The sequence below is a fragment of the Microbacterium bandirmense genome, assembly GCF_037204185.1.
Taxonomy (GTDB): Bacteria; Actinomycetota; Actinomycetes; order Actinomycetales; family Microbacteriaceae; genus Microbacterium; species Microbacterium bandirmense.
In genome coordinates this window covers 1-57,029 of sequence record NZ_JBBDGM010000018.1, presented here as the reverse complement: position 1 = coordinate 57,029, position 57,029 = coordinate 1, and the positions used below count along the sequence as shown (strand labels likewise).

Genomic DNA, 57,029 nt, shown 5'->3' with positions numbered 1-57,029 from the left:
CGAACTCGTGCCGCAGCTGCGAGATCTGTCGCAGGATCTCGCGCTGCACGAGCACGTCCAGTGCGGTGGTCGGCTCGTCCATGACCATCAGCTGCGGCCGGAGGGCCAGTGCCATCGCGATCATCACGCGCTGGCGCATGCCGCCCGACAGCTCGTGCGGGAAGGATCGGATGCGATCGCGACCGACCTTGACGATGTCGAGCAGCTCCTCGACCGCGGTGCGCCGCTCGGCCCGCGTCATGCCGGGACGGTGCACCTCGAACACGTCCGCCAGCTGCGCGCCGATCGGCGCGACCGGATTGAGCGCGTTCATGGCCCCCTGGAAGACCATCGAGATCTTGTCCCAGCGGAACCGGCGCAGCGCATCGGGCGCGAGGGCGTTGACGTCGATCGACTCGCCGGAGGCGTCATGGAACACGACATCTCCGCCGGTGATCACGGCGGGCGCCTTCAACAGGCGCTGCACGCCGTATGCGAGCGTCGTCTTGCCGCACCCGCTCTCGCCGGCGAGGCCAAGGATCTCGCCGCGCTGCAGCTCGAGGGTGACGTTCTTGACGGCGGCCACGGGCGGGTCGACGTCGTACACGACCGAGAAGTCGCGTACGGAGAGCAGGGGTTCGGGCATGGTGTCGCTTTCAGGGGACGGGCACCGGGGCGGGGTGGCGGGCGCGGGCGGGGCGGATGCCGGGGGCGTGCTCCCCCGGCATCCGTCCGCCTGTCACTCGGCCGGCGTCAGCTTCGTCAGGATCTGGACGATGCCGGGCTGGGTCGGGTCGGCCGAGGCGTACTGGTCGTCCTCCGAGGGCCAGCCGACGTAGTTTCGGACGTTGAACTCGCCGAGCAGCGGGTGGGCGCCGAGCGGGATCGCGGGCACCTCCTCGGCGAATGCCTTCTGCATGACGGCGCCTGCGGCCTCGCGGTCATCGTCGGAGGACGCGTTGGCGTAGCCGTTCAGGGCCTCGGTGACAGCCGGGTCGTCGAAGCGGCCGAAGTTGTACTGCGCCTTGTCGTCGACGATCCACTTCGGGTCCATCGTCGAGGTGTACAGGCCGTACTGGTTGCCGGTGTCCTCGAGCCAGTGGATGATCGCCTGGAAGGTGCCCTCCTGGCGCGCGGCGTCCCAGCCGCCCCAGTCGGGCTGGTCGACCTTGACCTCGATGCCGAGGGCGGCGTCGAGCTCTTCGGCGATCAGAGCCTGCTCGGTGTTCCAGTCGCTCCATCCGGCGGGCACCGAGATCGAGAACGACACGGCCTCGCCATCGGGGTCGATGAGCTTCTCGCTCTTCCAGGTGTAGCCGGCCTCGGTGAGGATCTGCTTCGCCTTGTCGATGTCGACGGAGTAGTTCTGATCCTTGTACTCGGGCACGATCTCGTCCGAGAGCAGCTCGCCCAGCCCTGTGACGTTCCAGACCGGCTCGCTGGCGCCCTCCCGCGCGATGTCGACGTATGCCTGCCGGTCGATCGTCCAGGCCAGGGCCTCGCGCAGGGCCACGTCGTTGAATGGCTTGGTCTGCAGGTTCATGAACAGCGTGCCCGCGCCGGCGGTCGGCGACACCAGGAACCGGTTGGCCTCGTCGGCGGCGAGGAAGCTGTCCTCGATCTGCGGGATGAAGGCCTGCGCCCAGTCGGCCTCGCCCGAGACGAGCGCGGTGGTGAGGGCGGCGTTGTCGCCGTACGAGACGTAGTGCAGGGCGGGAACGGCGAGCTCCCCTCCCCAGTAGTCCTCGTTCGCGGTCAGGGTGACCGACTCGGTCGACCAGTTGTCGAGCACGTACGGGCCGGTGCCGACGGCGAGACCCTCGCCGGTGAGCGGGTCGGTGTTCGGGTCGGCGATGCCCTCCCAGATGTGCTTGGGCACGATCGGGGTGTGCAGCACGCGCGACTGCGCGGTGTACTTCGAGTCGGCGAACTTCAGGGTGATCCTGTCGCCGTCTACGGTCGCGCCCTCGTACTTGAGCCCCGAGGTGTCGCTCAGCTTGCCGCTGAGGAACATGTCGAAGGTGAAGACGATGTCCTCACCGGTGAAGTCGGTGCCGTCGCTCCACTTCACACCGGTGCGCGGCACGACGGTGAGTTCGGTGTAGTCATCGTTCCACTCGACCGACTCGGCCAGCCAGGGGGTCGTACCCAGGTCGCCGGTGGGGTTCACGAGCGCGAGCGGCTCGAAGATGACCTTCGCGTAGCCGTACTTCGAGGCCGACGAGTCGCCCAGGTACGGGTTGTGCGACTCGGTGGTGATCGCGCCGTCGGGCTTGGCGATCGTGAGGGCGGCGCCGGAGCCGCCGCTCTTGTCGTCACCGCCGTCGGCGGACGACGGCGCGCACCCGGCGAGGACGCCGACGCCGAGGGCTGCGATCGCGGAGATCGCGAGGACTGATCTGCTGAGCTTCATTGCTTCTCCTAGGGGCACCGTTCGTTGTGCGGGGGGATGTGTTCGGCGATGCTTTGCTTACTAACGGGAAAGTAAGTTGACGCGAGATTACCGACAAGTAAGTAAGCTGTGCAAGTGACGGTTGCCAGACCGTTACACTCGCCAGGAGGGGGATGCTGTGAGCACGCACACACAGGACGCGATGCGCCCGCGCCCGGCCACGCTGCGCAAGCGCACCGAGATCCTCAAGGCCGCGGTCGAGATCTTCGGCAACAAGGGCTCGACCAACGGCACGCTCGCGGATGTCGCTGAACAGGTCGGCATGACGCACGCGGGTGTTCTGCATCATTTCGGGTCGAAGCAGAACCTGCTGCTCGAGGTGCTCGCGTACCGGGACCAGGCCGATGTGCAAGACCTCGACGAGAAGCATATCCCCGGCGGCCCTGAGCTCTTCCTGCACCTGGTGCGCACCGCGTTCATGAACGCGCAGCGACCCGGCATCGTGCAGGCGTATACCGTGCTGTCGGCGGAGTCCATCACTGACGACCACCCCGCCCGCGACTACTTCGAAGAGCGGTACACGACGCTGCGCCGCGAGATCACCGAGGCGTTCCACGAGCTGTGCACGGCGCAGGGTGTGACCGAGCCCAGCACCGTCGCCGCGGCCGCCGCGAGCATCCTCGCGGTCATGGACGGCCTTCAGCTGCAGTGGCTGCTGCATCCCGACGTCGTCGATCTCGGCCCCGCCAGCGAGTTCGCGATCCGCGCGATCGTCAACGCGGTGCTCAGCGAGGGGCCGTCACTGGAGTCGCACCGCGACTGATCCGGTCGGGCGCACTTCAGGCAGCAGCGGGTGCGCGGTGTCGCGTCGCGCGCGAGACGATCAGGTGCAGAATCATCGTCGAGACGAGCACGACAGCGGATGCCGGGACGAGGCCGTCGGCGTGCACACCGGATGCCAGCAATGCGCCGCCCAGGATGCCGCCGAGCGCCGAGCCGAGCTGCATTCCGCTGCCGTTCAGCGCCAGCACGAGTGACATCGAGTCGGGGGCGAGATCGCCCAGCCGCGACTGCAGCGCGACACCGGAGCCGCCGTTGAAGAACGCGCAGCCGAAGAACCACGCGAATGCGGCGAGCGCGCCCGCCAGCCCCGGGAGCATGAGCCCGAGGGTGCCGAGCACGGCGACGACGACGAGGATGCCGATGATGAGCGTGATCACATGCACGGGGTTGAACCGGTCGGTGGCGCGCCCCGAGACGATGTTGCCGATCAGGCTCACCAGTCCGTAGCCGAACATGGCCGCGATGATGGGGAGCCCTTCGCCAACCCGCGGCCCGAAGATCAGCGTCGCGTAGGTGAAGCACAGGTAGCTCGCGCACATGATGCCGGTGGCGACGAGGATCGCGCCCATCACCGCCGGCTGGGTGAGGGGCCGCAGGGTCGCGCGCAGTGAGAGCGCCGGCAGGTGCAGGCGCGGGACGTTCACGAGGATTCCGATCAGCGCGATCGCGCCGACGCCGGTGACCAGGAACAGCGGGACGCGCCAGTCGTCCTGCCCGATCACGAGGCCGACCGGCACCCCGAGCGCGGTGGCGGCGAGGAATCCGCCGAGTACGAACGAGAGGGCGCGACCCCGACGCTCCGGTGCCGTCTTGGCGAGCACGTAGGCGCTGACCACTGCGCTGAGCAGCGCGCCTCCGATCGCGGAGACGATGCGCCCCGTCATCGCCATCGCGTAGTTCGTCGCCAGTGCGATGACGAGGTTGCCGACCACGAACACGGCCAGCGAGATCGAGATGACGGCCTTGCGCTCCCACCGCCCGGTCAGGGCACTGAGCAACGGACCGGCGATGGCGGCGGTGAGCGCGAACACGGCGACGAGCTGACCTGCGGCGGCATTCGACACGTCGAGATCCTCGGAGATCTGTGGGAGCAGACCCGCCAGCACGTAGCCGTCGATGCCCATCGAGAATGTAGCCAGCGCCAGCCACAGCAGGGCGCCGAATCCGGCAGGGCGCGCCTCGTCACTCGTCTTCACCGATCCATCCAACCAGAGTTCCGGGGCACCCCATCGCACCTGGTCGCTCCCGCCGCCGCGAGTGCTGTCGTCGACGTCGTGCGATAGCCTGCGGCCATGCGCTCCCGCCTGCGAACTCTCGTGTCCGTCCTGGCCGTCGCACTTGTCATACCCCTCGCCTCGTGTTCATCCGCTCCCGCGGACACACCGCACACATCGCACGACGCCGCGGCGGACCCGGCCACCAGCCCGACCGCGAGCGCGGCTCCGGCGACTCCCTCGATCGAGGAATGCGAAGAGGTCGAGCTGCGCGCCGGGACTTCCGTACCGGGGCAGGTGCTCGGAGACTGTGTGGCCGCCGCCATGATCGAAGCCGGCTCCGGAGTGCATCGGGTCGATTCCAGCGACGGGACGTCGTCGGTCGTGAACTTCCGCTGGGATCCCGACTTCGCGATGAGCGTCGACGGCGGGGCGCAGCAGGTCGTGATCGTCGGCGAGACCGGCTGGGTGCTCATGCCGGAGACGGGTTGGGTGCAGGCGGATCCGAGTTCCGAGGACCCGATCGTGGTCATGGCGACCAGCATCGTCAAGCTCGTCAGGGTTTTCTCGGATCCACGCGTGCTCGCTGCCAGCTTCGCCACCGCGCCGACGTGGACGATCGTCGGCGAGGAGCCCCTCCCGGTCGACGACGCGGATGCGCGAACGGCGTGGCTGGTCACTCCGGACTCCGCCATGACGATCCTCGGGGTGTCGCTCACCGATGTGCAGCTCTGGCTGCGACCCGACCACCTCGGCGCGTACTTCGTCGGCACCGGCACGATCGGCGGCACAAGCGTGACCACCAGCAACACGTTCCTGCACTGGGGTGGGCCCGTGGAGATCACGGTGCCCGACGAAGCCGACTGATCCGGCGCCTCACCCGCCCGTAGACGGCAGAACCGGCCGGGAGCTGATGCTCCCGGCCGGTTCTGTCTGATTGCTGGACGCGGATCAGAGCGGGCGGATGTTCGCCGCCTGCATGCCCTTGGGGCCGCGCTCGGGGTCGAATTCGACCTTCTGGTTCTCGGTGAGCTCCTTGAAGCCCGAACCGGTGATCGCCGAGAAGTGCGCGAAGAGGTCATCAGACCCGTCGTCGGGAGCGATGAAGCCGAAGCCCTTTTCGGAGTTGAACCATTTCACAGTGCCGGTGGCCATGTGCTTCTCTTTCTGTTGATGTGGCCGGAGATCCGGCCGGTGCCTGGGATCATCCGATCGGGCACGTTCTGAGTTTGACGATGCCGGCCGCTCGACGCGGAAGCGCTGAGATCGGCGGGCTGGGATCCTGGCCGCGGCACTCACACGCGGGGAGAAGATCGGGAAAGGAGCCGCGTTCGACGGGGTCGAGGGCTGTTTGGGAGTGAGGCCTCTGAACAGAGGTGTACTCGATGGTACCGCGCCGATGGCTAGGCTCTGGACATGAGCATCGACCTCGAAGCGCTGTACATCGACCTGCACCGGCATCCGGAGCTGTCGTTCCAGGAGACCCGCACCGCCGGCATCGCCGCCGCGCACCTGCGCGAGCTCGGCCTCGAGGTGCACGAGAACGTCGGCATCACCGGCGTGATCGGGGTGCTTTCGAACGGCCAGGGGCCGACCGTCTGGCTGCGCGCCGATATGGATGCGCTCCCGGTCGCCGAAGAGACGGGTCTGCCGTACGCATCGACGGCCATCGGAATCGACCCCGATGGCAACACAGTGCCGGTGATGCACGCGTGCGGTCATGACATGCACGTGACGGCCATGATCGGTGCGGTCGAGCGGCTCGTCGCCGAGCGCGATCAGTGGAGTGGCACGGTGGTGGTGGTGATCCAGCCCGCCGAGGAGTACGGCGCCGGTGCGCGGGCGATGCTCGACGACGGTGCCCTCGACCGCTTCCCGCGCCCCGACATCGTGCTCGGCCAGCACGTCACTCCGCTGCCCGCCGGCGTGATCGGCGTGCGACCAGGACCGCAGATGTCAGCATCCGACGGCCTGCAGGTGGTCCTGCACGGTCGCGGCGGGCACGGCTCGCGCCCGCATTCGACGATCGACCCGATCGTGATGGCGGCGGCGACCATCATGCGACTGCAGACCGTCGTCTCGCGCGAGGTCGATCCGCACGACCTCGCCGTCGTGACGGTGGGCGCGATCCACGCCGGCACGAAGAACAACATCATCCCGGCGGACGCCACCCTGCAGCTGAGCCTGCGCTACCCCGACGAACAGCTCCGCGACAAGGTGATCGAGCGGGTCGAGAGGGTCATCAGGGCCGAGGCGATGGCATCCGGTGCCGAGCGCGAACCCGAGATCTCGACGCTGCACACCCTGCCCGCGACGATCAACGACGCCGATGCGACCGCACGGGTCTCGGAGGCGTTCGCGCAGGTGTTCGGCGAGCAGTCGGTCATCGACCCCGGCCTGTTCACCGGCAGCGAGGACGTGTCGTGGTTCGCCCGCGACGCCGCAGTCCCGCTGGTGTTCTGGTTCTGGGGCGGAGCCGACCCCGTCGCCTTCGCCGAGGCCATCGCAAACGGCACCCTCGACAGCAGCATCCCGACCAACCACTCCCCCTTCTACGCGCCCGTCATGCACCCGACGATCGAGACGGGCGTGACGGCTCTGGTGACGGCAGCCCGCGAATTTCTCGCCTGAGCGAGTCAGAGCGGGCGGGCTGTGATCGCCTCGCGGTCGTTGTTGCGGCGCAGGGTGCGCAGGCAGCGCGAGCACAGGATCTCGACGACGCGCGGATGCTGCTCGCCGCACTGACAGTCGATGCTCACCCGCCAGCGCGCGCGTCGCCCGCACGCGATGTACTCGGTCTCTGTGCCGTGGTCGCATTCACAGCGCGGCTTATCGCCGTTGTCGAGCGAGGGCAGCTCGCTCAGATCGACGGTTGTGTCGATCTGCTCGTCGGATTCGGTCTCGGTGACGGTCGCATGCATCACCGATATTTTCGCACCCTCGGTCGTGATGCGCAGGGGCCGGCGGCTTACGCCTCGATGACCCGCTGATTCACATCGTGTGCCTCGCGGTGCAGGCGCTCCATGCGGGCGTCGAGCTCGCCGGCGGCCTCCGCGGCATCCGTCAGACTCTGCACGAGGTGATCCGGGACCTGTCCCGAGAACTTGTAGTGGATCTTGTGCTCGAGGCTCGCCCAGAAATCCATCGCGATCGTGCGGAACTGCACTTCGACGGGCACCATGACCGTGCCCGTCGAAAGGAACACGGGCACCTCGACGATCGCGTGCAGACTCCGGTAGCCGTTGGGCTTGGGATCTGCGATGTAGTCCTTCACGATGCGGACGGTCACGTCGTCCTGCGCGGTGAGAAGGTCGAAGAGGCGGTAGACGTCGCTGACGAAGCTGCAGGTGACGCGCACGCCGGCGATGTCGGTGATCTCCTGACGGATGCTGTCGAAGTCGGCCTCGATGCCGCGACGGGCGACCTTCTCGACGATGCTGTCCGGCGACTTCAGCCGGCTCTTGACGTGCTCGATCGGGTTGTAGGCGTGCATGTGCGTGAACTCGTCCTGCAGGATCGAGATCTTCGTCTCGATCTCGCGCATCCCGAACTCGTACTCGCGCAGGAAGCGCTGGAACTCGTCACGCAGCTGCCTCGCCTCGGCGATCGCCTCATCATCGGCGGGGAGCGTTGTCATGCTTCGACGCTACGCGGGCGGCTTCGGAATCGGCTGGGTGGTTCGCTCACAGCGTCGCCGCGATCCGCTCACACAGCCACCGCGTGAACGAGCGTATGGCGGGTGTTGCCGGGCACCGCACAGCCTCTAACCTCAAGTGAGCGGGATCCGGTGAGGAGGGCGGAGGATCATGACGGCCGACCTGATGATCGTCCTCGTGCTGCTGCTGGGCGCCGTCGCCATGTTCGCGATCGGACGTCCGCGCATGGACGTCGTGGCGATCCTGATGATCCTCGCCCTCCCCCTCAGCGGTGTGCTCACCGTGCCCGAGACGCTCGCCGGCTTCGCCGATCCGAACGTCGTACTGATCGCGGCGCTGTTCGTGGTCGGCGAAGGGCTCGCACGCACCGGGGTCACGTACCGTCTGGGCGACTGGCTCACCCGCACCGCCGGTGAGAGCCAGACCCGGCTGATCGTGCTGCTGATGCTGTCGGTGGCGCTGCTGGGTGCGGTGATGAGCTCGACCGGGGTGGTCGCCATCTTCATCCCCGTCGCGGTGAGCATCGCCTCGCGCACCGGCATCTCCACGCGGATGCTGATGATGCCACTCAGCTTCGCGGGCCTGATCAGCGGCATGCTCACGCTGATCGCCACCACTCCGAACCTCATCGTCGATGCCGAGCTGCAGCGCGCGGGCCTCGGAGGTTTCGACTTCTTCGCGATCACGCCGTTCGGTCTCGTCATCCTGGTGCTCGGCACGGTCTACATGCTGTTCGCGGGCCGATTCCTGGGCGGTGACGCGACCGGCGCCGCCGGCGCTCGGCGCACCTTCAGCAGTCTGATCGCCGACTATCGGGTCGACGCGCGCACCCAGCGCTATCGCGTCGGCGGCCGGTCACCGCTGATCGGCCTGCCGCTGGCCGAAGTCGATGACGTCGACGGCCACCGCGCGACCGTGCTCATGATCGAGCGGTCGCGCCTGTTCCGCCGCACCGTGCACCTGACCGCCGACGACGTCGTCGTCGGCAAGGGCGACGTGCTGTTCGTCGACGTCTCGTTCTCGGAGGAGGAGCGCGAGCGCCTGCAGCTGGAGCCGCTGGAGATGACCGAGGGCTTCTTCCACGACTACTCCCGGCAGGTCGGAATGGCCGAGGTACTCATCGCGCCCGACTCGGCCGCGGCCGGCAAGAGCGTGCGGATGCTGCAGCTGAGCACCCGGCATGGCGTGCAGGCCGTCGGCATCCGACACGGCGGTCGCGTCGTCGACCGCGATTTCGCCGATCTGCGCCTGGCGGTCGGCGACACGCTGCTGGTCACCGGCGCGTGGCAGGCGATCACCGCGCTGGGCGGCGCACGTCGCGACTACATCCTGCTCGACCTGCCGGCGGAGTCAGCCGAGGTCGCGCCGGCCGCCAACCAGGCGGTGTTCGCGATCGCGAGCGTGCTGCTGATGGTGGTGCTGATGGTGACCGGACTGGTGCCCAACGTCATCGCCGCGCTGATCGCCTGCGTGCTGATGGGTGCCTTCCGGTGCATCGACATGAACAGCGCCTACCGGGCCATCCACTGGCCGACGCTGCTGCTGATCGTCGGCATGCTGCCGTTCGCACTCGCGCTGGAGCGCACCGGCGGCGTCGATCTCGTCGTCGACGGACTGCTCGCCGCGCTCGGCGGCGCCGGGCCTTACGTGCTGCTGGGCGGCATCTTCGTGCTCACCGCGGCGATCGGCCTGTTCGTGTCGAACACCGCGACCGCCGTGCTGATGGCGCCCATCGCGATCTCGACCGCCGTGCATCTCGGCGTGTCGCCGTACCCCTTCGCGATGATGGTGGCTCTGGCCGCATCGTCGGCGTTCATGACGCCGGTGTCGTCACCGGTGAACACGCTCGTGGTCGAACCCGGCCGCTACCGGTTCATCGACTTCGTCCGCATCGGCACGCCCTTCACAATCATCACGCTCGTCGTCAGCGTGCTGTTGGTGCCGATGCTGATGCCGTTGTGACCTGACGCGGATACGCTGACCGGGTGTCATCCCACAGCAGCATCCCCTGGCCACTGCGCACCGAGCGGCTCGTGATCCGTCCCCTTGCACTGGAAGACCTCGATGCGGTCTGGGAGTACCGCCGACTGCCCGAGGTGAACAACTGGTTGGGGCGGGCCCCGGCCACGCGCGAAGCGTTCCACGAGACCTACTCCGAGCCGGAGCGGCTCGCGATGACGTTCGTCATCGTGCATCCGGATGCCGACGGCGGCGGCCCCGCGATCATCGGCGATCTGATGATCAAGGTCGGCGACGGGTGGGCCCAGGCCGAGGTGGCCGAGCAGGCCGCGGCGACCGAGGCCGAGATCGGCTGGGCGCTCGCCCCGGCGCACACCGGGCACGGCTACGCCACCGAGGCCGTGCGGGCTGCGATCGACCTGTGCTTCGGGACCCTCGGCCTGCGCCGTGTGCACGCCGGATGCTTCGCGCCGAACGAGCCGTCCTGGCGGTTGATGGAGCGCATCGGCATGCGCCGTGAGGAGTTCAGCCGCAAGACCGCGTTGCACCGTTCGGGCGAGTGGATGGACGGCCTGAACTACGGCCTACTCGCCGAGGAATGGCCGATCAGGCCCTGAAGCGCTCGCCTGCGACCCTCCAGGTCGCAATGGATGCCGGTATCCCGCGGGCATTGCGGCATCCATTGCGACCTGGACGCCTCTTGGCTGCAGGTCAACGACGAATCAGCGACTCCGGGCGCAGGTCGAGGCGCCGCAGCGCCTGGGCGTTCAGCGCGACGACGATCGTCGACAGGCTCATCAGCACCGCCCCGACCGACATCGGCAGCACGACCCCGATCGGCGCGAGCACGCCCGCGGCGAGCGGCACCGAGATCAGGTTGTAGCCGGCGGCCCACCACAGGTTCTGCTTCATCTTGCGGTAGCTCGCGTGCGAGAGCTCGATGACCGAGATCACCGCACGCGGGTCGTCGGATGCCAGGATCACCCCGGCCGACGCGATCGCCACATCGGTGCCGGCGCCGATCGCGATGCCGACGTCGGCCTGTGCGAGCGCGGGCGCATCGTTGACGCCGTCGCCGACCATCGCGACCCGCTTGCCCTCGCGCTGCAGCTCGGCGACCTTGGCCGCCTTGTCTTCCGGGCGCACGCCGGCGAACACGCGGTCGATGCCCAGATCGTCCGCCACCGCGCGTGCCACGGCCTCGGCATCGCCGGTGATCATCACCACCTCGATCCCGCGCGCGTGCAGCGCGTCGACGGCCTCACGCGACTCGGCGCGGATCTCGTCGGCCAGCTTCAGACCGCCGATCACCTCGCCGTCGCGCACGACGTGCAGGATGATGGCGCCCTCAGAGCGCCAGTCGTCGGCATCCGACACCTCGTCCGCACCGATCTCGGTGAGCAGATGCGGACCGCCCACGCGGATCTCGGTGCCGTCGACCGTGGCGGTCACGCCGACAGCGGGCGACGAACTGAAGCCGGTCGCGTTCGCGACGGTGAGGTCACGATCTGCGGCGGCGCGCACGATCGCCCGGGCCAGCGGATGCTCGCTGTCGGCCTCCGCGGCCGCGGCGAGCGCGAGCACAGCATCCGACTCCCAGCCCTCGACCGGTGCGACGGTCGTGACGACCGGCTCGCCCCTGGTGAGCGTGCCGGTCTTGTCGAACAGCACGGCGTCGACGCTGCGCATGCTCTCCAGCGCGAGGCGGTCCTTCACCAGCACGCCGGCGCGGGCGGCTCGCTCGGTGGCGATCGAGACGACCAGCGGGATCGCCAGTCCCAGCGCGTGCGGGCAGGCGATGACCAGCACCGTGATGGTGCGGATGACGGCGGCATCGGGGTTTCCGACGATGCTCCACACGATCGCGGTGATCGCGGCGGCGCCGAGCGCGAACCAGAACAGCCAGGCCGCCGCGCGGTCGGCCAGGCGCTGCGCGTGCGAACTCGAGGCCTGGGCGTCGGAGACGAGCTTTCGGATGCCCGCGATCGCGGTGTCATCGCCGATGGCATCCACCTCGACGCGCAGGCCCGAGTCGGTGGCGACGGTGCCGGCGGTGACCCGGTCACCGACGCCTCGGCCGACGGTGCGGGACTCGCCGGTGAGCATGGATTCGTCCATGCTGGCGCGGCCGTCGACGATCACGCCGTCGGCGGGCACGCTGCCGCCGGGGCGGACGATCACGACATCGCCGATGGTGAGTTCGGCCGGCGGGACCGTGACGATCTCGTCGCCGTCGACGCGCTCTGCCTCATCGGGCAGGAGGGCGGCCAGCGAGTCGAGGGCAGACGTGGTCTGGGCGAGGGAGCGCATCTCGATCCAGTGGCCGAGTAGCATGATCACGATCAGCAGCGCGAGCTCCCACCAGAACTCGAGCTCGTGATGCAGGATGCCGAGGCTCGCGCCCCAGGAGGCGAGGAAGGCGACGGTGATCGCGAGGGCGATCAGCAGCATCATCCCGGGCTTGCGGGCGCGGAGTTCGTCAACGGCGCCGGTGAGGAAGGGCCTGCCACCCCAGACGTACATCACGGTGCCGAGAACGGGGGCGATCCACCTCGCACCCGGGAAGTCGGGGAGCTCGTAGCCGAGCAGCATGGCGAACATCCCGCTGAACGCGACGACCGGGATGGCGATCAGCAGATTGATCCAGAACAGCCGCCGGAACTGCCCGACATGATCGCCGTGGCCGGCGTGGCCACCGTGGCCGCCGTGCCCGTCTCCGGTCGTTGAGCGAGCGGAGCGAGACGAAACGGCCTCGCTCCCGTGGTGAGCGTGTGGATCGGTCATCACATTCCTCCGGCCTGCTGACGTGTCAGCGGAAGCGGCGCAGCCGCAGGCTGTTGCCCACGACGAAGACGCTCGAGAAGGCCATCGCTGCCCCTGCGAGCATCGGGTTCAGCAGCCCGAGGGCCGCCAGCGGGATCGCCGCGGTGTTGTATGCGAACGCCCAGAACAGGTTTCCCTTGATGGTGCTGAGGGTGCGGCGTGAGAGGCGGATCGCATCGGATGCCGCGCGCAGGTCGCCCCGCACGAGCGTGATGTCCGACGCCTCGATGGCCGCATCGGCACCGGTGCCCATCGCCATGCCGAGGTCGGCCTGGGCCAGCGCCGGCGCATCGTTGACGCCGTCGCCGACCATTGCGACGATCCGTCCCTCGCCCTGCAGGCGCGCGACGACCTCGACCTTGTCGGCCGGCAGCACCTCGGCGATCACCTGATCGATGCCCACCCGCGCGGCGATGTGCTCGGCAGCGGCCCTGTTGTCGCCGGTGAGCAGCACCGGGGTGAGTCCGAGCGCCTTCAGCGATGCCACCGCCTCGGCGCTGGTCGCCTTCACCGCGTCGGCGACGATGATCACGCCGCGGGACGCGCCGTCCCATGCGACGTGCACGACAGTCTGACCCGCGGCCTCGGCGGCGGTCTTTGCGTCGAGCAGCTCCTGCGACGGGTGGATCGCCCAATCCTCGAGCAGCGAAGCCCGCCCGACAAGCAGTGCGTGGCCGTCGACGACTCCGGTGACCCCGCGTCCGGCGATGTTCTGGAACGACTCGACCGAGGGCAGCGCACCGCCGCCGGCGGCCTTGGCGATCGCCCGGGCGATGGGGTGCTCACTGGCATCCTCCACCGCGCCGGCCAGGCGCAGCAGTTCAGCGGTATCCGTGCCCGCCTCGGGAACCACACGGGCGACGCTCATGCGTCCCTCGGTGACGGTGCCGGTCTTGTCGAGCACCACGGTGTCGACGCGACGGGTCGATTCCAGGATCTCCGGCCCCTTGATGAGGATGCCCAGCTGAGCCCCGCGGCCGGTGCCGATCAGCAGCGCGGTCGGCGTGGCCAGACCCAGCGCGCACGGGCACGCGATGATCAGCACCGCGACGGCGGCGGTGAAAGCGGCGGATGCCGGAAGGCCGAGCACCAGCCAGACGCTGAGCGTGACCACGGCGACGGCGATCACGATCGGGACGAAGATGCCCGATACCCGGTCGGCGAGGCGCTGCACCTCGGCCTTGCCGGTCTGCGCCTGCTCGACCATCCGCGCCATCTGCGCGAGCTGCGTGTCGGCTCCCACACGGGTGGCGCGCACGACGAGTCGGCCACCTTCGTTCACGGTGGCGCCGGTGACGGCATCCCCCGCCGCGACTTCGACCGGCACGGACTCGCCGGTGACCATGGACTGATCAATGACCGAGGTACCCGAGACGACCACTCCGTCGGTGGCGATCTTCTCGCCCGGCCGCACGATGAACTCGTCGCCGACGCGCAGGTCGCCGGTGGGGATGCGCACTTCGTCTCGCTCCGCTCGCTCAGCAACCGGGGAAGGGCGGAGGACGGCGACCTCCTTCGCACCGAGTTCGAGCAGCGCGCGCAGCGCGGAGCCGGCCGTGCGCTTCGCGCGCTTCTCGAAGTAGCGTCCGGCGAGGATGAACATCGTCACACCCGCGGCGACTTCGAGATAGATGTTGCCCGCTCCGTCGGACGGCTCGATCGTGAAGCTGAAGCCATGGGTCATGCCCGGCATGCCGGCGGTGCCGAAGAACAGCGTGTACAGCGACCACAGGAATGCGGCGCTCGTGCCCATGCTCACCAGCGTGTCCATGGTGGCCGCGCCGTGACGCAGATTGATCCAGGCCGCCCGGTGGAACGGCCAGGCCGCCCAGACGACGACGGGCGCGGCCAGGGCGAGCGAGAGCCACTGCCAGTAGGTGAACTGCAGGGCCGGGATCATCGCCAGCAGGATCACCGGCACCGACAGCACGATCGAGCCGATCAGCCGGTGCCGCAGCGCGCGCAGTTCAGGGTCCTCAGCGTCGGCCCCTTCGGCCGGGTTCGCGGCCTGAGGCGGCGCGGGCAGCTTCGCCGTGTATCCCGCGTTCTCGACCTCGGTGATCAGCCGCGCCGCGTCGAGCTGACCCTCGACGGTGACCTGTGCCTTCTCGGTGGCGTAGTTCACGGTGGCGGTCACGCCGTCGATGCGGTTGAGTTTCCTCTCGATGCGCATCGCACACGAGGCGCAGGTCATTCCCCCGATCTCGAGGTCGATGCTGCTCTGCGCTGTGGCGGTCATGAGTGCTCCTGGCTGGATTCTGGCTGGTCGGTGGCGCGTCGGTGTCAGGCCGAGACGGCCCGGTACCCCGCCTCATCGACGGCGGCGATGACCGCGGCGGTGTCGACGGGCGCGGCGGACGTGACCAGCAGCCGGCCGGTCTGGTGGCTGACGACAGTGCTGTCGACGCCGGCGACCTTGGCGACCTCTTCGCGCACGGACATCTCGCAGTGGCCGCAGGTCATGCCCGTGACGTGGAACTCGGTGGTGGTCATGTGATCTCCTCGATTCAGGTACCCCTGGGGGGTACATGTCTCAGGGTACTACAAGATACCCCCCTGGGGTATTCCCAGAGGGGTATCCGACAAGATCACAGGATCAGCCGGCGACGGGTTCGGCCTCCGCGCGGTAGCGCGCCGCCGCCTCGTTGCGCGTGGCGACGCCGAGCTTGCGCAGCACCGCCGAGACGTGCACGCTCACCGTCTTCACGCTGATGAACAGACGCTCGCCGATCTGCCGATTGCTCAGCCCCTCGGCCAGCAGCGTGAACACCTGGTTCTCGCGCGCGGTCAGCGCGGCCAGCCCCTCGGGCGCCTGCTCGGCCACACCGGCCGCTTCGGCGAGCGCAGCGATGTCACGCTGCAGAACGCCATGCTCGTACTCGGCGGCCAGCGCACCCGCCCGGCCCAGCAGCACCGCGGCCTCGGCCCGCCCGGCACGATCACCGTCCACGATCAGCATGCGGGCGAGTTCGTACCGCACGACCATCCGGAAGACCACAGGCATGTCATCGTCATCGGCGACAGGGATCGCCGCACGCAGTGCCGATGGCTCGCCGTCCAGGAGTGCCTCCAGCAGCACCTGCCACCGCTCGGGGCGCAGCGTCGCCGGCATCCGATGCCAGGCGTCGCGCAGCCGATCGGCCAGCGCATCAGCATCCGCTCGCCTTCCGTCGGCACGCAGCAGACTCACGGCCCACCCGCCGTCGAGCAGGATCCGCGCCTTGTGACCGATGTCGGCTCCGGTGTCGTCGAGCACCCGGGCGAGCACCTCGGCGGCGCCGGCACCGTCGGCGCGGCTCAGGCACAGCACCAGCTCGGTGCGCCACAGCGAGAACCGCACCTGCCGCTCGATGTCGGCGATCTGATGCATGCGCGGCCGCCACTCGTCGAGCAGCGCCTCAGCCGCATCGACGCGTCCGCGCCATGCGAGCGCACGGATGCGCGTGGCCGTCGTGTACGCGCGGAACACCCGGTGCGTGCGGAACGTGAGGTCTTTGGCCAGCAGCTGCTCGACGCGACCGACCTCCCCCAGTTCGAGCAGCGGCTCGACCCGGTTCTGTGTGAGGATCGAACCGCTGGTGCGCTCCACACCCATACGGCGGGCGTCGTCCATGCCGCCCTCGGCCAGCTCCACCGCCTCACGGTAGCGACCCAGGTTGTACAGCGCGTCTGAGACGTTGACCCGGTACTTCAATTGCGCGTTCAGGTCTTCGGCGTTCGCCCAGGCGACCGCGAAATCGTCGAATCCCGCTTCGACCTCACCGAGGTGCACCCGGCTGTTGCCACGGATGTTCGCGGCGACCGAGCGCTGTGCGGCGTCGTCGCCGGCGACCTGGAACGACTCGTCGGCCAGGCGGACCGCATCGTGCAGCCGCCCGACGATCATGGTTCGCCCGGCCAGCAGCGACAGCAGCACGGAGTGCAGCCGGGGCTCATCGACACCGCGCGTCTCATATTCGGACAGCGCCTGCTGCAGCGTCTCGATCTGCTTCGGCTTGCCCAGCGCGGTCAGGTACATTCCGCGATCGCGCAGCAGTCGCACCAGCACCGCGGGGTCGACACGGTCGCGGTCGACCTCGTCGAGAGCCATGTTCACGACCAGCAGCGCCCGCTCGCCATCACCGGCATTGCGCAGGATCGACCCCAGTCGTGCGAGCAGTGAGACGTGGTCCGTGCCGGTCACCTGCTCGGCATCGGACACCTGATCCCACAGTTCGAGCGCCATCTCGCCGTAGCGCGCCGCCGTCGAGAACGCGAAGCTGCGCCGCGACCGGTCCATCGCCCCGATCGCCGCGACCAGCGCCCGCCGCGGATCATGCGCCTGGTGCCAGTGATACGCGAGCGCCGCCTCCTGGCATCCGACACATGCCGACGCGCGCTCCTCGAGCGCCTCGGCGTAGGCGCGATGCAGGCGCGCGCGCTCACCGGGCAGCAGGTCGTCGTGCACCGCCTCGCGCAGCAGCGCATGGCGGAAACCGTAGAAGTCGTCGGTGCGCACCGCGAGGATGCCGACGTTCGCCGCCTCTCGGATGCCGTCGTCGAGGCGATCATCGGGCAGGTCGACCAAGCGGGCCAGCAGCTCGTGGTCGATCGGCGCGTCCGACCCCGATGCCGTGCGGACCACGCGCTGCGCATCGTCGCCGAGCGAGTCGTAGCGGGCCAGCAGCACCTCGCGCAGCGTCTCGGGGATCGGACCCGACGCGTTCGAGGAGAGCTCCTCGATGAAGAACGGCACACCCTCGGCGCGCTCGCGCACCCGCTCGAACTGGGTGTCGTCCACCGGCCCGCAGAGAGCCTCGACGAGCACGCGCATCTCGACGTCGTCGAGCCGCGGCAGTGTGATGCGCTCCATCAGTCGGGCACGCTCCGACTCGACGAGGAAGGACCGCACCGCCGCACCCCGACGCACCTCGTCGACGCGACAGGTGATGACGAACAGGATGCGGGTGCCCTCGAGAGCACGCAGCAGGAACGACAGCAACGCGAGGGTGGCGTCGTCTGCCCAGTGCAGGTCTTCGATGATCACCACCACCGGTCGCACCGCGGCCGCCGCCTCGAACAGCGTGACGATCGCCTCGCGCAGCGCCTCCGGCGACGTCCCGGGCCGGTCGACGATACCGCCGCCCAGCTCGGGCAGCAGCAGGCGCAAGGCGTCGCGGGCCGCACCCGCAGACTCCGCCTGAGGGTCATCGAGCGCGTCGAGGACGCCCCGAAGGATCGACGGCAGCGGTCCGTACGGTGACGGCGCGAACCCGTAGTCGAGGCACCACCCCGCGACGACGTCGGCAGTGGCATCCGCCCGCACACGGAACTCGCGCAGCAGCCGACTCTTGCCGATCCCGGCCTCGCCGGCGACGAGCACCGCGCCCGTCTCGCCCTTCTGCGCACGCTTCAGCGCGGCGTCGAGCCGTGCTGACTCGACGTCGCGGCCCACCATGTCGACGGCCGGTGCGATGACGGACATGAGTTCATCGTGCCACCGACCACCGACACCGTGGGCCGCAGTCCGCGGACTCATGCGCTCTCCGCGGCGGGCCGCGGGACTGCGGACGGAGCGACGGCGCGTGCGGGACGCCCGCGGTGCAGCATCCGATTCCACCACCCGCGTCGCGCGACCAGACGCTCGGGGTGCTCGCGCGCGACGCGCGCCCGCTCGAGTTCCAGTGCCGCACGCGCGCCGTCGAGCTCCACCGCGCGGTAGATGAGGTAGGGGTGCTCGTACATGGGGATCTCCTTCGTGTGGTGAGATCCACGTTCCTCGCTGAGGTCACCCGGCCACATCGGAAATCTTCCCTATTCCGATGCCCTGACCACCCGGTATTCGCCCGACGGCACCCTCAGGAGATTCTCCGGAAAGGCTTCCGCTGCACGCCCTCTTCACGGTATGCCAGTACTCGTGCGTCTGATCGGCGCATACCGATCGCGCCGTTGCGACACCCTCGCGCGGCGCGCGAAGGGAGAAGCAATGTCAGAACAATCCGCCCGCACACGACGGCGTGTCGCGGCGACCTCCTCGGCATTCGCGCTGGTGGTCGCAGGCTTCACCGCCGGCGCGATCCCCGCCAGCGGAGCGCCATCGTCCGATCCGCCACCGCAACCCGCCGAGATCGGCTCGGGCGAGTACTACATGAACTACGTCGCACCCCGGGCCGAGAGCAGCTTCGACACGACCGGCGACATGCGGATCGCCGACAAGAACGGCAACAGCCGACGCTCGCTGAGCAGCGAGGCGATGGAGCGTGCGACGAAGCACGACCACAAGTACGCCCAGGGCAACCCGATGGCCGCAGCGCAGCTCGCCAACCTCGAGGCGAAGGCCATCGAAACCGGCAAGAGCCCCAAGGAGCTCAAGAACTCCAAGAACCTCAAGCGCTCCAAGACCACGCAGCAGGCCAAGCTGCTGACGATCCTCGTCGAGTTCGACGGCACCGAGGACTTCAGCGACCTGTACGTGCCGACGTCGTTCGGCGCAACCACGTGCAAGCCCGGTGACGTACAGGGTCCGGTGCTGCACAACAACATCCCCAACCCCGCCGACGCACCGCACGAGGACAACAACACGATGTGGGTGCCCGACTTCTCGAGCGAGCACTTCAACAAGATGCTTTTCACCGACGAGGGCATCACCGAGCGCGTGCGCACCGACCTGACCGGCCCCGACGGCGAAGCCGGGTTCGACATCTCGGGCTACACGATGAAGAACATGTACGAGGAGATGTCGCGCGGCGCCTACACCGTCACCGGTGAGGCGACCGATTGGGTCACCGTGCCCCACTCGGAGGCATACTACGGCGCAACGGTGTGCCATCTGAACGACGCCGGCGAGTACGAGGCCGGCCCGATGCAGGACATGCAGGGCCACCCCGACAACCCGCTCGGTCCCGGTCAGCTGCCGATCGACGCGGTCAACGCGCTGGCGGAACAGCAGCCCGATTTCCCCTGGGCCGACTACGACATCGAGGATCAGGGCGACCGTGACGGCGACGGCGTCTTCGACGAGCCCGATGGCGTGATCGACCACGTCGTGCTGGTGCATGCCGGCGAGGACAAGTCCGGCGGCGGCGGCGCACAGGGCACCTACGCGATCTGGGCGCACTCCTCGGCGGTGGCGGGTGGAGCGACTATCCCCGGCACCGACCTGAAGATCTCGAACTACATCGTGCAGCCCGAGGACTCCGGTGTGGGTGTGTTCGCCCACGAATACGGCCACGACCTGGGCCTGCCCGATCTGTACGACACATCGGGTGCGGCCAACTCCGACATCGACTTCTGGGACCTGATGAGCTCGGGGTCGCACTCCGGCCCGATCTTCCAGTCGATGCCGACCCACATGGGCATCTGGGACAAGTGGGTGCTCGGCTGGGCCGACCCTGAGGTCGTCAGCCCAGGCGACAACACCAAGACCATCAAGGTCGGCCAGACGTCGCGCCCGAAGAAGGGCACGAAGGACGGCATCAAGATCGATCTTCCCGACAAGCAGATCACGCTCGCCGAGCCGCACAGCGGCGAGGAGATGTGGTACTCCGGGGGCAGCCAGGCCTGGGCGGATGACCGCCTGACGCGCACGATCGACAGCGTCCCGGCAGATGGGCGGTTCTGGATGTGGAACGACTACGTCATCGAGGCGGACTGGGACTACGGCTTCGTCGAGGTCTCGACCGACGGCGGATCCACCTGGACCGAGCAGAAGGTGTACGAGGAGAGCGGCGCACTCGTCTCGACCGATGACGGCTACGCCGACCCGAACGGGCGGATGGACGACTTCGGCGGCAAGAAGTACGGCCTGAGCGGTTCGACCGACGGCTGGCGACACGACTACGTCGACCTCTCCGCCTACGCCGGTCAGAGCATCCAGCTGCGCCTGCGCATGGCGACCGACGCCGCATTCCAGGAGCGCGGCTGGTTCTCGGACGACTTCTCGCTGACCAGCGGCGACGAGACGGTCTGGAGCGACGACGTCGAATCCGGCGACAACGGCTGGACCGCCGAGGAGGCCACCTGGACCGACACCTCGGGTCCCGGCTGGCACCGCGACAGCGGCACGCAGATCAAGGCGCAGTACTACATGGTCGAGTGGCGCAACCTCGACGGCTTCGACGAGGGTCTGAAGTACGGCTACACCACCGTGTACAGCGACGAGGCCTGGAAGGTCGAGAAGGTGCCGTACAACGCGCCCGGTGCACTGGTCTGGTACCGCGACGCCACCTACGGCGACACGAACCACGTGGTGGCCAACCTGACCGCCCTGCCCAGCTACGGTGCGAAGGGCGGCCTGCTGCTGGTGGACAGCCACTTCGATCCGCTGCGCCGCACCGGTGCGGGTGCCGACCTCGACCCGAGCGTGTTGAAGAACCTCTCCAGCCGTGCCCAGTCGTCGAACGCGGCGTTCGGTCTGCAGCCGACCTACGAGTTCGAGGACTGCGTGGTCGACGCCGCGTACACCGAGGCATGCACCACGCTCGCACCACAGGCGCCGGTGCGCACCTTCACCGACGATCAGGGCTGGGTGCCCGGCGTCGAGGTGCGTGACGACGGACTGTACTACCGTCACGCCGACGGCTCGGTGGTCGTGCCCTCGATCGGCGGCGCGCCGTACTCGACGCGTGTCGTGTACGCAGACGGCTCTCCGGCGACGGAGTACTACGGCGTCGACCTGGGCAACACGGTGCTCGGCACCGGCAACCCAGCTGATGCGGGTGTCGGCTACGGCACGGTCGTCACGGTGAAGAAGGCGATGCAGAACAACACCGCCGCACTCATCACGGTGACGCCTCCGCAGGGCTGACCCGCCCGGCCCGAGGGGCCGCGACCTTCGAGAAACCACCTTCCGCGTGAGAAACCACGCGGGAGGTGGTTTCTCGTGCGGGAGGTGGTTTCTCAGCGGGTCGGATGCTGGATGTGAGCGTTGCCGGGAAACGTTCCCGGAGCGCGCCAATCCTTGGACTTTCGGTTTGTCAGCGCAAACATTCTGAGGTTTAATGGCCACGGAGTACCTGCCCGCGAAGCGGGCGCACCCGAATCCACACTTCGCACTCACCGGAGAGCACAGCACATGGCATCCACGTCACGCATCATCCGCACCGCCGCAGTCGTCAGCGTCGGCGCACTGTCCGCTTTCGGCCTGGCTGCCTGCAGCAGCGGCTCGAGCGACGCACCCACCGGCGGTGAGCCGGTCACGATCGAGTACATGCACCGTCTCGACAACGGCACGGACATGGCCACCGTCGCCGAGATCACCGAGCGCTGGAACGAGGCGAACCCCGACATCCAGGTGAAGACGACCAAGTTCGACGGCGCCGCCACCGACATGATCCTGAAGCTCGAGACCGACGTGAAGGCCGGCAACGCGCCGTGCCTCGCGCAGGTCGGCTACTCCGAGGCACCGCAGCTCTTCGTCAAGGGTCTGCTCGAGGACGTCACTGCCGAGGCCGAGAAGTACGAGTCCAACTACTCGGCCGGCGCCTTCGCCGGAATGCGCGTCGGCGACGTCGTCGTCGGCCTCCCGCAGGACGTGGGTCCGCTGGTCTACTTCTACAACGCCAGCGCATTCGAGCAGCTCGGACTCGACGTTCCCGCCACGATCGAGGACCTCGCCGCCGACTCGGCCACCGCCGCCGCACAGGGCAAGTACGTCACCGCGTTCACCGCCGACGAGGCCACGCACTGGCTCGCCGCGCAGTCCGCCGCCGCCGGTGACACGTGGTTCTCCACCGAGGGCGAGGAGTGGATCGTCGACGCCGAAGGCGCCGGATCGCAGAAGGTCGCCGCCTTCTGGCAGAACCTCCTCGACAACGACCTGACCCTCAAGGCCGACCGCTGGGGCGAGCCGTTCACCGTCGCCCTCAACGACGGCAGCCTGATCGGCCACGTCGGCGCCGCATGGGAGGCGGGCTTCCTGCTCGACTCGCTCGACGGCACCGAGGCCGAGGGCCAGTGGCGCGTCGCGCAGCTGCCCGACTTCGGCGCGGGTCAGATGACCGGCCCCGACGGCGGCTCCGGTGTCGCCGTGCTGAAGGGCTGCGAGAACCCCGTCGAGGCGATGAAGTTCAACGACTGGTTCAACACCCAGATCGACGACCTCGCCTCGCAGGGTCTCGTCGTCGCCGCCAATGGCACGCCGGAGAGCAGCGAGAAGATGCTGCGCCAGTTCGGCGGTCAGGACGTGCTCGCCGAGCTCGCCACCGCGACCGCGAACATGAACCCGGACTTCCCCTACGCGCCCGGCTTCTCCACCCTTTCGGCCATGACCGAGACCGCGGCCGGCGTCACCACCGGTGACAAGAAGGTCGCCGATGTCTTCGCCACGGCTCAGGCCACGGCGGTCAAGGCGCTGACGGATCTCGGCCTGCCGGTCGCCGAGTAACCCGACCCACAGCACGCAGATCAGGCGGGGGCCACCGCATCGCGGTCGCCCCCGCCTGATCCTTTCGAAAGGCGGCATCCGACCGTGAGCACCGAGTCCATCAGCCGACGCTCCCGTGCGCGAAGAGGTTTCCGCGCACGGCAGGAGGCGCGCACGGGATGGCTGTTCATGACACCGTTCGCGGTGCTGTTCATCCTGGTCTTCCTCGTGCCGATCGTCATCTCGGTGCGCGCCGCGTTCTTCGCGCAGAAGCCCGCCGGCGGCGGCCTGTTCGGCGGCGGTGAACTCGTCGACACCTTCGTCGGGTTCGACAATCTCGCCGCCGCTGCCACCAACGACGCGTTCTGGCTCGGCATGGGGCGCGTCGTGCTCTACGGCGCCTTCCAGATCCCGGTGATGATCATCGCCGCACTTGCGCTGGCACTGCTGCTCGACTCGTTCCTCGTGCGGCGCCCGGCGTTCTTCCGCCTGTCGTTCTTCCTGCCGTTCGCCATTCCGGGCGTGATCGCCGCGATGATCTGGCTGTACCTGTACACGCCCGAGGTCTCGCCGTTCATCCCGTTCCTGCCCGCGGGCATCGACTTCATGGCTCCCGGCACGATCCTCGCCTCGATGGCGAACATGACTACCTGGACCTACACCGGGTACAACATGCTGATCTTCCTCGCGGCGCTGCAGTCCATCCCGCGCGAGCTGTACGAGGCCGCCCGCATCGACGGCGCCAACGGATTCCAGATCTCGATGCGCATCAAGGTGCCCATGGTGCGCGGTGCGGCTCTGCTGGCCGTGCTGCTGTCGATCATCGGCACGATCCAGCTCTTCAACGAGCCGGTCATCATGGAGGGCGCCAACTCATGGATGGGTCTGGACTACACGCCGATGATGCTCACCTACAACTCGATGATGGGCGAGGTCTCCCCGTCGGGCAGCGGCCCCGCATCGGCGTACTCGCTGCTGCTGGCCGTCATAGCCGGCCTGCTGGCCGTCGTGTACGCATTCGCGCAGCGCAGAAAGGCGAACTGACATGAGCGCCACCACCGTGATCGCCGCCGCACCGAAGAAGCGCCGCGTGGCAGCATCCGCCGATCTGCCTCCGCGCTCCATCGCACCCGGCCCCGTCGCCCGCACGTTCGGGATCATCGCGCTCGTCGTCGCGCTGCTCTACTTCCTCGTTCCGGTGTTCTGGGTGATCGTCGCGTCGACCAAGAGCAACGCCGACCTGACCAACACCTTCGGCTTCTGGTTCGCCGACTGGAACCTGGCCGCCAACTACGACAGCCTGATGAACTGGACGCAGGGCAACTTCTGGCGCTGGGTCGGCAACTCGGTGCTGTACTCGACCGCGGCCGGTGTCATCGGCACGCTGTTCGCCATCATGGCCGGCTACGCGATCGCCAAGTTCGTGTTCCCGGGGAAGAGGATCGCGGTCGCCGTGATCATGGCAGGCCTGCTGCTGCCCGTCGCCCTGCTGACGGTGCCGCTGTACATGGAGTTCCACGCCCTGGGGCTCACCAACACGATGTGGGCGATCATCATCCCCTCGGCCGTCTCGCCGTTCGGTGTGTTCCTCGGCATGGTCTACGCGGAGTCGTCCGTGCCGACCGAGCTGCTCGAGGCCGCGCGCATCGACGGCGCCAGCGAGGTGCGCATCTTCTTCACGATCGTGCTGCGTCTGCTGAGCCCGGCGATGGTGACGATCTTCCTGTTCGTCTTCGTCGCGACGTGGAACAACTTCCTGCTGCCGCTGATGATGATCTCGAGCCCCGAGCTCAAGCCGGTCACCCTCGGTCTGTACGGCATGATGAGCTACTTCGCCCCCGAGAAGGGCGCCGTCATGCTCGGCGCGCTGCTCGGTGTGATCCCGCTGATCATCCTGTTCTTCACGCTGCAGCGCTACTGGCGCAGCGGCCTGGCCGCCGGCGCCGTCAAGGGCTGACGCCCGGCCCGGCTCGCTCGCCTGCGCACCTCCTGCCGGATTCGGCGGGAGGTGCGCTGTTCTATGGGGTGCGCTGGGTGCTCCTGATGGTGCGCCGGTTGCGTGCGCGGATGCCGGCGGGAATGCGTGCGCGGATGCTGGGTGCGCGGATGCTGGGTGCGCGGATGCTGGCGGGAATGTGTGCGCGGATGCTGGCGGGGAGCCAAATGCGTCGAGACTGATCGAGCGTCAGCTGCCGATGAACTCCTCGACGGGGCCGAAGGCGGGCTGTTCACGGATCTCGACGGAGCTGCCGAGGCGGTCGGTGTCGAGCACGACGATCTCGTTGGCTCCCTCGCGCCACAGCGGAGCAGGCGCGTACAGCGTCTCCTGCGGGCCGCGCTCCCAGTAGCGGCCGAGTAGGAAGCCGTTCAGCCAGACCATGCCCTTGGCACCGCCGGGGAACGCCAGCCAGGCGTCGGCGACGTCAGTGACGTCGAACGATGCTGCGGCGAGGCCGAGGGCCCCTTCGTCTCGCTGCGCTCGCTCAGGAACCGGGGAAGAGGACTGCGCTCGCTCAGGAACCGGGGAAGAGGGCACTCCGTCGCCGAGTACGCGGTGCTCCCACCCGTGCACGTAGCGACGACGGTTGATGACGACCCCCTGCAGGATGCCCTTCGCCTCGCCGGTGAAGGGTCCGTAGTTGATGCGGCCGAGGCTCTCGACGAGGATCGTCAGCCGGCCCTCGCCGCCGTCGGCGGGCAGCGCCAGGGTGTGCGAGCCGTCGTGCTCGAGCACTCCGAGACGCATGTCGTCGAGATAGATGGTCGCGCGGTCGCGCAGACCGAGGATGCCGATGGTCGCCGCTGCGGGGAAGGTGATCTGCGACTCGTAGGCGACGAGCCCCTCCTCGGCGCCGAGCGCCTCGAACGTCAGCGGCATGGGCGACTCCGCCGTCACGGGGAAGGAGCGCACGACGTCGAGCAGACCCGCCTGCGCGGTGAGAGCGGCGGATGCCGCGGGTTGGCGCTTGGGGGCTTCCGGCACCTCCGGCAGCTCACCGTCGTGGAAGGGGGCGAACGCCGCGCGCAGCGCGTGGAACTTGTCGCCCAGCGTGCCGTCCTCGCCGATCGGCGCGTCGGAGTCGTACGAGGTGATCGTGGGCTGGATGTTGCCGTCGTGGTTCGCGCCGGCCCAGAAGCCGAAGTTCGTGCCGCCGTGCGCCATGTACAGGCTCACGGATCCGCCGGCGGCGAGCAGCTCGTCGACGGTCCCGATCATGCTGTCGGCCGAGCGCACGTGGTGCTGCTCGCCCCAGTGGTCGAACCATCCGCCCCACAGCTCGCTGCACATCAGGTGCTCGCCGTCGCGGTTCAGGGCGATCGCGGCGGGCACGCCGGTGCCGAAGGTGAAGGTGCCCATCACCCCGGGGGTGCTGCCGTTGCGCACCATGTCGGCCGTGGTGCCGTCGGCGGTGGTGAGCATCTCGACCATGCCGCGCGAGGTGAGTGCGTCGCGCAGGTACGCCATGTATCCGGCGTCGCTGCCGTAGGAGCCGTACTCGTTCTCGACCTGGATCAACCGGATCGGTCCGCCATGGGCGGCCTGCAGCGGTGCCACCTGCGGGATCAGCTGGTCGTACCAGGCATCGACCGCGGCCAGGTAGGCAGGGTCGACCGTGCGCAGGGTCGAGGTGCGGCCCGACAGCCAGAAGGGGATGCCGCCGTTCGACCACTCCGCGCAGATGTACGGGCTGGGGCGCACGAACACGTCGAGGCCCACCTCGCCGGCGAGGCGGATGAAGCGTGCGACGTCGCGCCATCCGGTGAAGTCGTACTCGCCCTCGGTGCGCTCGTGGAAGTTCCAGGCGATGTACGTGTCGACCGTGTTCGCCCCCATGGCTGCGAGGCGACGCAGACGATCCTCCCACTGGTCCGGGTGCACGCGGAAGTAGTGCACCGCTCCCGACAGGATGCGGTGCGGCTTGCCGTCGCGCTGGATCTCGCCGTCGCTCCAGGTGAGCGAGGGGGAAGCGGAGGTGGACATGGATCTCCCTTGACGATGATGTTTGCGCTCTCATTCTGTCATCGTCAGGGCTTGCGGGCCAAACCCCCACACTCGCTAACATGGGCACATGTCACCGCGCCACCCCTCTGATGACCGCGCTCCGAACCAGGTCGACGTCGCCCGCCTGGCCGGCGTGTCGACCCAGACCGTGTCGCGCGTGATGTCCGGTCAGCAGAACGTGCGTCCCGAGACCGCGCGCCGCGTGCTCGCCGCCGTCGAAGAGCTGGGATACCGGGTGCACGCCGCAGCCGCATCCCTCGCCTCGGGCCGCACCCGCATCCTCGGCGTCATCGTGGTCTCGACCGACCGCTACTCCACCGCGGCGCTCGGCGTGGGCATCCAGCAGGCGGCCGCCGAGCACCGCTATACGGTGACCACCGCCGCCGTCGCCGACCACGCATCGGCCGATGCGTTCGTCGAGGCGTTCGACCGGCTCGAGCGTCAGGGTGCCGAGGGCATCATCCTCGGCGTGCCGGTCGAACTCGACAGCCCGGCGATGCGCCTGCGCACTGCTCGCACACCCTCGACCCGCAACGAGCGCCTGTCGATGCATCCCGACGCGCCCCTCATCATCGACCAGCACGCCATCGCCCGGCAGGCTGTCGAGCACCTGCTCGACCTCGGGCACAAGACTGTCTGGCACGTGCCCGGCGATGAGTACTGGCTCGAGACCCGACAGCGCCGCGAGACGTGGGAGCAGGTGCTCACCGAACGCGGCATCACCCCACCGCCGGTGATCCCCGGCGATTGGACACCCGAATCGGGCTATCGCGCCGGCCGCACGATCGCCGCGATCCCCGAGGCGACGGCCGTGTTCGTCTCGAGCGACGAGATGGCGTTCGGGCTCATCCGGGCCCTGCACGAGGCGGGTCGCCGCGTGCCCGAGGACATCTCAGTGGTCAGCGTCGACGACATCGCGCTCGCCGGCTTCGCCTCCCCCGCACTGACCACGGTGCGCCAGCCCTTCGAGCAGATGGGCCGGGCCGCGGCGCTGCGCCTGATCGCGCAGCTCGAGGGGGTCGAGATCTCGGATGCCCCCGAAGACGTGCATCCTGAACTGATCGTGCGCTCCTCGACGGCCGCGCCGCGCGGCTGAGTCCCGCCACGCGCCACGTGCCCTCGCCACGCGCCTGAGTCCCGCGCCGGAGTCCCTCCGCGCGGACCGCGGCCGGCACCGGCGGACGCCCCCTGTTGCCGCCGGCACCGGCCCGCTCGATGTCAGGGCGTGTCGCCCACCGCGTGCGGGCGCGGCACGGTGAGCATCGTGCCGGTGTCGGTGAACTCCTTCTCGATCTCCTCGTTCGGGCGATAGGTGAACAGGCTCACCACAACCGCCACGACCATGCCGAGCACGAAGGCCGGCAGCAGCTCGTACAGCCCGGTGTCGAGGGCCTTCCAGATGAAGACCGTCGCAGCGCCGACGAACATGCCGGCCAGTGCGCCCCAGTTGGTGAGGCGCCGCCAGAACAGGCTGAGGATGATGATCGGCCCGAACGCGGCGCCGAACCCGGCCCACGCGAACGAGACCAGCCCGAGGATCGAGTCGTTCGGGGTGATCGCGAGCACTATGGCGATGATGGCGACCACCAGCACCGTCAGTCGGCCCATCAGCACCAGCGTCTTCGCCTTCGGCGATTCCTTTCGGAACACCTTGAACAGGTCTTCGACCAGCGCCGACGACGACACGATCAGCTGGCTCGAGATCGTGCTCATGATCGCCGCGAGCACCGCCGCCAGCACCAGTCCGGCCACGAACGGGTGCAGCAGCGTCTGCGACATCACCAGCACCACGGTCTCGGGATCGGCGAGGTCGATGCCGTTGGCTGCCATGTACGCGATGCCGACCAGACCGGAGATGACTGCTCCGATCAGCGAGATGATCATCCAGCTGATGCCGATGCGCCGGGCGCTCTTCGCCTCCTGCGGCGAGCGCAGCGCCATGAAGCGGACGACGATGTGCGGCTGCCCGAAGTATCCCAGGCCCCAGGCGAGCGACGAGATGATCGCCAGTACCGTCGCACCGGTGATCGCGGTGCCACCGAACCACGACAGGTGGTCTGCACCGGCGTTCGCTGCGATGAGGTCTGTGGTCTCACCCAGGCCGCCGATGGCGATCATCGCGGCGACGGGCACGACGATCAGGGCGATCAGCATCATCACGCCCTGCACGACGTCGGTGAACGAGGCCCCGAGGAACCCGCCGAACAGGGTGTACAGCAGCGTGATGACGCCGATCAGCAGCATCCCGAACAGGTAGTCGCCGCCGAACGAGCTCTCGAAGAAGACGCCGGCGGCAACCATGCCCGCCGAGATGTAGAGCGTGAAGAAGACGAGGATGACCACGCCCGAGAGGATGCGCAGCAGTCGCGTCTTGTCGCGCAGCCGGTTCTCGAAGAAGCTCGGCACGGTGATCGAGTTGCGCGACACCTCGGTGTACGCGCGCAGCCGGGGCGCGACGAGCAGCCAGTTGAGATACGCGCCGATCGTGAGGCCGATGGCGATCCACGCCTCGATGAGTCCGGTCAGGTAGATCGCGCCGGGCAGTCCCATCACCAGCCAGCCCGACATGTCGGACGCCCCGGCGCTGAGCGCCGCCACCCACGGCGGCAGGTTGCGACCGCCGAGCATGTAGTCCTCGTGATCGTCGGTGCGTCTGAAAGCGATGTACCCGATGAGCAGCATCGCCGCGAAGTACAGCCCCAGTGCTATGTACGTGAAGATCTGGTCGGACATCGTCGTCCCTCCCCGCGGTGATGATCACCGCATTGCGGTTGCCCCCGATGATGCCAAAGCACACGGCCGCGCGCCAGACCATCCGCCTGGGCGCCCGGATCGCCGTCGGCCTACGCTTGTTTACATGGCCACCATGACCGCGCATGACGCCCTCGCCGAACTCACCGCCCTCGAAGACCCGAAGGCGCGCGCCGTCAACGAGCGGCACGGCGACGCGCACGGCGTGAACCTCTCGAAGATGCGCGCGCTCGCGAAGCACGTCGGCATGGACACCTGTCTCGCGCGCGAGCTGTGGACGAGCGACGACGTGCCCGGGCAGCTGCTCGGCCTGCTCATCGCGAAGCCGCGCGAGCTGCCCGCCGAAGAAGTGGATCGGATGCTGCGCAGCACGCTATCGGCGAAGGCGCACGACTGGCTGGTGAACTACATCGCCAAGAAGTCGCCGCACGCCGAGGAGCTGCGCGTGCGCTGGATGGATGATGCGGATGCCGACGCGCGCGCCGCCGGATGGTCGCTGACCACGGCGCGGGTGCAGAAGAAGCCCGAGGGTCTCGACCTGGACGCGCTGCTCGACCGGATCGAGCGCGAGCTCAAGGATGCACCGGCAAGGGAGCAATGGGCGATGAACGAGACTCTTGCGAACATCGGCATCCACCACACCGCGCTGCGCGAGCGCGCCGTCGCGATCGGCGACCGCCTGCAGGTGCTCGCCGACTACCCCACACCGCCGAACTGCACCTCGCCGTTCGCCCCCGCATGGATCGCCGAGATGGTGCGCCGGCAGAGCTGAGCAGCATCAGCCGCGCATGGCGACGCCGCGTCGCCAGTACCCCATGAACGCGACCTGTCGGCGGTCGACGCCGAGATCCTTCACCAGGTGGCGGCGCAGGGTGGTGACGACACCGCTCTCGCCGGCGATCCAGAAGTAGCGATCACCCGCGTCGGTCGAGCCACCGGTCGTCAGCTCTTCGCCGAGGCCCGAGTACACCGGCGTCTCCCACACCAGGTCCTCACCCTCGGCGTCCTGCACGACGATGTCATCGCCGGTGGTGTCGCCGAGGTAGTCGAGCACCGTCGGGATCACGCGCAGCCCGTGCGCGACGTCGCCGCGGGGCAGCCAGTGCACCTCGACACCGGCGGGCGCGTGGATCGCAAGCGCGTCCGCGGCGTCCGGCACCTCGATGAACGCGATGCCGCGCAGGTCGCGCGGGGCGTCTTCCAGTATGCGGGCGATCGCCGGCGCCGCGGTCTCGTCGCCGACCAGGCACACCTGCGAGGCGCTGCCGGGGTCGTACTCGATGCCGCTGCGGTCCTCACGGTCGCGGCGCGGGCCGACCATCAGCACCTCGTCGCCCACGGCGGCGGCACTCGCCCACAGCGAGGCGGGTCCGGTCAGTCCCGGCTCGAGGTGCAGCACGAAGTCGACGACGACCTCGGTGGCCGCACCGTCGACCTTCAGCTCGCGCACCGAGTACGTGCGCATCGATCCGCGCTGGTCTTCGGGAACCGCCAGGTACGCTCCCCACCAGTCGTCGCCGGCGCGATCGACCGGGGGGAGGATGCCGGATGCCGGCGGGAACACGATCTTGATGCGGGCGTCGTACACGTCGCCCGGCGTGCCGAACTCGGCGAGCTCGTCACCGCCGAAGGTGATGCGCACGAAGCTGGGCGAGACCCGCTCGACCGCGTGCACCTCGGCGCGCGCGAGCACGTACGACGGGCGGGTGCGGGTGGTGGACGCGGTTTCAGTGGACATGGTGCCTTCCCATCGGTGTGACCATCGGCTTGCCGGAAGCCGGATCCTCGCTGACGACGTTCGCCATGCCGAAGACGTCCTCGACCAGCTCACTGGTGAGGATCTGCTGCGGGGCGCCCACGGCGTGAACGCGACCCGCTTTCATCGCGACCAGCTCGTCGGCATAGCGAGCGGCCAGGTTGAGGTCGTGCAGCACCATCACGATCGTGGTGCCGCGCGCCAGGCTCAGGTCGGTGAGCAGGTCGAGCACCTCGACCTGGTGTGCGACGTCGAGGAACGTCGTGGGCTCGTCGAGCAGCAGGATGTCGGTCTCCTGCGCGAGCGCCATGGCGATCCAGACCCGCTGGCGCTGCCCGCCCGAGAGCTCGTCGACGCTGCGATCGGCGAGATCGGTGATGCCGGTCACGGCCAGGGCGTCCGCGACGACCTCGTAGTCGTGGGCGTTCCACCGTGCGAGAGCCTTCTGGTGCGGGTGCCGCCCGCGGCCGACCAGGTCGGCGACGGCGATGCCCTCGGGGGCGATCGGCGACTGCGGCAGCAGCCCGACGACGCGGGCGACCTGCTTGGTGTGCATGCTGCGCACCGGCGTGCCGTCGAGCAGCACCTCACCCTTGGCCGGACGCAGCAGCCGGGCCAGCGATCGCAGCAGCGTCGACTTGCCGCAGCCGTTGGCGCCGACGATCGCCGTGATGCGGCCGGTTGCAATGGTCAGGTCGAGGTCTTCGATCACCGTGCGGTCGCCGTAGCCGAGGGTGAGCCCATCGGCGGTGAGCGTGTGCTGCTGGGTCACAGCGATCCTCCCGTGCGGTTGGTGCGGATGAGCAGGTAGATCAGGTACGGCGCTCCGAGGATGCCGGTGACGACGCCCACGGGATAGCGGCCCTCGAACGCGAACTGGCCGACGAGGTCGGCGACGAGCACGAGCAGTGCGCCGACCAGCGCCGACGGCACCAGCAGGTTGGCGCCCGGCCCGGTGATGCGCGCCGCGATCGGTCCCGCCATGAAGGCGACGAAGGCGATCGGTCCCGCGGCCGCGGTGGCGAATGCCAGCAGTGCGACGGCGCCGATGATGAGCGCGAGCCTGGTCGCCGACACCCGCACTCCCAGGCCTGCGGCCGAGTCGTCGCCCAGGCGCAGCACGCTCAGACTGCGCTGCCGCGAGAGCATCACCGGCACGATGATGAGGCAGGCCAGCAGCAGCGGTGGCAGCTTCTCCCAGCTGGCGCTGTTGAGGCTGCCGGTCAGCCACTGCATGGCGGCCTGGATGTCCCAGTCGGCCGCACGGGAGAGCTGGTACGAGATGACCGACTGCAGCATGGCGGCGATGCCGATGCCGATCAGGATCAGCCGTGTGCCGGCGAAGCCGCCCTTGAACGAGAGCAGGTAGATGGTCAGTGCGGTCAGCAGCGCCCCGGCGAGCGCGAACAGCGACACTGCGGCATCCGAGAGCGAGAGGGCGACGATGCCGAACACGGCCGCCGCGCTCGCGCCGGTGCTGATGCCGATGATGTCGGGGGATGCCAGCGGATTGCGCAGCATGGTCTGGAAGGTGACGCCGGCGATGCCGAACGAGACCCCGGCGAGGGCACCCGTGATGGCGCGCGGCAGGCGCAGCTCGCCGACCGTGAACGACGCGCCGGGCACCGGCTGGCCGAGCAGCACGCCGAGCACTTCGCTCGGTGTGTAGAAGGTGTTGCCGATCGTGAGCGAGAGGGCGAACACGACGGCCACGAGCACGCCGAGCACGATGCTCGCCGTCGCGTGACGTCGGTGCCGACGACGGCGGCCCGCCGCGATCGCCGCGATGGCGGGAGAGGGGATGCCACTGACGAGGGTCACAGTTCCCGCACCTTCTGCCTGCGGACGATCCAGATGAACAGCGGCGCGCCGATCACGGCGGTGACGATGCCGACCTGGATCTCCTCGGTCGGGGAGATCACGCGGCCGATCACGTCGCTGGCGATCAGCAGTGCCGCGCCGGCCAGCGCCGAGAACGGCAGCAGCCACCGGTGGTCGGTGCCGATCAGCATCCGACACATGTGCGGTACGACCAGGCCGACGAAGCCGATCGGGCCGGCGAGCGCGGTGGCGACGCCGGCGAGGATCACGGCGCCCAGCGCCGACAGCATCCGAGTGCGGGCGACGTTCTCGCCGAGTCCCGCGGCCATGTCGTCGCCGAGGGCGAGCGAGTTCATGCCGCGCGCGCTGGCCAGGCAGATCAGCGCGCCGACCGCGAGCACGGGCAGCGACGCCGCCATGCGCGACCAGTCGGCTCCGCCGACCCCGCCTACCTGCCAGGCCTGGAAGCTGCCGAGGATGTCGACGCGCGGCAGCATGATCGCGCTGATGAGTGAGGCGAACGCGGCCGAGGTCGCCGCACCGGCCAGCGCGAGCTTGAGCGGGGTCGCACCGCCGCGACCGAGCGATCCGACCATGTAGACGAATACCGCCGCGACCGCCGCGCCGGCGATCGCGAAGGCCATGTAGGCGATCGGCTGTGTGATGCCGACGAAGGCGATGCCGAGGACGATCGCGAGTGAGGCGCCGTTCGTGACGCCGAGGATGCCAGGGTCGGCGATCGGGTTGCGGGTGACGGCCTGCATCGTGGCACCGCTGAGGGCGAGGGCGGCGCCGACCAGGATGGCCAGCACCGTGCGCGGGATGCGCTTGGTGACGGCTGCCTGGGAGATGGTTTCGCTGTGCCCGGAGAGCGCGGCGAGGATGTCGTCGATGGTGACGGCGCGTGAGCCGAACGCCACCGACAGCACGCACAGCAGTGCCAGCGCCACGATCCCGACGAGCAGCCAGCCGATGCGCACCAGCGCCGGGCGCCGCAGGTCTGCGGCGCCCGACGTGGTGGGTGGTGCGGCGGTCACGGTCATGGGAGTGCGGTGACGGTCAGCAGGTGCTGCGGATCACTGGCCGTCGAGCGCACCGGCGAGCGCAGCGAAGTACTCGTCGATCCCCCAGCCGATCGACAGCGGCGACGGGTTGGCCGACGCTGCCAGCGGGGTGTTGTCCTGCAGGACGGCGACCTGACCGGCGGCGATCGCCGGGATCTTCGACAGCAGCGGGTCGGCCTGCAGTGCGGCGATGGTCGAGTCGTCACCGTAGGTGACGAACACGTCGACGTCCTCGAACCGCTCGGCCTGCTCCGAGCTGATGGTCACGTAGAAGCCGTCGGTGCCCTCGGTCGCCTCGGCGACGACCGACGGTGCCGGCAGTCCGACGCTCTCGAGGAACCCGGGGCGGGTGTCGTGGCTGGTGTACACGCCGATCTGGCTGAGATCGTTCATGTCGAGGTAGCTGAACAGCACCTTGGAATCCTTGAGCGCGCTGTTCTCCTCGAGCGCCGCGTCGATCTGCGTGTGCAGCTCGACGATCAGCGCGTCACCCTCGGTCTCGAGGCCGAGCGCGGCGGAGTTCAGCTCGATCATGTCCTCGAGCGAGGTGGCCCAGGCGACCTCGGGGTATGCGACGACGGGAGCGATCTTCGAGAGGGTGTCGTACTCCTCCTGGGTCAGCCCCGAGTATGCGGCCAGGATCACGTCGGGAGCGGTGTCGGCGACGGCTTCGAAGTCGATGCCGTCGGTCTCGTCGAACAGCACGGGCACGTCACCGGCCTTCTCGGCCTCGGCGTCGCCGATCAGCGAGGTGTCGACGCCCAGCTCGGTGAGCTGGTCCTCGACCCACGGCAGCACGCCGTCGCCGTCGTCGTCGCCCCAGGTGGCCTTGCTCATGCCGACCGGCACGATGCCCAGGGCCAGCGGAACCTCGTGGTTCGCCCACGCGACGGCGGCCACGCGCTCGGGCTTCTCGCTGATGGTCGTCTCGCCGTACACGTGCTCGATGGTGACGGGGAACGCACCGGATGCCGTGTCTTCGGCATCCGACTCGGGGGATGCTGAGGACGGAGCGCAGGCGACGAGGCCGGCGGCCAGGACGGCGGCGGCACCGATGCCGAGAATGCGGGAAATGCGCACAGGCTTCCCTTTCAGATCGTTGGGCGGGGGTGTGGCTCCACGCGACGGGAACGTCGTGGTAAGCCTCGCCTAACCTAACACGCTCGATCCGCGCGGAAAAGCGGCCGTCATCCGCCGTCACACACCCGTTATCGGCGTCAGCGCGCCACGGCGCGCAGCGGCGAGGGCTGCCGTGACGGGCGCGAACCCGCCGGTGCGAGGATCGCCAGCACCCGGGCGTAGGTGGTCATCCACACCAGCACCAGGCCGATCACGATGCTCTCCAGCGCCGTCACCGTCAGCACCGACAGCACCACGGTGAGCAGTACCGCACCGGCCACCAGCACCACGAGCACGGCGGTGACCACGCGCATCATCCGGCCGCCATGCAGGGCTCGCGCCGACAGCACCACCGCGACCACGATCAGCGCCATCGTCGAGACCGCCACCACGTCATGCGCACTCGGGAAGACGTTGATCGGCAGCAGACCGACCGCGGCGAGCGCGAGGCCCGAGATCAGCCAGCCCACCACGACCGCGGCGATGCGGCGCAGCATCCGATCCCCCCGCAGCCGGTGCAGGTCACGGCCGATGTACAGCCCGGTGGTCGCGACGAGCATTCCGGCGATGACGAGCGTCCCGTTGAACGCCCATCCGCCGCCACCCGAGCCGAGCTGCGAGAAGTTGCGCTGCCACCACGTCGGATCCGACGCGGTGATCATCGCGAACAGCGTGCCGATGATCAGGAACGCGAACAGCAGTGCGGCGATGTCGCTGGTGCGCAGCTCGACCCCCGCGTCGAACGCCAGCCGGCCCGCGACAGCTGCGGCGACTCCCACCAGCAGGCCGCCGCCGATCGGCGCGAGTTCCAGACCCTGCAGACCGATGCCGAGCACCTCACCGGCGAGCAGCACGCCGAATCCGCTCACCCCGGCGAGGGCGATCATCACGGCGCTGGCCGACAGGTGCGCGACGATGGTCTGCCAGCGCGGCATCCGCCTCGTCTCACTGCGGCGATGCATCAGAGTGCTGACGACGAAGGCGCCGGCGGCGATCACGCCGGTGACGAGCGCCGTGGGGACGACGACCGAACCGTCGCCGGCGAAAGGACGGGGCGCTCCCCACAGCGCGGCCGTGCCGGCGACCGTGCCGAGCACGAAGCACCACAGCGTCGCCCACAGGGCGCGGGTCTGCGCGCGCAGCATCCGCTCGGTGTCATTCACATCACTTATCGAACCATGTCTCGAGTTCTCGACGCCTCTACGTCTCGCTGCCTCGACGCCGGGAACGAATGCAGGGAGTTTGAACGGACGCAGGTCGATTCTGCGGTGTTTCGACCTGCAAACGTTCAGATGACCTGCATCCGCTCCCGTTTCGCGGGTCTGTGGCGGGCGAGAACCGGTACTAGCGTGGTCGTCATGCGCCTGGCATCCGCTGTTCGAGCCGCGCAGCGGGCCCCGCTGCTGCAGGTGCTGAAGTCGGCCGCCGCCACGGTGGCCGCGTGGCTGATCGCCGGCTGGCTGCTGCCGGGGCCGCTCCCCGTCTTCGCGGCGATAGCCGCACTGCTGGTGGTGCAGCCGAGCGTCAACCAGTCGCTGTCGAAGGCCCTCGAGCGCAGCGCGGGCGTGATCGTGGGCGTCGTCATCGCCGTGCTGCTGACCCTGCTGCTCGGGTCGCACGGCTGGGTGGTGCTGGCCGCGGTGGTCGTGGCGATGCTGGTCGCGTGGGCGCTGCGGGCGTCGACGGGCACCGCGAACCAGGTCGCGATCTCGGCACTGCTGGTGCTCGCGCTCGGCGCGTCGAACCCTGCCTATGCCGCGGAGCGGATCATCGAGACGCTGATCGGCGCGGCGATCGGCTTCGTCGTGAACATCGTGGTCGTTCCGCCGGTGCTCTCGGCCCCGGCACGCCGCGACGTGACGCTGCTGGGTCGCGAGGTCGCGGCATCCCTCGACCGCCTCGCCGACGCGCTGCCGTCGGTGCGCACCGGACCGCAGCTGCACGAACTGATGCTGCAGGTGCGGCTGCTGCGCCCGATGAAGGATGCCGCCGACACATCGCTGAAAGCGGCCGAGGACTCACTGGCACTGAACCCGCGGCGCTCGCGGCATCGCGACGAGCTGGTCGGGATCCGCGAGCTGCACGGGCGGCTCTCGCCCGTCGTGACGCAGGTGATCGGCATGACGCGGGCGTACTTCGATCACTACGACGACGCGCTCGCCGACGATCCGACCGTGCGGGCGATCGCCGAGCAGCTGCATCGCGCCGGTCACGACGTGCGGCTCGCGGTGCAGACGCTGGCCGCCGATGCGTCGGATGCCCCGGACGCGCCCCCGATGACCTCGGCGATCCCGGCACTCACCGCCCCCCTGGTGGTGCGGCCGCCGGCATCCGATCACTGGATCCTGGTCGGCTCGCTCATGGAGGACCTGCGCCGCATCCACGGCGAGCTGACCGACGACTGAGCCGGGCCCCGAACGGCGCGCTGTGCGCGGTCCGGGGCCCGGGAGACGGATGCTGTTACGCGAACAGCCCCGCGATCGCTGGCACGGTGAGTGCCGCGACGTAGTAGCCCATGAACTGAACGCCGGTGTGCATGTGGAACAGCTTGTTCAGCAGTCCGCCGACCAGTCCGATGGTGATGGCCACGAGCAGAGCGATCACTCCACCCTCGTAGAGGCAGATCACGGCGATGAGCCCGGCGAAGGCGCCGATGATCGCCTCGTGCGACACCTTCTTCATGATCCAGGCGGCAGCCCTGTGCGCCTGGGTCATCGCGAACGGGTAGGTGATGATCAGCGCGATCAGAACGGCAGCGAGACCGAAGACCAGGAACTGCCACGGGTCGAGCAGGTTGTGCAGGTTGTTCGTCTCACCGGTCTCGGCGTCGATGGTGAAGACCGGCGGCGCGTTGAACAGCGGGTTGGCGGGACCGGCCGCCATCGGCGACAGCGGCAGACCGATCGCGATCAGCGGGATGAGCGTCTCGGCGATGTAGGTCGACTCGGTCGTGCCGTTCTTGACCGCCATCATCGTCGTCAGGCGCCGGTAGCCGTTCTTGATGCGTCCACCGAACATCTCACCCATCAGCACGGTCATCGCGACAGGCGAGAACACGAACGTCGCGCTCGAGATCACCGCGGCACCGGCGGTTCCGCCCAGCTGCCCACGGTCGAGTACGCCGACCGGATTGGGCATGCGTCCCTTCCACGTGCGCACGTCGGCCGCCAGCTCGAACGCGCGCGGAGCATCGCGCTTGAGGGTCGCCCGCCCGGCAGGGCTCGATGCCAGGAACAGGTCGAGGATGAGCGGACCGATCGCGATGCCGAGGAAGAAGCTGATCGACAGCCCCTTGCCCAGGATGCCGGTGGCGAAGTTCTGCAGCCCGACGACGATCAGCACGAACGGGATGAGGGCGACCAGCGCCGCCCACCGGCCCTTCGACAGCACGGCGATCAGCAGCGCGGCGGCCAGGAACAGCCACGGCGCGACGGCGCTGATCGCATCCGAGAAGGGGGTCAGGACCCAGGCGAAGAGCACGGCCATCGGCACGGCGATCACCGCGGCGACCGCACCACCTGAGATCGCCTTGCGCAGCGCGATGTGCGGCACACCGAGCTCGCGCAGCATCTGAGCGTCGCGCAGCAGGGGCGCGGCCATCGTGTCACCGGGGATCCCCAGAAGGGTCGTGGGGATGGCGTGTGTGATGTGCTTCGCGGCGATGGATGCCATGAAGAACGCGAACACGCCTGCCGGCGGCACGCCGAGCAGGATGACCAGCAGGGTCAGCGGTGCGATGGTCGCCGTCTCGTCGGTTCCCGAGACGAGACCGATCAGGGCGAAGACCACGGTGCCGATCAGTGCCATGCCGAGGGCCCAGAGGGTGGGTTCGAGGAGCGCCTCCATCAGTCGCGCTCCTTCTGCCGGGCCAGGTTCTTGCGGTGCTGGGCGACGAGGTCGTCGTACAGCCCGAGCTCCTTGACCTCGGCGAGCGCCGCTGCCGGGAGTTCGTCAGGATCGCCGAGCGGGCCCAGTTCGTCTTCGATGGCATCCATGGCCGCTTCACGCGACCCGGCCGTGGACTCGCCGATGGTGACGACGCGCTTCGGCTTGAAGATGTTCGCGGCGATCACCGCCGCGATGACACAGGCGGCGAGGCCGGTGACCAGCGCGTAGGAGCGCCCGATGGCATCCCCTCCGGTGAGCTGGCCGAAGCCCCACTCGGCGACGAGATACACCGGCACGGCGATGCCGGCTCCGAGGCCGATGGCGCCGAGCAGATGGCGGCTGTCGACCGTATCTCCCCACACCTCCAGCAGTCGTTGCTGTTGTTGCACGGGTTGTTCCTTTCTCAGCGGGTCAGCGCCGTTGCGACTCGTGACGTCGTGGGCTTGCCCAGTGCCCGGCTGAGCCAGACGCTGGTGTCGTTCAGGGCATCGAGGTCGATGCCGGTGCGGATGCCGAGCCCTTCCAGCATCCAGACGAGGTCGTCGGTGGCGAGGTTGCCGGTCGCCGACTTCGCGAACGGGCAGCCTCCGACCCCCGCCGCTGCCGCGTCGAAGACGCGCACCCCCTCCTCAAGCCCGGCGTAGACGTTCGCTGCCGCCATGCCGTACGTGTCGTGCATGTGCAGGGCGATCGATTCGACCGGGATCCCTTCCGCGACCAGAGCGCGCACGAGGGTGCGCACCTGGCCGGGTGTGGCGACGCCGATGGTGTCGCCGAAAGACAGCTCTTCGATGCCCCACGAGCGCATGTCGCGCGCGAGGCGAAGGACGTCGGATGCCGATACGTGGCCCTCCCACGGGTCGCCGAACACCATCGACAGGTATCCGCGCACGCGCACGCCGTCGGCCCGCGCACGGGCGAGCACGTCACGCGCGGCCAGCTCCATGCGCTCACGGGACGCACCGAGGTTCTGCTGCGAGAACGACTCGGTGACGCTGAGGAACACGGCGATGTCGTCGGCGCCGGCCTCGCGCGCCAGATCGTAGCCCCGCACGTTGGGCACGAGCACCGGCGTGCGCGCCTCCAGGTGCGCGACGCGCTGCAGCACCTCCGCCGAGCCGGCCATCTGCGGCACGCGATCGGCGCGCACGAAGCTGCCCACCTCGATCACTCCGGCACCGGCGGCGGCCAGACGCTCGATCAGCTCGACCTTGGTGTCGACGTCGAGCGATGTCGATTCGGCCTGCAGTCCGTCGCGGGGTGCGACCTCCCAGACCTGCACGGTGTCGACGGCGACTCCGGGGGCCGTCTGCGTCATCGGCAGGCCCAGTTCCCGCGTGGTGCTCATCGTGAGCGCAGTTCGGCCAGCGCGGTCTCTGCGACGTCCGCGCGCACAGTGCCTCGGGCGACGAGCTGTGCGGCGACCTCGTCGATCTCGGCGGCGGTGGCACCGGCAGCGACGGCAACGTTGCGGGCGTGCAGGCCCATGTGCCCGCGTTGGATGCCCTCAGCTGCGAGCGCGCGCACGGCGGCGACGTTCTGTGCGAGCCCGATGGCGCAGATGATCTCGCCCAGCTCGCGGGCCGTGGTCACCTCGGTCATCGCGACCGCCGCGCGGGCAGCGGGATGCGACTTGGTGGCGCCGCCGACGAGGCCGACGGCCATCGGCAGCTCGAGTGTGGCCACGAGGTCGCCGTCGGCGTCCTTCTCGAAGCGCGACAGCGCGCGATACTGGCCGTCGCGGGCGGCGTACGCGTGCGCCCCCGCCTCGACCGCGCGGGTGTCGTTGCCGGTGGCCAGCACGACGGCCGAGATGCCGTTCATGATGCCCTTGTTGTGGGTGGCCGCCCGGTACGGGTCGTCGTAGGCGAGTGCGGCGCCGGCGATCATGTTGTCGATCACCTCGGGTCCACCGATCTCGTCGGGGGCGATGACGATGCGGGCGCGCGTGACGCGCATGTCGGCGAGGTTCGTGAGGATGCGCAGCAGCGAGCGCCCCTGCGCGATCTCGGCCAGCAGCGGTGCGACGGCCTCGGCCATGGTATTCACGGCGTTGGCGCCCATCGCATCGCCGACGTTCACGACGAGGTGCACGATCAGGTGGTCATCGAGCAGGCCGTGCACGGTGCGCACGATCAGGTCGCGGGCGCCGCCGCCGACCTCGACCAGCTTCGGATCCTGCGCGTTGGCGAGCGCGAGCACCTCGTCCTTGCGCTCGAGGATGCGGGCGCGGGCGCCGTGCGGGTCGGCGACATCGAGCAGCTGCACCTGCGCCTGCATGATCGGCTCGGACGAGGTGGCGGTGATGCCGCCCCGGCTGCGCGACATGCGCGAGATGTTGGATGCCGCCGCGACGACGCTCGGCTCCTCCGTCGCCATCGGCACGAGCACCTCGCGGCCGTTGAGGATGAGGTTCGTGGCGACGCCGACGGGGATGCCGATCATGCCGATGACGTTCTCGACCATGCGGTCGGCCTGGTCGAGGCTCAGTCCCGCGCCGGAGCGCGGGTCGAGCGCGTCCAGCGCGTCGGATGCCGTGTCGATCGCGTCGGCGACGGCGGTGCGTCGCTCGTCGACGGTGAGGTTGCGCAGACCGCTGAGGCGGGAGGTGGTAGCCACGTCATTGTCCTTCCTGGCACGTCGATTCGGGCGATCCCGACGGCCAAGTTGCCAGCGAACCATCGACCCGGACGCGGGAACAGGTCTCGTGCGCACACCGTTCAGCCGTGCGACATGTCCGATTCGGCTACTGATCGACGATCCGCATCGGCGAGATTCCGCCCAGTCCCCGGGCGATCTCGATGCGCACCGCCAGCTCGAGGCGGAACCGCGCTTCCGGTCGCTGCAGGTCATCGCCCAGCAGCGACTCGAGCCGCCGCACCCGCTGCTTCAGGGTGTTCAGGTGCACGTGCAGCGCTCTGGCGGCCGCCACCAGCGACCACTGGTGATCGAACAGGGCCGCGAGGGTCGCCACCAGCGGCGTTCCTCTGGTCTGCTCCCAGTCGCGCAGGGGGCGCAATTCGGCATCCACGAATTCCGACAGCCGCTGCCCGTCGTCGCCGAACAGCAGATCGTACGGGGCGAGCGTCACGGCGTCGACGATGCCCGGAGGCAGCTCGAGGCCTCTGGCGAGGCGCGCGGAGCGCCAGGTCGCGGACGCAGCGGCCAGGGCATCCACCAGCGTCGCACCCCGAGAGAACACCGCGCTCGTCGCCTCACCCAGCTCGTCGACCACGTGCCGGGCGGCATCGACGCCGGGGGCGAGCACGGCGACGCCGTCGGCGCCGAGCGCGACCAGCCAGTCCCGGCGCACGCGCAGCGCACTACGCAGGCGGCGCCGGTCCTCGGCACCGCACACGATCACCACCAGCTCCCATGCCTGATCCACCGGATAGCCGCGGGTACGCGCCCTGCGCAGCGCGGATGCCCCCAGCGCGCCGCCGACGAACAGCTCGTCGGCGATCTCGCCGCGCACCCTCTCCTCGGCGTCGTCCAGCGCATCGCGGCGCACCACCAGCAGCGCCGCGGTGATCGCCGATCGCTCGATCGTGCGCCGCTGCACATCACTGAGCGGCTCGCGACCTCGTGCGATCAGCAGAGCACCGTGCCGCCCCGTCGACCCGGCCACCGGCGCGACGAACTCCACCGGTCCGGAGCCGAGCATCACGCTCGCACCGCTGTCGTCGACCTTCGAGATCGCGGCGCGGATCTGGCTGCCGGGCAGCTGCCTTGCCGGGCCCGTGTGCGCGACGCTGCGCCCCTCGGCATCCACGAACATCACCTCGCGACCGAGCGCATCGGCCAGGACGCCGGCGACGGCATCCGCCCCTCGGCCCTCCAGCACGAGCCGGGTCAGTTCGCCGTGCAGCGCCGCAGCCCACTCCAAGCGCTGCTGATGCGCGGCCGACTCGGCCGTGGCATCCGTCGCCTCGCGCAGCAGCTGGGCCTGGTGCAGCACGAGCGCGGCATGGCCGGCGAACGTCGTCAGCAGCGAGACCTCCTCGGGGCGGAACGTGTGCGGTTCACGGCTCGCGGCGAACAGCACGCCGAGCACCCCGTCGCCGACGACGAGCGGCGCGCCGAGCAGCGAGCGCAGCTGCTCCTCGCCCACGATCGCGTCGATCGTCGGGTCGTGCGGCACCGACGTCAGCAGCGCGTAGTCCTCGACCCATTGCGGATGCCGCGTGCGCACCGCCAGACTCGCCAGCCCGACTCCGGCAGGCACCACCATCTGCGGGAAGCGGGGCGACACGGTGCCGCTGGTGGCCCGCACGTACAGTTCGTCCTTGGCGCCGTCGTACACCGACAGGTAGGCGATGTCGACGCCGACGAGCTCGTGCGCGCGATCGACGATGCGCTGCAGCAGCAGTTCGACGTCGCTGATCGAGAGCAGGTCCTTGGCGGATGACATCACCGCGCGCAGTTCGGCGCCGCGCTGCCGCAGCCCCTCGACCCGATGCGCGAGTTCGACGAGCGCGTCGGCCGCCGCCGGGTCGTTCGGCAGCGCGGAACGCAATCGCTCCGGGTCGGGGCCCGCGCCCTCGCCGATCGCCCGCAGGGCCGCGACCAGATCAGAACTCACCCGTCCATTCTGGTCGCTTGCGGGTTCTGAGGGTCGGTGGCGGCGCGCCGGGATGAAAGGATCGAAGGATCATGCTTGATCCCACTCCCCTCCGCGGCGCCGATTCGGATGCCGTCTACCTCGCGTTCGTGGAATGGGCGGAGTCGACCGGCATCAGCCTCTACCCGGCCCAGGACGAGTCGATCATCGAGATCGTGTCGGGCAACAACCTGATCCTGTCGACGCCGACGGGCACCGGAAAGTCACTGGTCGCCGTCGGAGCGCACTTCGCCGCCCTCGCGGACGGGCGGCGCTCGTACTACACGGCACCGATCAAGGCGCTGGTCAGCGAGAAGTTCTTCGCACTGGTCGACGTGTTCGGCGCGGAGAGCGTGGGCATGATCACGGGCGACTCATCGGTCAACGCCGATGCGCCGATCATCTGCTGCACCGCCGAGATCCTCGCGAACCTCGCGCTGCGCGAAGGACCCGCCGCCGACGTCGGCCAGGTCGTGATGGACGAGTTCCACTTCTACGGCGACCCCGACCGCGGGTGGGCGTGGCAGGTGCCGCTGCTCGAGCTGCCGCAGGCGCAGTTCGTGCTCATGTCAGCGACGCTCGGGGATGTCACGGAACTGGCATCCGACCTCACCCGCCGCACCGGACGCGAGACGGCTGTGGTCACCGGCGTCGAGCGGCCCGTGCCGCTGCACTTCTACTACGAGACGACGCCGATCCACGAGACCATCGACGATCTGCTGAGCACCGGACAGGCCCCGGTGTACGTCGTGCATTTCTCGCAGGCCGCGGCGATGGAGCGCGCACAGGCGCTCGCGAGCGCCAAGGTCGCCACCCGCGAGCAGCGGGATGCCATCGCCGAGCTGATCGGCGGATTCCGCTTCACCACCGCGTTCGGCAAGACACTGTCTCGCCTGCTGCGGATGGGCATCGGAGTGCATCACGCCGGGATGCTGCCGAAGTACCGTCGCCTGGTCGAGCAGCTCGCCCAGCGCGGAATGCTGCGGGTGATCTGCGGCACCGACACCCTCGGGGTCGGGATCAACGTGCCGATCCGCACCGTGCTGCTCACGGCGCTGACGAAGTTCGACGGCAGTCGGATGCGGCAGCTGAACGCCCGTGAGTTCCATCAGATCGCGGGCCGGGCGGGACGCGCCGGCTACGACACCGCGGGCACCGTGGTCGCCCAGGCTCCGGAGCACGAGTCCGAGAACCTTGCAGCACTGAAGAAGGCCGGCGACGACCCGAAGAAGAAGCGCAAGATCATCCGGAAGAAGGCGCCGGACGGCTTCGTGTCGTGGGGTGAGCCGTCGTTCCAGAAGCTCGTCGGCTCGGAACCTGAGACGCTGACTTCGCACATGCAGATCACCAGCGCCATGATGCTGAACGTCATCGGTCGCGGTGGCGACGTGTTCGGAAATATGCGCTCGCTGATATATGACAATCACGAGCCTCGGCCGAAGCAGCGACTGCTGGCGCTTCGCGCGATCGGCATCTTCCGGACGCTGCTGCAGTCCGGTGTCGTCGAGAACGGCCCGGATGGCATCCGGCTCACGGTCGATCTGCAGCCGAACTTCGCGCTGAATCAGCCGCTGTCGCCCTTCGCCCTCGCGGCTTTCGAGCTGCTCGACCCCGAGGACGCGACCTTCCCACTCGACATGATTTCGATCGTCGAGGCGACGCTGGATGATCCGCGCGCGATCCTCGGCCAGCAGGAGTTCCTCGCCCGCGGCGAGGCGGTCGCCGCGATGAAGGCAGAGGGCATCGAGTACGACGAGCGGATGGAGCTGCTCGAGCAGATCACCTATCCGAAGCCACTCGACGAGCTGCTGAGCGCCGCATTCGAGACATTCAGCTCATCCCAGCCGTGGATCCGCGACTTCGAACTGCGGCCGAAGTCGGTGGTCCGCGACATGTACGAACGCGCCATGTCGTTCGGGGAATATGTCGCCTACTACAAGGTCGCGCGCTCCGAGGGCGTCGTGCTGCGGTACCTCTCGGATGCCTACCGCGCGGCGTCGCAGACGATCCCCGAGCACCTGAAGACCGATGAGCTGCGCGACCTGATCGAGTGGCTGGGCGAGCTCGTCCGCCAGGTCGACTCAAGCCTGCTCGACGAGTGGGAAGAGCTCGTCGCGGGCGTCGACAACGGCGTCTACGACAGACCGGATGCTGAGCCTGTGGTCCCGCCCGCGCCCAAGCGCCTCTCAGCCAACACTCGGGCGTTTCGCGTGCTGGTGCGAAACGAGATGTTCCGCCGCGTGCTGCTCGCCGCTCGCGAAGATGTCGAGACACTGGCATCCCTCGACGCCGACTTCGGCGCTGACGGCTGGGACGCCGCCCTGGACGCCTACTTCGCCGAGCACGACGAGATCCTCACCGATGCGGATGCCCGCAGCCCGCAGCTGCTGCTCATCGAGCATGGACCCGAAGTCTGGGAGGTGCGCCAGATTCTGCACGACCCTGCCGGCGATCACGATTGGGGCATCGCCGCGAGCGTCGATCTGGCAGCATGCGACGAGGCCGGCGAGGCCGTCGTCACCGTCACCGGCGTCGATCGGCTGTGAACACACCCGCGTTTCAAGGACGTTCTCACTTCTGGAGGATGCCCGAGCCCCGCGCATCCTCCAGAAGTGCAATCGTCCTTCAGAGTTGATGCGCCGCGCGGCGCCTACTTCGCCTACGCTGACTCGGCGAGCGCCCCGACGAACCACGACGTGATGGTCGACGGGTGCGTGATCGCGGTGCCGACACACACCGCGAAAGCGCCGGCCTCCCGCGCGGCGGCGGCCTGCGCAGGGGTGTGGATGCGTCCTTCGGCGACGACGGGCTTCGCACATGCCTCGGCGACGAGCGCGATCAGCTCGAGGTCTGGTCCGTCGGTCCTCATCCGCTCCCCCGTGTAGCCCGAAAGAGTCGTGCCGATGATGTCGGCACCGGCAGCCTCAGCGGCGATGGCATCTTCCAGCGAGCCGCAGTCGGCCATGATCAGTGCGTCGCAGTGCGCGCGCAGTCCTGCGATGGTCTCGGCGAGGGTGAGTCCGTCCGGACGCATGCGTCGGGTTCCGTCGATCGCGACGATGTCGGCGCCGGCGTCGGCGACGGCAGTCGCGTGCTGCAGGGTCGGAGTGATGAAGACGTCGGAGTCGCCGTCCTTCCAGAGGCCGACGATCGGCACGGGCAGGTCGGACACGGCGCGGATGTCGCCGATCCCCTGCACTCGGATGCCCGCGGCGCCGCCCACCAGGGCCGCTCGCGCGACCTGCGCCATGGTGTTCGGATCGCGCATCGCCTCACCGGGGTAGGCCTGGCATGACACGATGAGCCCGTCGTGCAGGCGGTCGACGATGTCGGAGGCGGCGAAGCGCACGATCGGATGCCCTCTCTCAGTCCGCCGAAGCGGGCGGCGGTCCCAGCTCGTCCAGAATGCCATGCGCCTTCCTTCAGAGCTGACGCGCCGGCGGAAGCCTGCCCGCCAACTCACCAGGGATTCGGCTTGTAGTCCTTCAGGAACACGCCGTACAGGTCGACGCCGGCCTCGCCCTGCACAATCGGGTCGTACACGCGTGCGGCGCCGTCGACGAGATCCAGCGGGGCGTGGAAGCCCTCCTCTGCCAGACGCACCTTCGTGTAGTGCGGGCGCTCGTCGGTGATCCAGCCGGTGTCGACGGCGGTCATCAGAATGCCGTCGGTCTCGAGCATCTCGCCGGCGCTGGTGCGAGTGAGCATGTTGAGTGCGGCCTTGGCCATGTTGGTGTGCGGATGCCCCGGGCCCTTGTACCGGCGCGAGAACTGACCCTCCATCGCCGAGACGTTGACCACGTAGGTGCGGCGTGCGCTCGACGCGGCCATGGATGCCCGAAGTCGGCTGATCAGCAGGAACGGGGCCGTGGTGTTGGCCAGCTGCACCTCGAGCATCTCGAGCGGGTCGACCTGGTCGACCGACTGCACCCAGCTGTTGACCCGGTTCACGTCGGGCACCAGTCCGCCGGCGTCGATCGCCGTGCCGTCGCCGTGCTTCTCGAGCGATGAAGAACCGGGAGCCATCGCGAGCCGGGCGAGATCCTCGGCGGTCAGCGCCTGACCGCCCTGCTCGGCGACCGTGCCGCCGAGGGCTGCGACGGAGAGCAGCGGATGCGCGTCCACCGAAGCCTGCAGCGCCTGCGGATGCGGGTCGGCGGTGTGCCCGAACGTCTCCATCTCGGGCAGCGGCCCGTCCGGCAGGGGCTGCAGTTCAGCATCCGCCAGCAGTGAATACGCACCCGGCGATCGCCGCACGGTCTGCGCGGCGTTGTTGATGAGGATGTCGAGCGGCCCCTGGGCCGCGACCGAGTCAGCCAGGCCGATCACCTGCGCGGGATCGCGCAGGTCGATGCCGACCACACGCAGGCGGTGCAGCCAGTCGGCGGCGTCCGGCAGCGACGAGAAGCGGCGCACCGCGTCGCGCGGGAAGCGAGTCGTGATCGTCAGGTGCGCGCCGTCGCGCAGCAGACGCAGGGCGATGTGCATGCCGATCTTCGCGCGTCCGCCGGTGAGCAGCGCCCGGCGACCGGTGAGGTCGGTGCGCGCGTTGCGCTTGCCATGGCTGAAGCGCGCGCATTCGGGGCAGAGCTGGTGGTAGAACGCGTCGACGAGCGTGTACGGCTGCTTGCAGATGTAGCAGTTGCGCGGCTTGAGCAGTTCGCCTGCGCTCGGTGCGTCGATGCTGGAGGCGAGGTCGATGCCACGGGTCTCGTCGTCGATGCGGTCGGGCGCGCCGGTCGCGGTGCGCGCGACCACGGCCTTGTCGGCCTCGGCGATCGCGTCGCGGATCTCCTTGCGACGCGCGCGCTTGACCGCCTTGAACATGTTGGCGGTGGCGCGGCGGACCGCGACGTAGTCGGGATGCTGCTGATCGACGCGATCGAGTTCGCCGAGCACCCGCAGGGTGGTGGCCAGATCATCGGGGTCGATGCCGGAAGGCGCGTCGGTCATTGGGCCGATTCTACGCGGCCAACCTGGGCATATCCGGCCGCGATCCGCCGCGCCCCTGGGGTCTGTCGGATGCACGGCGTAAGGTCAGCACATGGGCACCAGCGTCGCGGCATCCGCATCTTGTCATCAGGGCATCGTGCCCGGTTATCTGCTGGCCAGGCTGGCGACCTCGGGGCGGTACGCACACGCCGCGCAGGCGGCACGGCAGACCCTGATCGCGGGGCGCCCGACGTACCACTCCACGCTTGAGCTCTCGATCGACGGCACAGGCGCCCTCGTCGCCGAGGTGACCGACGCTCCGACGCGCACGATCTTCGACGCCCAGAACACCGAGCGGCTGCCCGGTGTGATGGTGCGCGGCGAAGACGACCCGCCGGTCTCGGATGCCACCGTGAACGAGGCCTTCGACGGGCTCGGGGCCACGTTCGCGCTGCTGCTCGACGCGTTCGAGCGCAACTCGCTCGATGACGCCGGCGCCGCCCTCAACGCCACAGTGCACTACGGCATCGACTACGACAACGCCTTCTGGGACGGCTCACGCATGGTGTTCGGCGACGGCGACGGCGAGGTATTCAGCGGGTTCACCCGCTCGGTGACGGTGATCGGGCACGAGCTGGGACACGGCGTCATCCAGAGCGCCTCGGGCCTGGTGTACCAGGGGCAGTCGGGGGCTCTGAACGAGTCGATCGCCGACGTGCTCGGCGTGCTCACCGAGCAGCATCTGAAGGGTCAGACCGCCGACGACGCGAGCTGGCTGGTCGGCGAGGGCATCTTCACCGAGGCCGTGCAGGGACGCGCGCTGCGCGACATGCTGAACCCCGGCACCGCGTACGACGACGATGAGCTGGGCCGCGACCCGCAGCCGGCGCACATGCGCGACTACGTCGACACCACGGAGGACAACGGCGGCGTGCACATCAACTCGGGCATCCCGAACCGCGCTTTCGCGCTGGCGGCGCGCGCGGTCGGCGGGCATGCTTGGGAAGGCGCGGGGCTGGCCTGGTATCGCGCGCTGACCAGCGGATTGCCGTCGGATGCTGGATTCACAGCGTTCGCCGAGCGCACGCTCACCGCGGCGAGCGACATCGGGGTTAGCGTGGAGCAGGCGGTCCGCGACGCGTGGATCGCGGTCGGAGTGATCGAGGATGCACGAGTACGAGAACCCCGCTGACGGGGCGGATGCCACAGACGACGCGGAACCGGATCGCATCGTCATCGCCGTCGTGCGCAGCGGAGGGATCGCAGGGATGCGGCGACGCTGGCGCGCGGAGCCCGCACCCGAGCTGACCCCGCAGTGGATCGCGCTGGTCGAGCGCTGTCCGTGGGATGAGCGCATCGACGACGACACCGTGGGCGCCGACCGCTACGTCTGGAGCATCCACGCGCGACTGCACTCGCAGCAGCTGGAACAGGTGGTGCCCGACACGCACCTGCAGGGTGCGTGGCGTGAGCTGGTGGATGCCGTGCGCGACGCCGACCCCGGATCCTGAGCAAACCCCACGCCGGTTCCTGAGCAAACCCCACGCCGGTTCCTGAGCGAACGAAGTGAGACGAAGGAGACGAAGATGTCGCAGAAGATCATCCCCAACCTGTGGTTCGACCACGACGCCGAGCAGGCGGCCGCGTTCTACTGTGCGACGCTGCCCGACACCACTTTTCAGCTCGCCATGCGCTATCCCGATGATGCGCCCGAGTGGCAGCGGGAGTTCGTCGGCGAGCCGCTCGTCATCGACCTGTCCGTCCGCGGTTTCCAGATCTCGATGATCAACTCCGACGACACCTTCCGGCCCAACCCGATGATCTCGTTCATGCTCAACTTCGACCCGCTGATGTTCGACGGCGATGCGGACGCAGCCCGCGCCCGGCTCGACAAGGCCTGGGCGGCGCTGTCGGACGGCGGTTCGGTGCTGATGCCGCTGGGCGAATACCCGTTCAGCCCGCACTACGGCTGGGTGCAGGACCGCTATGGCGTCAGTTGGCAGCTGATGCTCACCGACCCGGACGGCGACCCGCGACCGTTCGTCATCCCGCAGATCATGTTCGCCGGTGATGTGCAGGACAGCGCGCGCGAAGCGGCCGAGCTGTACACGTCACTGTTCGACGATGCCGCGCTCGGCATGGTCGTCGAATACCCCGAGCAGACGGGCACGGCGGCATCCGGCAGTGTGATGTTCGGCGAGTTCCACATCGGCGAGCAGTGGTTCTCGATGATGGACTCGAACGTCGCGCACGAGTTCACCTTCACGCCGGGCGTCTCACTCGAGGTGCACTGCCGCGACCAGGCTGAGATCGATCGGCTGTGGGATGCGCTCTCGGCCGTGCCCGCGGCGGAGCAGTGCGGCTGGCTCACCGACCGGTACGGCGTGAGCTGGCAGATCGTGCCCGAGAACATGAACGAGCTGATGGAGCGGCCGGGAGCGTACGGACGGATGCTCGATATGAAGAAGCTGGTGATCGCGGACTTCTGACCTGCTTCGGCCCCCGTCGCACGCCGAACGCGTGACAATGGAGTCATGGGACTGTTCACGCAGAAGCCGCAGGAGCCGAGCGCGTGGGCTGCGCTGCCCGGCGAACCGCTCAATGAGACCGACACCACCGAGCGCCTGGATGAGGCGCCGAACCTCGACCTGATGGACGTGGGCCTGGGTGCGAAGTATTCGACGGTCGTGTTCCCCGTCGCTCCGCCCGCGCCGGAAGCGGCCGACACCGCCGAGAACGAGGGTGAGTAGCGCGACCCGACGATAAGCTCGCCGCATGCCATCCCCCGACGAGGCTTCGCGCCTGCTGCAGCTCGCCCTCGACGCCCGACGGCGCGGTGACGCGCTGCTGCACCTGCAGATCGACATCGCGCACCTCACCGGGCAGGCGTCCTCGTGGGGATCGGCCGAGAACCGGATGCAGCGCGACGACCACGTGGGCTACTTCCTGAGCGAGGTCGAGAAGCTCGGCTGGCGGCTGGAGCACACCGGCTACGCCTTCGTCGAGAGCGGCGCCACCACCTCGTCACGCATCTGGGGAACCGGCGAGGGCGTCGTCAACCACGGCGGCATCGAGGCGTTCTTCACCTTCCGCGCGATGTGAGTCAGCCGGCGGCCGCCAGCACCCGCGACATGTCGTACCGCCGGGCGTCGACGCTGAGACGCTGCCCGTCGCGCGAGCGCACCACCACCCGCTCGCGACCCAGCACATTCACCGTGCGGCACGATGCGATCTCGCCATAGGCTATGCGCTTCGTACCCCCGAACACCGTGCGGTAGCGCACAGCATCCGCTCCCACCTCGAGGTACCAGTTGCGGTACGCGAGCAGCGTGCACACTCCCGCGACGAACAGCACCACCGACGCGATCCGCATCGGCAGCAGGTCGTGGGTGTACCGCGAGGTGAACGACGCGAGCGCCATGACGAATCCGGCTGCCAGCAGCACGGCGCCGATCAGGGCGAACAGCACGGGCATCCGCTGTCGAATCGGTCCGGCGGCGACCGCCTTCGCCGGCGTGACCCGCCGGAACGCGCGCAACACGATCACCGCGAGCAGCGCGATGACGATCGCGATGATCACGGCCTTGAGCGCAAAACCGGACATCCTCCGACGCTACCAAGTGCGGGCGCGCGACGTGGACGTCGTACGGTGGAGGGATGACGATCACCGCCGCGGCAGACGGCTCCGCCCTCGGCAATCCCGGACCGAACGGCTGGGCCTGGTACATCGACGACCAGCGGTGGGCCGCCGGCGGATCGCCGCACGGCACCAACAACCAGGGCGAGCTGCAGGCCGTGCTCGAGCTGCTGCGCGCCACCGCCGGCATCGACGAGAAGCTCGTGATCGAATGCGACAGCCGGTACGTGATCGACTCCGTGACGAAGTGGATGCCCGGGTGGAAGCGCCGCGGCTGGCGCAAGTCCGACGGCGGGCCGGTGCTGAACCGGGAACTGCTCGAGGGCATCGACGAGGCCATGCGCGGCCGCGACGTGTCGTTCTCGTGGGTGAAGGGGCATGCCGGGCATCCGCTGAACGAGGCCGCCGACGAGCGCGCGAACGCCGCCGCTCGGGCGTATCAGCAGAAGCAGGAGCCCCGGCGCGGACCCGGTTTCGCGGGCGCAGGCGACGGCGGCGCCGTGCTCGCCGGCGCGATGCCGGTGGCTGCGCAGAGCGGTACCGCCCGAGACACCGGCCATGCCGAACCTCTCTGGGCCGAGCCCGCGGATCTTCTCGACGGGTTCGACGAGCCCGTGGCATCCGCCCCGCTCGACCTCACCGTCTCCCTCACCGCGGCCGAGCACGCGCGCCTGCGCGACCGCGCCGACGCGCAGGGCATCTCCCTCGCAGAAGCACTCCGCCGCCTGATCTGACGGCGCCACGCGGTCAGCGACTGAAAATCGTGAGGTCACGGGATCGACGCCCGTCGGAGCCACAAGGACCGTCGTTACAACGGTCCCAGAAACCCTCGCCTAGCTTCTACATGGCGGGGGTTTTGCTTTTGCCCCGGTGAGGGGCGTTTTTCTTTCTGCCCGTCGAGCGAGCTCTGCGAGACGAAACTAGCCTGCGACTCTCGGACGACGGGCGAGCGGAGCACTGCGCAACGGGCCGGTCAGAGGCGCTTGGGCCGGTCTGGGGCCGGTCGCCTGTCATTTTGAGTTGATTTCAGCGTCGGGATGCACGTCGGGACAGTCTGCCAAGCAGCATCCGCAGATCGGGTGCTCGACGGTGCCAACATCGCCTTCGTTCTCACACGAGCATCGCGGGCAGGAGCACTTCGACCCCCTGGGTGGATAGCCAAGCTCGGCGCGTTCCGCATCGCTGAGCTCACCGACGAGAGCGAGCTCATACGTGACCCCATCAACGACGATGTTCGTCTCTGCCTGATTTTTCATAACCGAACAGACTATCGCTGGTCACGAAGATTCGTTCACCTCAACGCGATTCCAATCGGTCCGCATGACCGAAACCCACCGGTTGTTCCGCCTCTGATCGAGCCCGAGCTCGTCCACGATCTCATGAGGCACGAGATCGCCGGCCGACGAGCACTGAAGCACGGCCAGCTTCACGCGATGCTTCCGCTCAAGATGCAACAGCAGTTCGACGTCTGTTCCGTCATTGACGTCTGCTGCAAGCGCGACTTGCACATGACGCCGTTCGAGCTTGGTCCCGGCGTCTTCGGCCGCAAGCCAGACCGCCCGAACCCGCGAACACTCGCTTAGCCCGCGACCGATCTCTTCTTGCAGTTTTCGAGGCATCGCAGCTGTACTCGCCATCTGGATCTCGAAGGCAAGGAGGCCCGTCGCGCGTTTGCTCATGACACGACTGTACGCATCCGGGTTACGGGCGCCGAGTTCACTCGAAGAGCGAGTCGATTGCGGCTGCAGCACGCTTGGCGACGTCGGAGCGAGCGCGGCTGTAGCGCTCGGTCATCTGCATGCTGGAGTGGCCGAGGATGGCCTGCACGTCGTTCGCGGGAGCTCCGGCGTCGAACAGCATCGTTGCGAGGGTATGCCTCAAGTCGTGGATTCGCAGATCGTCCCTGTCCAGGTTCGCGCGTAGCTGCTTCCAGTTGATTGCACGTCGGACGTTAGAGGCGTTGATGCGCCCGCCTCTCGGCCCGGTGAAGACATGACGAACCCGAGCTGTGAGAACTTTCTTTACTCGTTCAAGGCCGGCCTAACGGCCGACTGCACCGCCTGCGGTGCGTCCGGTCCTCGCTCCGCTGCGGTCCGGGCGCTCCTCGGCAGCGCAGACAGCACGATTTCGGCGGCAGTAGCCAGAGCCCGACCAAAGCCGACGAAAGCGCCAGCAGCAACGATGCTAACGTGCCCTGATGGGGCTTAAACGATGACCGAGCAGACCGAGGGTATCGGCCGACTACAGGATGCGATGCGCTCTCTCGATCCTGCCGCGTTCACAAGCCTGCACGTTCTTGATCGTCTTCCGCACGTATTCGAAACTCGCGAACAGTACATCGCCTGGAAGTCGGTACTTGGTCGCTCGATCGATGTTGACCCCCTATGCATCGTGGTGGTGGGCAGTGGAGCCGTGGGCTTCAGCCTCTCGCCTCGAGAGGAGAAGCGATTTCACGCCTTCCACGATGAGTCCGACATCGATGTCGCCGTCATAAGCCCCACTCATTTTGATGAAGCATGGCGAAATCTCCGCGCGATGCGAGGAGATGCCGCACGCGAGCTACGCGACCACTGGCGCCATCATCGCACATCGCTAATCTTCGACGGCACGATCGCAACGGACGCTGTTCTCTCTCATCTATCGTTTGGGCCGAAGTGGATGGCAGCACTCGGGCGCATGGCACGCGTTAACCCCACTCGGGATAGAGATGTCAAAGCGCGGATCTATCGCGACTTCGATTCCCTGCGCGAGTACCAACAACGCGGCGTGGACCGACTTCGCTCCGAACTTATCTCTGACTAACCCCAGATCCCGTAGACCATCAAGGAACATACAAATATGCCAAATCCCGAACCCTCGAAGCAACGATTCTTGGAAGCCACCCACCACACCGTGTCGTGGTTTTGGAAACGACACAAAGCCGATGAGCTCGAGCTAAAACCCCCTTACCAGAGGAATCCGGTATGGCAGGAGAAGCAGCAGGCCGCACTCATGGACACGATACTCCGCGGATTTCCAGTCCCGGAGCTCTACCTCCAAACGGAAGTCGATGCGGATGGCGAAGAGAAGTACGTCGTCGTAGACGGCCAGCAGCGCATTAGGGCATGCCTCGCGTTTATCGAGGGAGATGTTCCGCTTGGCGAAGAATCAGGGACGCTGGCGGGCTCGTACTTTGATGATCTCACCGAAGGCCAGCGACGACAGGTCTTTCAGTACAAGTTCGTCGTCCGGGAGCTGCCTGCGTTGAGCGACCCGGAAATTCGCGACATCTTCGGCCGACTGAACCGGAACAACATTGCCCTAAACGCACAGGAGCTTCGACACTCCACCTATTGGGGTGAGTTCATCACGACGATGGAGGAGCTCGCGAGCAACGACTTTTGGGTCACCTCCGGAGTCTTCACTGGCAACGACATTCGGCGCATGCTTGATATCGAGTATGTAAGCGAGCTCGCCACCTCACTCCTCTATGGGCTTCAGAACAAGAAATCCACGCTCGACAAGTTCTATCGCACCTTCGAATCGGAGTTCCCCGACCGCGAGATAGCGAGGTCCAAATTCTCAGCCGTCCTTGGTGAGTTGACCCAACTCCTGGAGTGGCCGACGGATCTTCGGTGGAAGAAGAAGACAGATTTCTATTCGCTATTCCTCGTTCTGGCGGAACATGTCGATGAGCTGCCTTTCTCCAGCGACAAGCGCACCGAGATTACCTCGAAGTTGAAGCGGATGTCCGAGGCCGTCGACGCTTATGTCAAGGATCCAGCGACGTCAACTGATATAGCTCAGGCGAAGGGATACGGTCGAGCCGCGGCGCGAGCCGCCTCCGACCTCGCCAATCGACGGGCACGAGCCCTCGCACTTTCGAGCTACCTATTCGATCTTCCCTACGACGTGGGAGCTGAGGAGGCCGAGGATGCAGACGACATCGACGATACTGACGACATCGACGATGCTGACGAGAGTTGATCTCTAGGCCCTGATCGGGCCGGTTCCGTGCCGGTAGCTCCGCTGAAACCAACCTTAACCAGCCGGGACCAACCATGACAACAACCGCGGAATCACGCGGCAAACGAGCACTCGTGAGCACCCATCGACCCCGCGAATACAACTGAAAATCGTGAGGTCACGGGATCGGTGGCCGTCGGAGCCGGTTGGTGCCGTAGTCACGTGAGTATTTGGAGTCGTGAGCGCCACTGATTATTGCGGTTGAGCGCCACTCGATATTCACTCTCAGGGCCACCGGTATTGCC

Annotated in this window: 49 protein-coding genes and 1 pseudogene (1 of these 50 running past the window's edge); 21 read left to right on the top strand and 29 right to left on the bottom strand. The window is 68.4% G+C overall.

Translation table 11 applies throughout. From position 1 onward, the window contains the following. Together WDU99_RS15995 and WDU99_RS15990 are read right to left on the bottom strand one after the other, a co-directional pair. Window positions 1-625 carry the 5' portion of an ABC transporter ATP-binding protein gene (locus WDU99_RS15995; RefSeq protein WP_337333463.1) on the bottom strand. 200 nt of this gene lie to the left of the window's left edge, so 625 of the gene's 825 nt are visible here — the first part of the coding sequence; it begins with the start codon at window positions 623-625; its stop codon lies beyond the left edge, outside the window. Window positions 626-718: 93 nt separating this feature from the next. Next, window positions 719-2,392, bottom strand: coding sequence for an ABC transporter substrate-binding protein (locus tag WDU99_RS15990; RefSeq protein ID WP_337333462.1), 1,674 nt, complete (start codon window positions 2,390-2,392; stop codon window positions 719-721). Between the two features lie 181 nt (window positions 2,393-2,573). Here WDU99_RS15990 and WDU99_RS15985 point away from each other — a divergent pair, with 181 nt between their 5' ends. Then, a complete protein-coding gene (locus WDU99_RS15985) occupies window positions 2,574-3,194 on the top strand; it encodes a TetR/AcrR family transcriptional regulator (RefSeq protein ID WP_337333470.1) in 621 nt (206 codons plus the stop codon). 16 nt (window positions 3,195-3,210) lie between these two features. Here the strand turns inward: WDU99_RS15985 and WDU99_RS15980 are convergent, their stop codons facing one another. Next, entirely contained in the window at window positions 3,211-4,410 is a 1,200-nt protein-coding gene (locus tag WDU99_RS15980) for an MFS transporter (RefSeq protein WP_337333461.1), read from the bottom strand. A 330-nt stretch (window positions 4,411-4,740) separates the two neighbouring features. Here WDU99_RS15980 and WDU99_RS15975 point away from each other — a divergent pair, with 330 nt between their 5' ends. Beyond that, window positions 4,741-5,295: a hypothetical protein gene (locus WDU99_RS15975; RefSeq protein WP_337333460.1), complete on the top strand. Its 555-nt coding sequence runs from the start codon at window positions 4,741-4,743 to the stop codon at window positions 5,293-5,295. An 84-nt stretch (window positions 5,296-5,379) separates the two neighbouring features. Here WDU99_RS15975 and WDU99_RS15970 read toward each other — a convergent pair whose 3' ends face one another. Further along, window positions 5,380-5,583, bottom strand: coding sequence for a cold-shock protein (locus WDU99_RS15970; RefSeq protein WP_337333459.1), 204 nt, complete (start codon window positions 5,581-5,583; stop codon window positions 5,380-5,382). Between the two features lie 261 nt (window positions 5,584-5,844). Here WDU99_RS15970 and WDU99_RS15965 point away from each other — a divergent pair, with 261 nt between their 5' ends. Beyond that, window positions 5,845-7,059 carry an amidohydrolase gene (locus WDU99_RS15965; protein WP_337333458.1) on the top strand — a complete coding sequence of 405 codons (1,215 nt, stop codon included), beginning with the start codon at window positions 5,845-5,847 and terminating at the stop codon, window positions 7,057-7,059. Window positions 7,060-7,064: 5 nt separating this feature from the next. Here WDU99_RS15965 and WDU99_RS15960 read toward each other — a convergent pair whose 3' ends face one another. Both WDU99_RS15960 and WDU99_RS15955 read right to left on the bottom strand, forming a co-directional pair. Next, window positions 7,065-7,349, bottom strand: coding sequence for a hypothetical protein (locus WDU99_RS15960; RefSeq protein WP_337333457.1), 285 nt, complete (start codon window positions 7,347-7,349; stop codon window positions 7,065-7,067). Between the two features lie 47 nt (window positions 7,350-7,396). Continuing rightward, the gene (locus WDU99_RS15955) at window positions 7,397-8,065 is read right to left on the bottom strand and encodes a GTP pyrophosphokinase (RefSeq protein WP_337333456.1); all 669 of its coding nucleotides are present in this window, start codon (window positions 8,063-8,065) and stop codon (window positions 7,397-7,399) included. 169 nt (window positions 8,066-8,234) lie between these two features. On the opposite strand from WDU99_RS15955, the gene WDU99_RS15950 reads away from it, so the two are divergent. After that, window positions 8,235-10,046 carry an SLC13 family permease gene (locus WDU99_RS15950; protein ID WP_337333455.1) on the top strand — a complete coding sequence of 604 codons (1,812 nt, stop codon included), beginning with the start codon at window positions 8,235-8,237 and terminating at the stop codon, window positions 10,044-10,046. Window positions 10,047-10,069: 23 nt separating this feature from the next. Further along, window positions 10,070-10,660: a GNAT family N-acetyltransferase gene (locus WDU99_RS15945; RefSeq protein WP_337333454.1), complete on the top strand. Its 591-nt coding sequence runs from the start codon at window positions 10,070-10,072 to the stop codon at window positions 10,658-10,660. Between the two features lie 94 nt (window positions 10,661-10,754). Here WDU99_RS15945 and WDU99_RS15940 read toward each other — a convergent pair whose 3' ends face one another. The 5 genes from WDU99_RS15940 to WDU99_RS15920 all read right to left on the bottom strand — a co-directional run bounded on the left by WDU99_RS15940 (window position 10,755) and on the right by WDU99_RS15920 (window position 18,590). Next, entirely contained in the window at window positions 10,755-12,827 is a 2,073-nt protein-coding gene (locus tag WDU99_RS15940; protein WP_337333453.1) for a heavy metal translocating P-type ATPase, read from the bottom strand. A gap of 25 nt (window positions 12,828-12,852) precedes the next feature. After that, a complete protein-coding gene (locus tag WDU99_RS15935) occupies window positions 12,853-15,105 on the bottom strand; it encodes a heavy metal translocating P-type ATPase (RefSeq protein ID WP_337333452.1) in 2,253 nt (750 codons plus the stop codon). Window positions 15,106-15,149: 44 nt separating this feature from the next. Continuing rightward, window positions 15,150-15,359 (bottom strand): heavy-metal-associated domain-containing protein, encoded by a 210-nt coding sequence (locus WDU99_RS15930; protein ID WP_337333451.1) that lies wholly within the window; start codon window positions 15,357-15,359, stop codon window positions 15,150-15,152. 103 nt (window positions 15,360-15,462) lie between these two features. Beyond that, entirely contained in the window at window positions 15,463-18,330 is a 2,868-nt protein-coding gene (locus WDU99_RS15925; RefSeq protein ID WP_337333450.1) for an ATP-binding protein, read from the bottom strand. Window positions 18,331-18,380: 50 nt separating this feature from the next. Next, window positions 18,381-18,590, bottom strand: coding sequence for a hypothetical protein (locus WDU99_RS15920; protein ID WP_337333449.1), 210 nt, complete (start codon window positions 18,588-18,590; stop codon window positions 18,381-18,383). A 241-nt stretch (window positions 18,591-18,831) separates the two neighbouring features. Between WDU99_RS15920 and WDU99_RS15915 the strand changes: the two genes are divergently transcribed. From WDU99_RS15915 to WDU99_RS15900, 4 genes are all read left to right on the top strand, one after another. After that, on the top strand, window positions 18,832-21,651 hold the full coding sequence (locus tag WDU99_RS15915; protein WP_337333448.1) for an immune inhibitor A domain-containing protein: 2,820 nt from the start codon (window positions 18,832-18,834) through the stop codon (window positions 21,649-21,651). Window positions 21,652-21,918: 267 nt separating this feature from the next. Next, on the top strand, window positions 21,919-23,229 hold the full coding sequence (locus WDU99_RS15910) for an ABC transporter substrate-binding protein (RefSeq protein WP_337333447.1): 1,311 nt from the start codon (window positions 21,919-21,921) through the stop codon (window positions 23,227-23,229). Between the two features lie 168 nt (window positions 23,230-23,397). Next, window positions 23,398-24,252: a carbohydrate ABC transporter permease gene (locus WDU99_RS15905; RefSeq protein WP_337333446.1), complete on the top strand. Its 855-nt coding sequence runs from the start codon at window positions 23,398-23,400 to the stop codon at window positions 24,250-24,252. A 1-nt stretch (window position 24,253) separates the two neighbouring features. After that, a complete protein-coding gene (locus WDU99_RS15900) occupies window positions 24,254-25,165 on the top strand; it encodes a carbohydrate ABC transporter permease (protein ID WP_337333445.1) in 912 nt (303 codons plus the stop codon). Between the two features lie 228 nt (window positions 25,166-25,393). Here WDU99_RS15900 and WDU99_RS15895 read toward each other — a convergent pair whose 3' ends face one another. Beyond that, window positions 25,394-27,190, bottom strand: coding sequence for a glycoside hydrolase family 35 protein (locus WDU99_RS15895; RefSeq protein WP_337333444.1), 1,797 nt, complete (start codon window positions 27,188-27,190; stop codon window positions 25,394-25,396). An 88-nt stretch (window positions 27,191-27,278) separates the two neighbouring features. Here WDU99_RS15895 and WDU99_RS15890 point away from each other — a divergent pair, with 88 nt between their 5' ends. Then, entirely contained in the window at window positions 27,279-28,307 is a 1,029-nt protein-coding gene (locus WDU99_RS15890) for a LacI family DNA-binding transcriptional regulator (protein WP_337333443.1), read from the top strand. A gap of 122 nt (window positions 28,308-28,429) precedes the next feature. On the opposite strand, the gene putP is transcribed toward WDU99_RS15890, so the two are convergent. Beyond that, window positions 28,430-29,944, bottom strand: coding sequence for a sodium/proline symporter PutP (gene putP / locus WDU99_RS15885; protein ID WP_337333442.1), 1,515 nt, complete (start codon window positions 29,942-29,944; stop codon window positions 28,430-28,432). A gap of 124 nt (window positions 29,945-30,068) precedes the next feature. Here putP and WDU99_RS15880 point away from each other — a divergent pair, with 124 nt between their 5' ends. Beyond that, complete coding sequence (locus WDU99_RS15880) at window positions 30,069-30,734, top strand: DNA alkylation repair protein (protein WP_337333441.1); 666 nt, start codon at window positions 30,069-30,071, stop codon at window positions 30,732-30,734. A 6-nt stretch (window positions 30,735-30,740) separates the two neighbouring features. Here WDU99_RS15880 and WDU99_RS15875 read toward each other — a convergent pair whose 3' ends face one another. From WDU99_RS15875 to WDU99_RS15850, 6 genes are all read right to left on the bottom strand, one after another. Then, window positions 30,741-31,700 (bottom strand): siderophore-interacting protein, encoded by a 960-nt coding sequence (locus tag WDU99_RS15875; protein WP_337333440.1) that lies wholly within the window; start codon window positions 31,698-31,700, stop codon window positions 30,741-30,743. Next, complete coding sequence (locus WDU99_RS15870) at window positions 31,690-32,490, bottom strand: ABC transporter ATP-binding protein (protein ID WP_337333439.1); 801 nt, start codon at window positions 32,488-32,490, stop codon at window positions 31,690-31,692. Before WDU99_RS15870 ends, WDU99_RS15875 begins: the two co-directional genes overlap by 11 nt. Next, window positions 32,487-33,539: a FecCD family ABC transporter permease gene (locus WDU99_RS15865; protein WP_337333438.1), complete on the bottom strand. Its 1,053-nt coding sequence runs from the start codon at window positions 33,537-33,539 to the stop codon at window positions 32,487-32,489. The genes WDU99_RS15870 and WDU99_RS15865 overlap by 4 nt, the downstream gene beginning before the upstream one ends. Beyond that, complete coding sequence (locus WDU99_RS15860) at window positions 33,536-34,582, bottom strand: FecCD family ABC transporter permease (RefSeq protein WP_337333437.1); 1,047 nt, start codon at window positions 34,580-34,582, stop codon at window positions 33,536-33,538. The genes WDU99_RS15865 and WDU99_RS15860 overlap by 4 nt, the downstream gene beginning before the upstream one ends. 33 nt (window positions 34,583-34,615) lie before the next feature. Next, the gene (locus tag WDU99_RS15855; RefSeq protein ID WP_337333436.1) at window positions 34,616-35,683 is read right to left on the bottom strand and encodes an iron-siderophore ABC transporter substrate-binding protein; all 1,068 of its coding nucleotides are present in this window, start codon (window positions 35,681-35,683) and stop codon (window positions 34,616-34,618) included. 137 nt (window positions 35,684-35,820) lie between these two features. Further along, complete coding sequence (locus tag WDU99_RS15850) at window positions 35,821-36,885, bottom strand: DUF998 domain-containing protein (protein WP_337333435.1); 1,065 nt, start codon at window positions 36,883-36,885, stop codon at window positions 35,821-35,823. A gap of 195 nt (window positions 36,886-37,080) precedes the next feature. On the opposite strand from WDU99_RS15850, the gene WDU99_RS15845 reads away from it, so the two are divergent. Further along, window positions 37,081-38,127, top strand: coding sequence for an FUSC family protein (locus WDU99_RS15845; RefSeq protein ID WP_337333434.1), 1,047 nt, complete (start codon window positions 37,081-37,083; stop codon window positions 38,125-38,127). Between the two features lie 55 nt (window positions 38,128-38,182). Here the strand turns inward: WDU99_RS15845 and WDU99_RS15840 are convergent, their stop codons facing one another. The 5 genes from WDU99_RS15840 to WDU99_RS15820 all read right to left on the bottom strand — a co-directional run bounded on the left by WDU99_RS15840 (window position 38,183) and on the right by WDU99_RS15820 (window position 44,192). Next, on the bottom strand, window positions 38,183-39,568 hold the full coding sequence (locus WDU99_RS15840; protein WP_337333433.1) for a tripartite tricarboxylate transporter permease: 1,386 nt from the start codon (window positions 39,566-39,568) through the stop codon (window positions 38,183-38,185). Beyond that, complete coding sequence (locus WDU99_RS15835) at window positions 39,568-39,999, bottom strand: hypothetical protein (protein ID WP_337333432.1); 432 nt, start codon at window positions 39,997-39,999, stop codon at window positions 39,568-39,570. Before WDU99_RS15835 ends, WDU99_RS15840 begins: the two co-directional genes overlap by 1 nt. A 14-nt stretch (window positions 40,000-40,013) precedes the next feature. Continuing rightward, the gene (locus WDU99_RS15830; protein ID WP_337333431.1) at window positions 40,014-40,958 is read right to left on the bottom strand and encodes a hydroxymethylglutaryl-CoA lyase; all 945 of its coding nucleotides are present in this window, start codon (window positions 40,956-40,958) and stop codon (window positions 40,014-40,016) included. After that, window positions 40,955-42,229, bottom strand: coding sequence for a hydroxymethylglutaryl-CoA reductase, degradative (locus tag WDU99_RS15825; RefSeq protein WP_337333430.1), 1,275 nt, complete (start codon window positions 42,227-42,229; stop codon window positions 40,955-40,957). The genes WDU99_RS15830 and WDU99_RS15825 overlap by 4 nt, the downstream gene beginning before the upstream one ends. 127 nt (window positions 42,230-42,356) lie before the next feature. Beyond that, window positions 42,357-44,192 carry a helix-turn-helix domain-containing protein gene (locus tag WDU99_RS15820; protein WP_337333429.1) on the bottom strand — a complete coding sequence of 612 codons (1,836 nt, stop codon included), beginning with the start codon at window positions 44,190-44,192 and terminating at the stop codon, window positions 42,357-42,359. A gap of 71 nt (window positions 44,193-44,263) precedes the next feature. On the opposite strand from WDU99_RS15820, the gene WDU99_RS15815 reads away from it, so the two are divergent. Next, entirely contained in the window at window positions 44,264-46,756 is a 2,493-nt protein-coding gene (locus WDU99_RS15815) for a DEAD/DEAH box helicase (RefSeq protein WP_337333428.1), read from the top strand. A 113-nt stretch (window positions 46,757-46,869) separates the two neighbouring features. On the opposite strand, the gene WDU99_RS15810 is transcribed toward WDU99_RS15815, so the two are convergent. Continuing rightward, window positions 46,870-47,622: an N-acetylmannosamine-6-phosphate 2-epimerase gene (locus WDU99_RS15810; protein ID WP_337333427.1), complete on the bottom strand. Its 753-nt coding sequence runs from the start codon at window positions 47,620-47,622 to the stop codon at window positions 46,870-46,872. A 47-nt stretch (window positions 47,623-47,669) separates the two neighbouring features. Next, entirely contained in the window at window positions 47,670-49,163 is a 1,494-nt protein-coding gene (locus WDU99_RS15805; protein WP_337333426.1) for an SDR family NAD(P)-dependent oxidoreductase, read from the bottom strand. A gap of 91 nt (window positions 49,164-49,254) precedes the next feature. Between WDU99_RS15805 and WDU99_RS15800 the strand changes: the two genes are divergently transcribed. The 5 genes from WDU99_RS15800 to WDU99_RS15780 all read left to right on the top strand — a co-directional run bounded on the left by WDU99_RS15800 (window position 49,255) and on the right by WDU99_RS15780 (window position 52,244). After that, a complete protein-coding gene (locus tag WDU99_RS15800) occupies window positions 49,255-50,334 on the top strand; it encodes a M4 family metallopeptidase (protein WP_337333425.1) in 1,080 nt (359 codons plus the stop codon). Continuing rightward, a complete protein-coding gene (locus WDU99_RS15795; RefSeq protein WP_337333424.1) occupies window positions 50,309-50,653 on the top strand; it encodes a protealysin inhibitor emfourin in 345 nt (114 codons plus the stop codon). Before WDU99_RS15800 ends, WDU99_RS15795 begins: the two co-directional genes overlap by 26 nt. Before the next feature lie 75 nt (window positions 50,654-50,728). Beyond that, a complete protein-coding gene (locus WDU99_RS15790) occupies window positions 50,729-51,631 on the top strand; it encodes a VOC family protein (protein WP_337333423.1) in 903 nt (300 codons plus the stop codon). A 45-nt stretch (window positions 51,632-51,676) separates the two neighbouring features. Then, window positions 51,677-51,892 carry a hypothetical protein gene (locus WDU99_RS15785; protein WP_337333422.1) on the top strand — a complete coding sequence of 72 codons (216 nt, stop codon included), beginning with the start codon at window positions 51,677-51,679 and terminating at the stop codon, window positions 51,890-51,892. Between the two features lie 25 nt (window positions 51,893-51,917). Beyond that, window positions 51,918-52,244, top strand: a complete 327-nt coding sequence (locus WDU99_RS15780) for a hypothetical protein (protein ID WP_337333421.1) — start codon at window positions 51,918-51,920, stop codon at window positions 52,242-52,244. 1 nt (window position 52,245) lies between these two features. Here WDU99_RS15780 and WDU99_RS15775 read toward each other — a convergent pair whose 3' ends face one another. After that, window positions 52,246-52,746 carry a hypothetical protein gene (locus tag WDU99_RS15775; protein WP_337333420.1) on the bottom strand — a complete coding sequence of 167 codons (501 nt, stop codon included), beginning with the start codon at window positions 52,744-52,746 and terminating at the stop codon, window positions 52,246-52,248. Between the two features lie 53 nt (window positions 52,747-52,799). Here WDU99_RS15775 and WDU99_RS15770 point away from each other — a divergent pair, with 53 nt between their 5' ends. Next, a complete protein-coding gene (locus WDU99_RS15770; protein ID WP_337333419.1) occupies window positions 52,800-53,513 on the top strand; it encodes a ribonuclease H family protein in 714 nt (237 codons plus the stop codon). Window positions 53,514-54,056: 543 nt separating this feature from the next. Here WDU99_RS15770 and WDU99_RS15765 read toward each other — a convergent pair. Together WDU99_RS15765 and WDU99_RS15760 are read right to left on the bottom strand one after the other, a co-directional pair. Beyond that, complete coding sequence (locus WDU99_RS15765; RefSeq protein WP_337333418.1) at window positions 54,057-54,458, bottom strand: hypothetical protein; 402 nt, start codon at window positions 54,456-54,458, stop codon at window positions 54,057-54,059. A gap of 37 nt (window positions 54,459-54,495) precedes the next feature. Continuing rightward, window positions 54,496-54,768: pseudogene (locus WDU99_RS15760) on the bottom strand (tyrosine-type recombinase/integrase); the annotation flags it as partial. 222 nt (window positions 54,769-54,990) lie between these two features. Here WDU99_RS15760 and WDU99_RS15755 point away from each other — a divergent pair. Together WDU99_RS15755 and WDU99_RS15750 are read left to right on the top strand one after the other, a co-directional pair. Next, a complete protein-coding gene (locus WDU99_RS15755) occupies window positions 54,991-55,581 on the top strand; it encodes a hypothetical protein (RefSeq protein ID WP_337333417.1) in 591 nt (196 codons plus the stop codon). Between the two features lie 36 nt (window positions 55,582-55,617). Continuing rightward, a complete protein-coding gene (locus WDU99_RS15750; RefSeq protein ID WP_337333416.1) occupies window positions 55,618-56,745 on the top strand; it encodes a GmrSD restriction endonuclease domain-containing protein in 1,128 nt (375 codons plus the stop codon). The last annotated feature ends 284 nt before the right edge of the window (window positions 56,746-57,029 follow it).

Excerpts from the sequence above, each read along its gene's own strand:
- WDU99_RS15990 (WP_337333462.1), bottom strand. The coding sequence starts at position 2,392 with ATGAAGCTCAGCAGATCAGTCCTCGCGATCTCCGCGATCGCAGCCCTC.
- WDU99_RS15985 (WP_337333470.1), top strand. The coding sequence starts at position 2,574 with ATGCGCCCGCGCCCGGCCACGCTGCGCAAGCGCACCGAGATCCTCAAG.
- WDU99_RS15970 (WP_337333459.1), bottom strand. The coding sequence starts at position 5,583 with ATGGCCACCGGCACTGTGAAATGGTTCAACTCCGAAAAGGGCTTCGGC.
- WDU99_RS15965 (WP_337333458.1), top strand. The coding sequence starts at position 5,845 with ATGAGCATCGACCTCGAAGCGCTGTACATCGACCTGCACCGGCATCCG.
- WDU99_RS15960 (WP_337333457.1), bottom strand. The coding sequence starts at position 7,349 with ATGCATGCGACCGTCACCGAGACCGAATCCGACGAGCAGATCGACACA.
- WDU99_RS15955 (WP_337333456.1), bottom strand. The coding sequence starts at position 8,065 with ATGACAACGCTCCCCGCCGATGATGAGGCGATCGCCGAGGCGAGGCAG.
- WDU99_RS15950 (WP_337333455.1), top strand. The coding sequence starts at position 8,235 with ATGACGGCCGACCTGATGATCGTCCTCGTGCTGCTGCTGGGCGCCGTC.
- WDU99_RS15940 (WP_337333453.1), bottom strand. The coding sequence starts at position 12,827 with ATGACCGATCCACACGCTCACCACGGGAGCGAGGCCGTTTCGTCTCGC.
- WDU99_RS15935 (WP_337333452.1), bottom strand. The coding sequence starts at position 15,105 with ATGACCGCCACAGCGCAGAGCAGCATCGACCTCGAGATCGGGGGAATG.
- WDU99_RS15930 (WP_337333451.1), bottom strand. The coding sequence starts at position 15,359 with ATGACCACCACCGAGTTCCACGTCACGGGCATGACCTGCGGCCACTGC.
- WDU99_RS15925 (WP_337333450.1), bottom strand. The coding sequence starts at position 18,330 with ATGTCCGTCATCGCACCGGCCGTCGACATGGTGGGCCGCGACGTCGAG.
- WDU99_RS15920 (WP_337333449.1), bottom strand. The coding sequence starts at position 18,590 with ATGTACGAGCACCCCTACCTCATCTACCGCGCGGTGGAGCTCGACGGC.
- WDU99_RS15915 (WP_337333448.1), top strand. The coding sequence starts at position 18,832 with ATGTCAGAACAATCCGCCCGCACACGACGGCGTGTCGCGGCGACCTCC.
- WDU99_RS15910 (WP_337333447.1), top strand. The coding sequence starts at position 21,919 with ATGGCATCCACGTCACGCATCATCCGCACCGCCGCAGTCGTCAGCGTC.
- WDU99_RS15905 (WP_337333446.1), top strand. The coding sequence starts at position 23,398 with ATGACACCGTTCGCGGTGCTGTTCATCCTGGTCTTCCTCGTGCCGATC.
- WDU99_RS15900 (WP_337333445.1), top strand. The coding sequence starts at position 24,254 with ATGAGCGCCACCACCGTGATCGCCGCCGCACCGAAGAAGCGCCGCGTG.
- WDU99_RS15895 (WP_337333444.1), bottom strand. The coding sequence starts at position 27,190 with ATGTCCACCTCCGCTTCCCCCTCGCTCACCTGGAGCGACGGCGAGATC.
- WDU99_RS15890 (WP_337333443.1), top strand. The coding sequence starts at position 27,279 with ATGTCACCGCGCCACCCCTCTGATGACCGCGCTCCGAACCAGGTCGAC.
- putP (WP_337333442.1), bottom strand. The coding sequence starts at position 29,944 with ATGTCCGACCAGATCTTCACGTACATAGCACTGGGGCTGTACTTCGCG.
- WDU99_RS15880 (WP_337333441.1), top strand. The coding sequence starts at position 30,069 with ATGGCCACCATGACCGCGCATGACGCCCTCGCCGAACTCACCGCCCTC.
- WDU99_RS15875 (WP_337333440.1), bottom strand. The coding sequence starts at position 31,700 with ATGTCCACTGAAACCGCGTCCACCACCCGCACCCGCCCGTCGTACGTG.
- WDU99_RS15860 (WP_337333437.1), bottom strand. The coding sequence starts at position 34,582 with ATGACCGTGACCGCCGCACCACCCACCACGTCGGGCGCCGCAGACCTG.
- WDU99_RS15845 (WP_337333434.1), top strand. The coding sequence starts at position 37,081 with ATGCGCCTGGCATCCGCTGTTCGAGCCGCGCAGCGGGCCCCGCTGCTG.
- WDU99_RS15840 (WP_337333433.1), bottom strand. The coding sequence starts at position 39,568 with ATGGAGGCGCTCCTCGAACCCACCCTCTGGGCCCTCGGCATGGCACTG.
- WDU99_RS15830 (WP_337333431.1), bottom strand. The coding sequence starts at position 40,958 with ATGAGCACCACGCGGGAACTGGGCCTGCCGATGACGCAGACGGCCCCC.
- WDU99_RS15815 (WP_337333428.1), top strand. The coding sequence starts at position 44,264 with ATGCTTGATCCCACTCCCCTCCGCGGCGCCGATTCGGATGCCGTCTAC.
- WDU99_RS15810 (WP_337333427.1), bottom strand. The coding sequence starts at position 47,622 with ATGGCATTCTGGACGAGCTGGGACCGCCGCCCGCTTCGGCGGACTGAG.
- WDU99_RS15805 (WP_337333426.1), bottom strand. The coding sequence starts at position 49,163 with ATGACCGACGCGCCTTCCGGCATCGACCCCGATGATCTGGCCACCACC.
- WDU99_RS15800 (WP_337333425.1), top strand. The coding sequence starts at position 49,255 with ATGGGCACCAGCGTCGCGGCATCCGCATCTTGTCATCAGGGCATCGTG.
- WDU99_RS15795 (WP_337333424.1), top strand. The coding sequence starts at position 50,309 with ATGCACGAGTACGAGAACCCCGCTGACGGGGCGGATGCCACAGACGAC.
- WDU99_RS15790 (WP_337333423.1), top strand. The coding sequence starts at position 50,729 with ATGTCGCAGAAGATCATCCCCAACCTGTGGTTCGACCACGACGCCGAG.
- WDU99_RS15785 (WP_337333422.1), top strand. The coding sequence starts at position 51,677 with ATGGGACTGTTCACGCAGAAGCCGCAGGAGCCGAGCGCGTGGGCTGCG.
- WDU99_RS15780 (WP_337333421.1), top strand. The coding sequence starts at position 51,918 with ATGCCATCCCCCGACGAGGCTTCGCGCCTGCTGCAGCTCGCCCTCGAC.
- WDU99_RS15775 (WP_337333420.1), bottom strand. The coding sequence starts at position 52,746 with ATGTCCGGTTTTGCGCTCAAGGCCGTGATCATCGCGATCGTCATCGCG.
- WDU99_RS15770 (WP_337333419.1), top strand. The coding sequence starts at position 52,800 with ATGACGATCACCGCCGCGGCAGACGGCTCCGCCCTCGGCAATCCCGGA.
- WDU99_RS15765 (WP_337333418.1), bottom strand. The coding sequence starts at position 54,458 with ATGAGCAAACGCGCGACGGGCCTCCTTGCCTTCGAGATCCAGATGGCG.
- WDU99_RS15755 (WP_337333417.1), top strand. The coding sequence starts at position 54,991 with ATGACCGAGCAGACCGAGGGTATCGGCCGACTACAGGATGCGATGCGC.
- WDU99_RS15750 (WP_337333416.1), top strand. The coding sequence starts at position 55,618 with ATGCCAAATCCCGAACCCTCGAAGCAACGATTCTTGGAAGCCACCCAC.